The sequence below is a fragment of the Pseudomonas sp. genome, assembly GCF_036387035.1.
GTDB lineage: Bacteria > Pseudomonadota > Gammaproteobacteria > Pseudomonadales > Pseudomonadaceae > Aquipseudomonas.
This window is the reverse complement of the sequence record NZ_DASVUM010000045.1, coordinates 1-55,058: the sequence shown is the minus strand read 5'-3', so window position 1 is coordinate 55,058 and position 55,058 is coordinate 1. Positions and strand designations below refer to the sequence as shown.

Annotated in this window: 55 protein-coding genes, 1 tRNA gene and 2 pseudogenes; 36 read left to right on the top strand and 22 right to left on the bottom strand. The window is 60.8% G+C overall.

All coding sequences use genetic code 11. From position 1 onward, the window contains the following. From VF672_RS04360 to VF672_RS24520, 4 genes and pseudogenes are all read left to right on the top strand, one after another. Nucleotides 1-1,989, top strand: a 1,989-nt coding sequence (locus VF672_RS04360) for a M10 family metallopeptidase C-terminal domain-containing protein (RefSeq protein WP_331101835.1), incomplete at its 5' end; no start/stop codon positions are given. Nucleotides 1,990-2,220: 231 nt separating this feature from the next. Beyond that, nucleotides 2,221-3,150 carry an LD-carboxypeptidase gene (locus tag VF672_RS04355; RefSeq protein ID WP_331101833.1) on the top strand — a complete coding sequence of 310 codons (930 nt, stop codon included), beginning with the start codon at nucleotides 2,221-2,223 and terminating at the stop codon, nucleotides 3,148-3,150. Nucleotides 3,151-3,315: 165 nt separating this feature from the next. Then, nucleotides 3,316-4,425: pseudogene (locus VF672_RS24525) on the top strand (HAMP domain-containing protein); the annotation flags it as partial. Next, the gene (locus tag VF672_RS24520; protein WP_414705572.1) at nucleotides 4,405-5,286 is read left to right on the top strand and encodes a methyl-accepting chemotaxis protein; all 882 of its coding nucleotides are present in this window, start codon (nucleotides 4,405-4,407) and stop codon (nucleotides 5,284-5,286) included. The pseudogene VF672_RS24525 and the gene VF672_RS24520, both read left to right, overlap by 21 nt. A gap of 35 nt (nucleotides 5,287-5,321) precedes the next feature. Here VF672_RS24520 and VF672_RS04345 read toward each other — a convergent pair whose 3' ends face one another. Beyond that, on the bottom strand, nucleotides 5,322-6,512 hold the full coding sequence (locus VF672_RS04345; RefSeq protein ID WP_331101829.1) for a benzoate/H(+) symporter BenE family transporter: 1,191 nt from the start codon (nucleotides 6,510-6,512) through the stop codon (nucleotides 5,322-5,324). A 128-nt stretch (nucleotides 6,513-6,640) separates the two neighbouring features. Further along, entirely contained in the window at nucleotides 6,641-7,084 is a 444-nt protein-coding gene (locus VF672_RS04340) for a MarR family transcriptional regulator (protein WP_331101827.1), read from the bottom strand. A gap of 81 nt (nucleotides 7,085-7,165) precedes the next feature. On the opposite strand from VF672_RS04340, the gene VF672_RS04335 reads away from it, so the two are divergent. The 3 genes from VF672_RS04335 to VF672_RS04325 are packed head-to-tail and all read left to right on the top strand — an operon-like array spanning nucleotide 7,166 to nucleotide 9,416. Further along, the gene (locus VF672_RS04335) at nucleotides 7,166-8,332 is read left to right on the top strand and encodes a PLP-dependent aminotransferase family protein (RefSeq protein WP_331101825.1); all 1,167 of its coding nucleotides are present in this window, start codon (nucleotides 7,166-7,168) and stop codon (nucleotides 8,330-8,332) included. A gap of 60 nt (nucleotides 8,333-8,392) precedes the next feature. Continuing rightward, nucleotides 8,393-8,995: a glutathione S-transferase family protein gene (locus VF672_RS04330; RefSeq protein ID WP_331101823.1), complete on the top strand. Its 603-nt coding sequence runs from the start codon at nucleotides 8,393-8,395 to the stop codon at nucleotides 8,993-8,995. A gap of 34 nt (nucleotides 8,996-9,029) precedes the next feature. Then, a complete protein-coding gene (locus VF672_RS04325) occupies nucleotides 9,030-9,416 on the top strand; it encodes a lysozyme inhibitor LprI family protein (RefSeq protein WP_331101821.1) in 387 nt (128 codons plus the stop codon). Between the two features lie 113 nt (nucleotides 9,417-9,529). On the opposite strand, the gene VF672_RS04320 is transcribed toward VF672_RS04325, so the two are convergent. The 5 genes from VF672_RS04320 to VF672_RS04300 all read right to left on the bottom strand — a co-directional run bounded on the left by VF672_RS04320 (nucleotide 9,530) and on the right by VF672_RS04300 (nucleotide 13,402). Then, the gene (locus tag VF672_RS04320) at nucleotides 9,530-9,901 is read right to left on the bottom strand and encodes a glutathione S-transferase N-terminal domain-containing protein (protein WP_331101818.1); all 372 of its coding nucleotides are present in this window, start codon (nucleotides 9,899-9,901) and stop codon (nucleotides 9,530-9,532) included. 73 nt (nucleotides 9,902-9,974) lie between these two features. Continuing rightward, entirely contained in the window at nucleotides 9,975-10,520 is a 546-nt protein-coding gene (gene folE, locus VF672_RS04315) for a GTP cyclohydrolase I FolE (protein ID WP_331101844.1), read from the bottom strand. 1,014 nt (nucleotides 10,521-11,534) lie between these two features. Beyond that, nucleotides 11,535-12,095, bottom strand: coding sequence for a Smr/MutS family protein (locus tag VF672_RS04310; protein ID WP_065989376.1), 561 nt, complete (start codon nucleotides 12,093-12,095; stop codon nucleotides 11,535-11,537). 106 nt (nucleotides 12,096-12,201) lie between these two features. Continuing rightward, nucleotides 12,202-12,522, bottom strand: a complete 321-nt coding sequence (locus VF672_RS04305; protein ID WP_331101815.1) for a hypothetical protein — start codon at nucleotides 12,520-12,522, stop codon at nucleotides 12,202-12,204. A gap of 256 nt (nucleotides 12,523-12,778) precedes the next feature. Continuing rightward, complete coding sequence (locus VF672_RS04300; protein WP_331101813.1) at nucleotides 12,779-13,402, bottom strand: cysteine hydrolase family protein; 624 nt, start codon at nucleotides 13,400-13,402, stop codon at nucleotides 12,779-12,781. A gap of 253 nt (nucleotides 13,403-13,655) precedes the next feature. Here VF672_RS04300 and prmB point away from each other — a divergent pair, with 253 nt between their 5' ends. Continuing rightward, nucleotides 13,656-14,564: a 50S ribosomal protein L3 N(5)-glutamine methyltransferase gene (prmB, locus tag VF672_RS04295; protein WP_331101811.1), complete on the top strand. Its 909-nt coding sequence runs from the start codon at nucleotides 13,656-13,658 to the stop codon at nucleotides 14,562-14,564. A 204-nt stretch (nucleotides 14,565-14,768) separates the two neighbouring features. Here the strand turns inward: prmB and VF672_RS04290 are convergent, their stop codons facing one another. Together VF672_RS04290 and VF672_RS04285 are read right to left on the bottom strand one after the other, a co-directional pair. Next, nucleotides 14,769-15,569, bottom strand: a complete 801-nt coding sequence (locus tag VF672_RS04290) for a hypothetical protein (RefSeq protein WP_331101809.1) — start codon at nucleotides 15,567-15,569, stop codon at nucleotides 14,769-14,771. A 116-nt stretch (nucleotides 15,570-15,685) separates the two neighbouring features. Next, nucleotides 15,686-16,681, bottom strand: coding sequence for an alpha/beta hydrolase (locus VF672_RS04285; protein ID WP_331101807.1), 996 nt, complete (start codon nucleotides 16,679-16,681; stop codon nucleotides 15,686-15,688). Nucleotides 16,682-16,808: 127 nt separating this feature from the next. On the opposite strand from VF672_RS04285, the gene aroC reads away from it, so the two are divergent. The 6 genes from aroC (at nucleotide 16,809) to VF672_RS04255 (ending at nucleotide 22,089) form a co-directional block, all read left to right on the top strand. Continuing rightward, nucleotides 16,809-17,900 carry a chorismate synthase gene (aroC, locus tag VF672_RS04280; RefSeq protein WP_331101805.1) on the top strand — a complete coding sequence of 364 codons (1,092 nt, stop codon included), beginning with the start codon at nucleotides 16,809-16,811 and terminating at the stop codon, nucleotides 17,898-17,900. 31 nt (nucleotides 17,901-17,931) lie between these two features. Further along, nucleotides 17,932-19,086 (top strand): MFS transporter, encoded by a 1,155-nt coding sequence (locus VF672_RS04275; RefSeq protein ID WP_331101842.1) that lies wholly within the window; start codon nucleotides 17,932-17,934, stop codon nucleotides 19,084-19,086. Continuing rightward, a complete protein-coding gene (locus VF672_RS04270) occupies nucleotides 19,083-19,697 on the top strand; it encodes a methylthioribulose 1-phosphate dehydratase (RefSeq protein ID WP_331101803.1) in 615 nt (204 codons plus the stop codon). Before VF672_RS04275 ends, VF672_RS04270 begins: the two co-directional genes overlap by 4 nt. Before the next feature lie 119 nt (nucleotides 19,698-19,816). Next, entirely contained in the window at nucleotides 19,817-20,362 is a 546-nt protein-coding gene (locus VF672_RS04265; RefSeq protein WP_331101801.1) for an acireductone dioxygenase, read from the top strand. A gap of 6 nt (nucleotides 20,363-20,368) precedes the next feature. Next, a complete protein-coding gene (mtnC, locus tag VF672_RS04260) occupies nucleotides 20,369-21,052 on the top strand; it encodes an acireductone synthase (protein ID WP_331101799.1) in 684 nt (227 codons plus the stop codon). A 320-nt stretch (nucleotides 21,053-21,372) separates the two neighbouring features. Then, nucleotides 21,373-22,089 carry a helix-turn-helix transcriptional regulator gene (locus VF672_RS04255; RefSeq protein ID WP_331101797.1) on the top strand — a complete coding sequence of 239 codons (717 nt, stop codon included), beginning with the start codon at nucleotides 21,373-21,375 and terminating at the stop codon, nucleotides 22,087-22,089. A 148-nt stretch (nucleotides 22,090-22,237) separates the two neighbouring features. Here VF672_RS04255 and VF672_RS04250 read toward each other — a convergent pair whose 3' ends face one another. After that, nucleotides 22,238-22,516, bottom strand: coding sequence for a DUF3509 domain-containing protein (locus VF672_RS04250; protein WP_037009057.1), 279 nt, complete (start codon nucleotides 22,514-22,516; stop codon nucleotides 22,238-22,240). Between the two features lie 477 nt (nucleotides 22,517-22,993). Here VF672_RS04250 and VF672_RS04245 point away from each other — a divergent pair, with 477 nt between their 5' ends. The 15 genes from VF672_RS04245 to VF672_RS04175 all read left to right on the top strand — a co-directional run bounded on the left by VF672_RS04245 (nucleotide 22,994) and on the right by VF672_RS04175 (nucleotide 39,185). Continuing rightward, complete coding sequence (locus tag VF672_RS04245; protein WP_331101793.1) at nucleotides 22,994-23,530, top strand: ankyrin repeat domain-containing protein; 537 nt, start codon at nucleotides 22,994-22,996, stop codon at nucleotides 23,528-23,530. A 66-nt stretch (nucleotides 23,531-23,596) separates the two neighbouring features. Beyond that, nucleotides 23,597-24,121, top strand: coding sequence for a hypothetical protein (locus VF672_RS04240; protein ID WP_331101791.1), 525 nt, complete (start codon nucleotides 23,597-23,599; stop codon nucleotides 24,119-24,121). A gap of 108 nt (nucleotides 24,122-24,229) precedes the next feature. Then, the gene (locus tag VF672_RS04235; RefSeq protein ID WP_037009073.1) at nucleotides 24,230-24,421 is read left to right on the top strand and encodes a PLDc N-terminal domain-containing protein; all 192 of its coding nucleotides are present in this window, start codon (nucleotides 24,230-24,232) and stop codon (nucleotides 24,419-24,421) included. Nucleotides 24,422-24,604: 183 nt separating this feature from the next. Then, nucleotides 24,605-25,465, top strand: coding sequence for a polyamine aminopropyltransferase (speE, locus tag VF672_RS04230; RefSeq protein ID WP_331101787.1), 861 nt, complete (start codon nucleotides 24,605-24,607; stop codon nucleotides 25,463-25,465). Between the two features lie 126 nt (nucleotides 25,466-25,591). Further along, nucleotides 25,592-25,843 carry a helix-turn-helix domain-containing protein gene (locus tag VF672_RS04225; protein ID WP_331101785.1) on the top strand — a complete coding sequence of 84 codons (252 nt, stop codon included), beginning with the start codon at nucleotides 25,592-25,594 and terminating at the stop codon, nucleotides 25,841-25,843. Next, a complete protein-coding gene (locus tag VF672_RS04220; protein WP_414705571.1) occupies nucleotides 25,840-27,051 on the top strand; it encodes a type II toxin-antitoxin system HipA family toxin in 1,212 nt (403 codons plus the stop codon). The genes VF672_RS04225 and VF672_RS04220 overlap by 4 nt, the downstream gene beginning before the upstream one ends. A gap of 285 nt (nucleotides 27,052-27,336) precedes the next feature. After that, complete coding sequence (locus tag VF672_RS04215; protein ID WP_331101783.1) at nucleotides 27,337-29,409, top strand: LTA synthase family protein; 2,073 nt, start codon at nucleotides 27,337-27,339, stop codon at nucleotides 29,407-29,409. 167 nt (nucleotides 29,410-29,576) lie between these two features. Further along, nucleotides 29,577-29,813 carry a hypothetical protein gene (locus VF672_RS04210; RefSeq protein ID WP_331101781.1) on the top strand — a complete coding sequence of 79 codons (237 nt, stop codon included), beginning with the start codon at nucleotides 29,577-29,579 and terminating at the stop codon, nucleotides 29,811-29,813. 249 nt (nucleotides 29,814-30,062) lie between these two features. Beyond that, nucleotides 30,063-30,401, top strand: coding sequence for a ribonuclease E inhibitor RraB (locus VF672_RS04205; RefSeq protein ID WP_065989401.1), 339 nt, complete (start codon nucleotides 30,063-30,065; stop codon nucleotides 30,399-30,401). A 444-nt stretch (nucleotides 30,402-30,845) separates the two neighbouring features. Further along, nucleotides 30,846-32,255, top strand: a complete 1,410-nt coding sequence (locus VF672_RS04200) for a circularly permuted type 2 ATP-grasp protein (RefSeq protein ID WP_037009087.1) — start codon at nucleotides 30,846-30,848, stop codon at nucleotides 32,253-32,255. A 12-nt stretch (nucleotides 32,256-32,267) separates the two neighbouring features. Beyond that, on the top strand, nucleotides 32,268-33,227 hold the full coding sequence (locus VF672_RS04195) for an alpha-E domain-containing protein (protein ID WP_331101774.1): 960 nt from the start codon (nucleotides 32,268-32,270) through the stop codon (nucleotides 33,225-33,227). Beyond that, the gene (locus VF672_RS04190; RefSeq protein ID WP_331101772.1) at nucleotides 33,224-34,075 is read left to right on the top strand and encodes a transglutaminase family protein; all 852 of its coding nucleotides are present in this window, start codon (nucleotides 33,224-33,226) and stop codon (nucleotides 34,073-34,075) included. Before VF672_RS04195 ends, VF672_RS04190 begins: the two co-directional genes overlap by 4 nt. Before the next feature lie 844 nt (nucleotides 34,076-34,919). Then, complete coding sequence (locus VF672_RS04185; RefSeq protein ID WP_331101770.1) at nucleotides 34,920-36,125, top strand: acetyl-CoA C-acetyltransferase; 1,206 nt, start codon at nucleotides 34,920-34,922, stop codon at nucleotides 36,123-36,125. A 67-nt stretch (nucleotides 36,126-36,192) separates the two neighbouring features. Continuing rightward, entirely contained in the window at nucleotides 36,193-38,334 is a 2,142-nt protein-coding gene (locus tag VF672_RS04180; protein WP_331101768.1) for a 3-hydroxyacyl-CoA dehydrogenase NAD-binding domain-containing protein, read from the top strand. Between the two features lie 128 nt (nucleotides 38,335-38,462). Beyond that, entirely contained in the window at nucleotides 38,463-39,185 is a 723-nt protein-coding gene (locus tag VF672_RS04175; RefSeq protein WP_331101766.1) for an amidotransferase, read from the top strand. Nucleotides 39,186-39,331: 146 nt separating this feature from the next. Here VF672_RS04175 and VF672_RS04170 read toward each other — a convergent pair whose 3' ends face one another. The 8 genes from VF672_RS04170 to VF672_RS04135 form a co-directional block, all read right to left on the bottom strand. Continuing rightward, a complete protein-coding gene (locus tag VF672_RS04170; protein ID WP_331101764.1) occupies nucleotides 39,332-40,303 on the bottom strand; it encodes a magnesium and cobalt transport protein CorA in 972 nt (323 codons plus the stop codon). A gap of 92 nt (nucleotides 40,304-40,395) precedes the next feature. Continuing rightward, entirely contained in the window at nucleotides 40,396-41,151 is a 756-nt protein-coding gene (locus VF672_RS04165; protein ID WP_331101762.1) for a 1-acylglycerol-3-phosphate O-acyltransferase, read from the bottom strand. A gap of 148 nt (nucleotides 41,152-41,299) precedes the next feature. Beyond that, a complete protein-coding gene (locus tag VF672_RS04160) occupies nucleotides 41,300-41,989 on the bottom strand; it encodes a crotonase/enoyl-CoA hydratase family protein (protein ID WP_331101760.1) in 690 nt (229 codons plus the stop codon). A gap of 139 nt (nucleotides 41,990-42,128) precedes the next feature. After that, the gene (locus VF672_RS04155; RefSeq protein WP_122537871.1) at nucleotides 42,129-42,422 is read right to left on the bottom strand and encodes a DUF6388 family protein; all 294 of its coding nucleotides are present in this window, start codon (nucleotides 42,420-42,422) and stop codon (nucleotides 42,129-42,131) included. 221 nt (nucleotides 42,423-42,643) lie between these two features. Beyond that, nucleotides 42,644-44,146, bottom strand: a complete 1,503-nt coding sequence (locus tag VF672_RS04150; protein ID WP_331101757.1) for a purine-cytosine permease family protein — start codon at nucleotides 44,144-44,146, stop codon at nucleotides 42,644-42,646. 175 nt (nucleotides 44,147-44,321) lie between these two features. Next, nucleotides 44,322-44,720 carry a YybH family protein gene (locus tag VF672_RS04145; RefSeq protein ID WP_331101755.1) on the bottom strand — a complete coding sequence of 133 codons (399 nt, stop codon included), beginning with the start codon at nucleotides 44,718-44,720 and terminating at the stop codon, nucleotides 44,322-44,324. 181 nt (nucleotides 44,721-44,901) lie between these two features. Continuing rightward, the gene (locus VF672_RS04140) at nucleotides 44,902-45,336 is read right to left on the bottom strand and encodes a DUF4124 domain-containing protein (RefSeq protein ID WP_331101753.1); all 435 of its coding nucleotides are present in this window, start codon (nucleotides 45,334-45,336) and stop codon (nucleotides 44,902-44,904) included. 67 nt (nucleotides 45,337-45,403) lie between these two features. Next, a complete protein-coding gene (locus VF672_RS04135) occupies nucleotides 45,404-45,898 on the bottom strand; it encodes a helix-turn-helix transcriptional regulator (protein ID WP_331101751.1) in 495 nt (164 codons plus the stop codon). A 728-nt stretch (nucleotides 45,899-46,626) separates the two neighbouring features. Between VF672_RS04135 and VF672_RS04130 the strand changes: the two genes are divergently transcribed. From VF672_RS04130 to VF672_RS04120, 3 genes are read left to right on the top strand one after another with little or no spacing between them, the layout of a single operon-like run. Then, on the top strand, nucleotides 46,627-47,127 hold the full coding sequence (locus VF672_RS04130; protein ID WP_331101749.1) for a type VI secretion system tube protein Hcp: 501 nt from the start codon (nucleotides 46,627-46,629) through the stop codon (nucleotides 47,125-47,127). A gap of 11 nt (nucleotides 47,128-47,138) precedes the next feature. After that, nucleotides 47,139-47,534 (top strand): polymorphic toxin type 44 domain-containing protein, encoded by a 396-nt coding sequence (locus VF672_RS04125; protein ID WP_331101747.1) that lies wholly within the window; start codon nucleotides 47,139-47,141, stop codon nucleotides 47,532-47,534. Then, nucleotides 47,512-47,964, top strand: a complete 453-nt coding sequence (locus tag VF672_RS04120) for a hypothetical protein (protein ID WP_331101745.1) — start codon at nucleotides 47,512-47,514, stop codon at nucleotides 47,962-47,964. The genes VF672_RS04125 and VF672_RS04120 overlap by 23 nt, the downstream gene beginning before the upstream one ends. Nucleotides 47,965-48,084: 120 nt before the next feature. Here VF672_RS04120 and VF672_RS04115 read toward each other — a convergent pair. Beyond that, nucleotides 48,085-48,174 (bottom strand) — tRNA-Ser (locus VF672_RS04115). Nucleotides 48,175-48,339: 165 nt separating this feature from the next. After that, a complete protein-coding gene (locus VF672_RS04110) occupies nucleotides 48,340-49,089 on the bottom strand; it encodes a 3-oxoacyl-ACP reductase family protein (RefSeq protein ID WP_331101743.1) in 750 nt (249 codons plus the stop codon). A gap of 154 nt (nucleotides 49,090-49,243) precedes the next feature. Between VF672_RS04110 and VF672_RS04105 the strand changes: the two genes are divergently transcribed. Both VF672_RS04105 and VF672_RS04100 read left to right on the top strand, forming a co-directional pair. After that, on the top strand, nucleotides 49,244-50,167 hold the full coding sequence (locus VF672_RS04105; protein ID WP_331101837.1) for a LysR family transcriptional regulator: 924 nt from the start codon (nucleotides 49,244-49,246) through the stop codon (nucleotides 50,165-50,167). Nucleotides 50,168-50,227: 60 nt separating this feature from the next. Continuing rightward, nucleotides 50,228-50,788, top strand: coding sequence for a cysteine hydrolase family protein (locus tag VF672_RS04100; RefSeq protein ID WP_331101741.1), 561 nt, complete (start codon nucleotides 50,228-50,230; stop codon nucleotides 50,786-50,788). Between the two features lie 25 nt (nucleotides 50,789-50,813). On the opposite strand, the gene VF672_RS04095 is transcribed toward VF672_RS04100, so the two are convergent. Beyond that, nucleotides 50,814-52,259, bottom strand: a complete 1,446-nt coding sequence (locus VF672_RS04095) for a SulP family inorganic anion transporter (RefSeq protein WP_331101739.1) — start codon at nucleotides 52,257-52,259, stop codon at nucleotides 50,814-50,816. Between the two features lie 204 nt (nucleotides 52,260-52,463). Here VF672_RS04095 and VF672_RS04090 point away from each other — a divergent pair, with 204 nt between their 5' ends. Further along, nucleotides 52,464-53,672 (top strand): MFS transporter, encoded by a 1,209-nt coding sequence (locus VF672_RS04090; protein ID WP_331101737.1) that lies wholly within the window; start codon nucleotides 52,464-52,466, stop codon nucleotides 53,670-53,672. A gap of 9 nt (nucleotides 53,673-53,681) precedes the next feature. Continuing rightward, a complete protein-coding gene (gene zapE / locus VF672_RS04085) occupies nucleotides 53,682-54,803 on the top strand; it encodes a cell division protein ZapE (protein ID WP_331101735.1) in 1,122 nt (373 codons plus the stop codon). Nucleotides 54,804-54,883: 80 nt separating this feature from the next. Here zapE and VF672_RS04080 read toward each other — a convergent pair. Continuing rightward, a pseudogene (locus VF672_RS04080) lies at nucleotides 54,884-55,058 on the bottom strand (EamA family transporter RarD); the annotation flags it as partial.

The following is a 55,058-nucleotide window of genomic DNA, read 5'->3' as shown; positions in this document are numbered from 1 at the left end:
GGACACAACTACGTCGGTTATTCCGGTGCGCCGGGTGATGAGTCCTACGGCATACGTTCCGACCTCACCGTCATGCGCCTGAACGCCGACGGTAGCCTGGACACTACGTTCGGCCAAAGTGGCATTGCGGTGCTACCCGCCAACCTGGACCGCGAGGACGCTACGTTCATCATCGCCGTGCAGGCAGACGGCAGGGTGTTGTTCGCGGACTACACGGCGGCGGGCTTCACCGTGCAGCGCTTCAACCTGGACGGCAGCCCGGACAGTAGCTTCGGTACCCAAGGCGCCCTGACGCTTGATCTGGATTATTACCCCGAAGGCACGGCCCTGGATGTCAATCAGGACGGTACCTTCTATGTGAGCACACGAGGTACGCACGCTGCCGAGATCTTCAAGAGCAGCGAAGACGGCACACTGTTGGAAAGTTTTGGCGACCATGGCCGTCAGGTGTTGAGCCCGACCGGGGATTATGAGAACGGCAACATCACCACCACGGTTCAGGCCGATGGCGGCGTGGTCATGGGGAGCTGGCTGTACGTAGGTGGCTACGACGTGCCGGGCAGCACGCTTCATGTATCGGGCGACCCGGTCTACAGCCTTCAGCGCCTCAAACCCGACGGCACGCTGGACACTCAATTCGGTGATAACGGCACGGTGCATTTCGATCCGGCGCTGGGGCTGAGCTACTACTCCGAGGTCGCGCTCCAAGCCGACGGCAAACTTGTTCTCGTGGGCGAAGGCACCGATGGCGCGGGCACCATTTTGCGTTTGAATGCTGATGGCTCGTTCGACACCACCTTCGGCGACGGAGGGAGAACCACTTTTGCCCCGATTCCCGATGACACTGGCTACGCCCACTGGAACGACGCCCGCTCCGTTACCGTGCAGCCCGATGGCAAAATCGTCGTCGCAGGCACCAGCTCCGTTAACGTGAACGCAGGCTTCAGCGTGGTTCGCCTGAACGCCGATGGCTCGCTGGACACCACCTTTGGCAGCCAGGACGGCGCCTCGCACCTGGACGGATCGAGCGGCCAGAATACTCTGCTGGGCATCAACGCCGCCGAGGTCCTCCACGGCCTGGCTGGCGACGATCTGCTGCAGGGCAATGGCGGCCGCGACGTGCTTGCCGGCGGTGCTGGTGCCGACATCTTCCGCTACGCCGAGATCAGCGACAGCTACCGGACGGCCACTGAAACCGGCAGCGACCGCATTGTCGATTTCGACCCGTCCCGGGACCGTATCGACTTGACCAAGCTGGGCTTCACCGGCATCGGCGATGGCCACAACGGCACCCTGGCGGTGGTGGAAAACACCGAAGGCACCCGCACCTACCTCAAAAGCTACGACGCCAACACCGAAGGCCAACGCTTCGAACTGGTATTGGACGGTGGCCTGGCCGGCCGCTTGACCGATGCCCAACTGGTGTTCAGCAGTCCTGCCGTCTACGGTACCGAGAACGGCGATGCGATCACCGGCAGCGCTTTGTCGGAGATTTTGCGCGGCCTGGACGGCAATGACAGCATCAACGGCGGGACAGGCTCCGATGTGATTGTTGGCGGCACGGGTGCAGACAGGCTGAACGGCGGGGACGACCTGTCGGTGCAGCTGTTCAACGGCCGGCACGAGAACGATGACACCTTCCTTTACACTGCGGTGAGCGACAGCTACCGGACCGAGACCAAGAGCATGGTGGACCTGATCGTCGACTTCGCGGATTACAGCGACAAGATCGACGTGTCTGCGTTGGGCTATACCGGTTTTGGCGACGGCACCGGCACGACGCTTAAAGTGGTGTACAACCAGACCCTGGACCGCACCTACCTCAAGGACCTCGAACCCGACTCCCAAGGTCACCGGTTCGAAATTGCCATGACGGGTAATTGGGCGGATGAGCTGGACAACAGCAATATGGTGTTCGCACCTGCTCATAAAGAGGTGACGCTGGTAGGTGTGGCCACCGACGCCTCTCTCGACGGGGCGGTTGCCTAGGCCTGCTTGAAGCACAAGGTGGATGGCGCGGGGTCGGCGGCCGCGCGTCATCTGGCCGTGCTGTGCTGAAAACGTCCTGAACGGCGGCACGCGCCCTGCCATCCATATTTGGCCCAATACGATCAACGACACAGGGTGTGTCGGTGCAGACTGAACCATCGCCTGCTGGATTCACCGCCAGCAGTGCTCTACATTGCACCATCACCAAACACCCGCCGAGTTGCCCAATAAATGCCTGCCTCCCGACCAACCCTGCACCCTCAAGTCCTTCGCGCTGGCGACGCCGTGGCGCTGGTGTCCCCAGCCGGCCCGGTCGCTGAAGTCCGGGTGGAGGCAGCCGTGCGGGAACTCACCTCATGGGGACTACGCCCTCGCGTTTACCCCCACGCACTGGACAACATCGGTTTTCTGGCAGGCGGCGACGCCAATCGCATTTCCGACCTCAACGACGCCCTGGCCGATCCCGAGATACGCGCCGTGTTATGCACCCGTGGCGGCTACGGTGTGCAGCGCATCCTCGGGCAGCTGGATTATGACGCGGTGCTTCGTGACCCCAAGCTGGTGGTCGGCTTCTCGGACATCACCGCCTTGCACGCCGCACTCTGGACCCGCACAGGCCTCGCCACGGTTCACGGCCCAGTCGCCGCGCAGCTGGAAAAAGGCGGCATTTTTGCCAGCACCCTCAAGCAGGCATTGATGAGCACTCAGCCTTCCGTCATTCATGCCGACCCGGCAGAACCCACCTTCAGCGTGCGCACTTCGGGGACAGTCGAGGGCGTGCTGCTTGGCGGCAATTTGAGCATGCTGAGCACCTGCATCGGCACGCCGTTCATGCCGGATCTGGAAGGCGCGATTCTGTTGATCGAAGACGTCGGCGAGCTGGCGTATCGGGTAGACCGTCTCCTCACTCAGTTGCGCAATTGCGGGATTCTTCAGAGGCTTGGCGGCATTGCTGTGGGCCAGTTCAGCGAGCCCGGCCATGGCAATAACCCGATCAGGCCGCCCGACGTGCTCATCGAGCGCCTGGGCGATCTGGGCATTCCGGTGCTTGGCGGACTGTCGATCGGCCACGGCGAGCCTAACCTGGCGGTGGCATTGGGCACTCACGCCATGTTGGATGCCGAGGCGGGCACGCTGACGGTGGCGCCGGCCACGCGCTAGTACGACGATGACCGTTCTGTAAGCGACCTCGCCCTAGCGATTTGCCATCATTCTGGCGTCAACACCTTGTTTTGCCCCTTGAGCATTGCGAATCTGCGCGGATGTTGATTGGCCGCGCGCGGATGGCCTTGCCATGTGCGCCCTCAAGCTGTGGAGCGGAAACTGATGATTTCGGCCGTGAAGACACGATTTGCCAATCTGGGGATGGCCAAGAAGCTGGGGATCGGGTTCGTGCTGGTGCTGTTGTTGACGGCACTGGTCGCGGCGATCGGGGTCTGGTCACTGCGTTCCATCAGCGCGCATTTCGACAGCCTGAAGGCGATGACCGCACTCAACGGCGAGGTGAATCGCGTGCGGGTGCTGGAGCAGGATTACGCCTTGCACGGCGATCCGAAGGTCGTCGATCAGGTTCACTCCGGGCTCGACGGCCTGAATGCCCAGGCGCAGCAGCTCAAGGCCGGCGCGCCGATCAACGAGCAGGTCATGGGTGAGGTGCAGCAGGCGCTGGCGGCGTATCGCGCCTCTTTCGACGAGTTCGTCAGCATCAGCCAGAGCAAGGACCTGGCGCTGGAAATGGCCAGTTGGTCGGTGTCCAGCGTGGCCAATAACCTCGACGTGTTGCAGGCGGGGCTGGCCGATGACGGCGCCTACGCGCTGAAGGATTCCCAGGGCCAGCAAGGCGTGGAGTTCATCGAACAGGCCAACCAGATCAGCCAGATTTCCAAACTGATGATGCAGGCGATGGACGAGGCCCGGGTGCGCCTCGACAAGAGCCGCAAAACGGGCTCGGGCGAGGAGGTCAAGACCGGCACCATCGAACAGGCCGTTCAGGCGCAGCAACTGGCCGAGCAGCTCAAGGGTGTCATCAAGGACGCGGGTTACCTCACCGTGCTGACCGAGGTCGGCGGGCACATCAGCAATTTCAGCGACAAGCTCAACGAATACACCGGGCTGCTGGCGTCGGAAGCCAGGGTCTCGCAACAGCTGGCGAGCAACGCGAAAGTGGTGGTGCAGCAGGTCAATCATGCCTATGACGCCGAAGACCAGTCGATGCAGAGCGAGTTGCAGGCCAACGCGATGATGATCATCGGCTCCTCGGTGTTGGCGCTGGTGGTCGGGCTGATCGCCGCGTGGGTCATCACGCGCCTCATCGTTGCGCCGCTGCGCAGTGTGATCGCCACGGCCCAGCGCATTGCGGCCGGTGACCTGAGCGGCCAGGTCAGCGTGACGCGCAAGGATGAAATCGGTCAGTTGATGCAAGCGATGCAGCAGATGGGTGCAGGCTTGAGCCGCATCGTCAGCGGGTTGCCGGCGGGTATCGAGCAGTTGGCCACATCGGCCCACTCGCTGTCGGCCGTGACGGAGCAGACCAATCTGGAAGTCAGCAGCCAGAAGGAAGAAACCGAGCAAGTGGCGACGGCCATGAACCAGATGACCGCGACTGTCCACGATGTCGCACGCAACGCTGAGGAAGCGGCGCTTGCGGCGCAGACCGCCGACGCCAAGGTCGACACGGGCCAGGCCGTGGTGCGCCAGAGCCTGCAGCGTATCGAGCAGTTGGCGTCGTCGGCCCGTTCAGCCAGCGATTCGATCGAGACGCTCAGCGGAGAAATTCATAACATTGGCAATGTGCTCGGCGTGATCAAAAGCGTCGCCGAGCAGACCAACCTGCTGGCGCTCAACGCCGCCATCGAAGCCGCGCGGGCAGGCGAGCAGGGCAGAGGCTTTGCTGTGGTGGCCGATGAAGTCCGCGCCTTGGCCAAACGCACGCAACAGTCGACGGAAGAAATCGAGCGGCTGGTCACCCGGTTGCAGAGCGGCGCCCAGGCGTCGGTGGCGCAGATTCAAAGCAGCGCCGAGCTGGTCAAACTGGCGGTGAGCGACGCGCTGCAAACCGAGGGTGCGCTGGGCAGCATTGCCGCCGCGGTGTCGATGATTCAGCAGATGAACCAGCAGATTGCCGCCGCGGCCGAAGAGCAGAGCTCGGTCGCCGAAGAGATCAACCGCAGCGTCACCAGCATCCGCGCCAGTGCCGATCAATCAGCGCTGGCGATGCAGGGTAATGCGGCTTCAAGCATCGAACTGGCTTCACTGGGCATGGAGTTAAAAGGCATGGTCGGGCATTTCAGACTCTGAATCCGCGGCGTGTTTTCAAGGCGGCGCAATCATGCTCAGGCCTTGCGACCGTTCAATATCAGCAGCGTCAGCACCCCCGCGACGATGCCCCAGAACGCCGAGCCGATGGAAAACAGCGTCAGGCCCGACGCCGTGACCATGAAGGTGATCAGCGCGGCTTCGCGCTCTTTCGGTTCGTTCATGGCCACGGTCAGGCCGTTGATGATCGAGCCAAACAGCGCCAGGGCCGCGATCGACAAGACCAGCTCTCTGGGAAACGCCGCGAACAGCGCCGCCAGCGTCGCGCCGAACACCCCCGCGATGGCGTAGAAAATCCCGCACCAGATGGCCGCCGTGTAGCGTTTGTCGCGGTCTTCGTGGGCATGCGGGCCGGTGCAGATGGCGGCGCTGATGGCCGCGAGGTTAATGCCGTGGGCGCCGAAGGGTGCGGTGATCAGCGAGATGATGCCGGTGGCCGTGATCAGCGGCGAGGCGGGCACCTGATAACCGTCTGCACGAAGGACAGCAACGCCCGGCATGTTCTGCGACGTCATGGCGACGACGAACAGCGGAATGCCAATGCTGATGGTCGCGGCAATGGAAAAGGACGGCGTGGTCCACACCGGCATCGCCACTTCCAGCGCAAAGCCGCTGAAATTCAGCAGCCCGAGCATGCCCGACAGCGCCACCCCGACCAATAACGTCACCAGCACAGCGTAGCGCGGCGAGTAGCGTTTGATGATCAGGTAGGTGAAGAACATGCCCAGCACCAGGCCGGTGCGGTGTTGCGCGGCGACGAAGATTTCGCTGCCGATCTTGAACAGAATACCGGCCAGCAGGGCCGCCGCCAGTGACGTCGGCAGGCGCTTGACCAGCCGTTCGAAACTGCCGGTGATCCCGCAGATGAAGACCAGCACCGCGCAGGTGATGAACGCGCCGATCGCTTCAGGGTAGGCGACGCCCCCCAGGCTGGTGATCAGCAACGCGGCGCCCGGCGTCGACCAGGCCACGGTGATCGGCGAGCGATAGCGCAGCGACAGGCCGATGCTGCACACCGCCATGCCCATGAACAGCGCCCAGATCCATGATGAAATCTGCGCCGAGGTCAGCCCGGCGGCCTGGCCGGCCTGAAACATCAGCACCAGCGAACTGGTGACGCCGGTCACCATGGCGATGAAGCCGGCGACGATGGCGGATGGCGAAGAGTCTTTCAGCGGTCGCAATGGCGCGAGGGTCACGTCAGTCATGCGGGTCTATCCTTGGCGCAGCGGTTGAACAGAGCTGCAGCCTATACGCAGTGGTCATGGCCCGTTGCAATACAGCCATCGGCGCAATGGTCGGCACAGTTGATTAGGGCGGTCTGCGAACCGCCGGGTCAGCCGCGGGACATCGTGTTGCCCAACGCCTGATTCACCGCCAGCCAGCCGTCCACTGCTTCGCGCCCGGCCTCGGCGAACACCCGTTGCAGCAGCTTGACCTGTTCGCGACGCAACGACTCTTCAAACTTGCGTCCCTCGGCGGTCAGCTCCAGCAGGCGCTTACGTTTGTCGTCCTCAGGCGCCACGCTGAGCACCAGTTCCATCTCGATCAACTGCCGCAGCGGCGTGTTCAGCGCCTGCTTGCTCACCCCCAAAACCCCGAGCAGCTCCTTCACGCTCAAACCGGGATAGCGCGCGATGAAAAACACGATGCGCTGGTGTACCCGACTGAGGCCACGGCGGTCGAGCATCTCGTCGGCTTTGGCGGTGAACGCCTGGTAGCCGAAGAAAAACGCTTCCATGGCGATTTGCTGGGTGGATGAATTTTTAAGGTCAAGCATCTTGACGTATCCGTGTGCGGCATCGTAATTTCGGTCAACCAGTTTGACGTATTTTACTTTCCTTCCGCCAGCGGTGATCCGATGCCATTTTCCGAACGCGTTACCCGTTTGAAGAGTTCACTGATTCGCGAAATCCTCGCCGCTGCCCAGCGCCCGGAGATGATGTCGTTCGCGGGCGGCCTGCCTGCTGAAGCCATGTTGCCGAACAGTGAATGGTCCGACATGCCGCGCAGCATCGGCCAGTACGGCATGAGCGAAGGCGAGCCGCAGCTGCGTGAGGCGCTGGCTGCCCAGGCGCGGGCACTGGGCATCGACTGCGACGCGAGTCAGGTGATGATCGTCAGCGGTTCCCAGCAGACCCTGGATCTGGCCGCCAAGCTGTACATCGACAAGGGCACCGAGATCCTGCTCGAAGCGCCGACCTATCTGGCCGCGCTGCAAATCTTCCAGCTGTTCGGCGCCGAATGCCTGACCGTTCCGCTGCTCGCCGAAGGCCCGGACCTCGAAGCGCTGCGTCAGCGGCTTGAGCAGCACTCGCCGTCATTCGCGTATCTGATTCCCACGTTCCAGAACCCGTCGGCCGTTCGCTACAGCGAAGTGGCGCGCGATGCGGTCGCGGCGTTGCTCGACGAGTTTGGCGTAACGCTGATCGAAGACGAGCCGTACCGCGAGCTGACCTTCGACGGCGGCAGTGCCCGGCCCATCGTCAGCCGCCTGAAAAAAGCCAGCTGGATCTACACCGGCACCGTGTCGAAAACCCTTATGCCGGGCTTGCGCGTGGGCTACCTGATCGCCACGCCCGACCTGTTCCCGCATTTGCTCAAGCTCAAGCAGTCGGCTGACCTGCACACCAATCGAGTCGGTCAGTGGCAGGCGTTGCAATGGATCGGCAGCGAGCACTACGAGCAGCATCTGTTGGAGTTGCGCAGCTTCTATCGCAGCCGTCGCGACGGGTTCGAAGCGGCGCTGCAGCGGCACTTCGCGGACCTGGCGCAATGGAACAGCCCCCAGGGCGGGCTGTTCTTTTGGCTGACGCTCAAGCACAAGCTCGACACCCGGACGTTGCTCGACAGCGCCCTGGCGCAGAACGTCGCGTTCATGCCGGGCGAGCCGTTCTTCGCCGATCCGGACGCCAATCCGGGTTATCTGCGGCTCAATTTCAGTCACATCGACCCCGAGCGACTGGACGAAGGCTTGAAACGACTGGCCGCGGTCATTCGCCAAACACAGCTTTCACAGGCGGCCTGATACATTACGCACACGCAGGACCGGCACGATTGACGGCATACGAACAAGGGGAGAGGGCGGATGTACAAGGTTTACGGCGACTACAATTCGGGCAACTGCTACAAGATCAAGCTGATGCTCAATTTGCTCGGCGCGCAATACGAGTGGGTGGCGGTGGACATCCTCAAGGGCGAGACCGAAACCGAGGCGTTTCTGGCCAAGAACCCGAACGGCAAAGTGCCCGTGCTTGAACTCGAAGACGGCACCTGCCTGTGGGAGTCCAACGCGATCCTCAACTTCCTCGCCGAGGGCACGCCCTACCTGCTGACCGAACCGCGTCTGCGCACGCAAATGCTGCAGTGGCAGTTCTTCGAGCAATACAGCCACGAGCCGACCCTTGCAGTGGCGCGGTTCATTCAGTTTTATCTGGGGCTGCCAGAGGAGCGGATGGAGGAATACCACTCGCTGCACCGGCGCGGTAACAAGGCCTTGAAGGTCATGGAGCAGCAACTGCAGCGCACGCCGTTTCTGGTGGGTGAGAGCTTCTCCATTGCCGACATCGCGCTGTACGCCTACACCCACGTTGCTCACCAGGGCGGCTTCGATCTGGCGCCGTTCCCGGCGATCCAGACCTGGCTGGCGCGGGTCAAACAGCAGCCGGGCTACGTGGGCATGCTGGATTGACGCAGGCATCACTCACCAAAAAAGGAGACGAGACATGCAGTACCGGATGATCGCGGTGGGGATGCTGATGGCGCTGGGCATCGGCTGCTCGGCCCAGGCGCAGGAGTGTGACGCCAATCAGGCCTCGATGAACCAATGCGCGAGCCAGGAATATGCAGCGCTGGACGCCGAACTGAACACCCAATACAACGCGCAGATGGGCTACCTGAAGACGCCGGCCCGCAAAAAGGCGTTGCTGGATGCGCAGAAAAAGTGGATCGCCTTTCGCGATGCCGATTGCCAATATCAGGCAGGCAAGCGGGAGGAGGGCGGGAGCCTGTGGCCGCTGGTTCAGGCGCAATGCCTTTCAGCGCAGACCAAAGTCCGGGTGGAACAATTGAAGGCGTATGCAGCATGTCGCCAGGAAGGCTGCCCGAAGTAACCGCGTCTTTCCTGTGGGAGCTTGCTCACGAAGGCGGCATTCAGCAGCTGAGTAGCTAGCGCAGGTGCCGGCCGCTTCGCGAGCAAGCTCGCTTCCACAAGATGGGAGCGTTATCAAACCCCGGCGAAGCGTTTCTCGAGGTAATCGATGATCACTTTCGATTCGTACATCCAGACCGTCTGACCTTCTTCTTCAATGCGCAGGCACGGCACCTTGATCCGCCCGCCGCCACTGAGCAGCGCCTGGCGATCCGGTTCGTTGTTCTTCGCATCGCGCAGCGCCACCGGCACGTTCAGGCGACGCAGCGCCCGGCGGGTTTTCACACAGAACGGGCAAGCGTGGAACTGATACAGCGTCAGCGCTTTTGCAGACGCATCAACGGCTGCCTGCGCCTCGGCAGAACGCTGCTTCTTGCTCGGCCGGGTCAGGAAATCGCCGGCGATCACGAGCTGGCCGAGGCCGACTCTCACTGCTTTCATCAACACGCTAAAACCTCACTCGGCGGCAGGGTCCGCCAGACAGCCGCAGCCTGATGCTGCGGCCTTCAGGACGCCGTGATCACTTGATCAGGCTGAGAAACTCGGTGCGGGTGGCGGCGTTTTCGCGGAATTCCCCGAGCATGACCGAGGTGATCATCGATGAGTTCTGCTTCTCCACGCCGCGCATCATCATGCACATGTGCTTGGCTTCGATGACCACCGCCACGCCCAGCGCGCCGGTGACTTGCTGAATCGCGTCGGCGATCTGGCGGCTGAGGTTTTCCTGGATCTGCAGCCGACGGGCATACATGTCGACGATACGCGCCACCTTGGACAGGCCGAGCACTTTGCCGCTCGGGATATACGCGACGTGAGCCTTGCCAATGAAGGGCAACAGATGATGTTCGCAGAGCGAATACAACTCGATGTCCTTGACCACCACCATCTCGCTGTTGTCGGAGCTGAACAGCGCACCATTGGTGACGTCTTCGAGGGTTTGCTCGTAGCCGCGGCAAAGGTACTGCATGGCTTTGGCTGCGCGTTTCGGGGTGTCGCGCAGGCCTTCGCGGGAGACGTCCTCACCGAGTTGGCCAAGGATGGCGGTGTAGTTCTGTTCCAGAGTCACAGGGGTGTGTTCCATGTGGGTTCAAAAAACGCAGGGTTGCGGGCCTGCAAAGGCGCACATAGTAGCGTAGCTGGGCGCGCAGGGGTACGGCAGGCGGCCGAGAGGCCTGCGGCATGGCGCCGCCGCGGCAGGGGCAGCTGACCTTTACCCAACCTTTACCGAGGCGATATGTCGAAATGTGTCGGCTTGATGTCTGAAATAACGGGTGACAGATGCCCGGATGAAGAGAGTGCTTATGATGTTTAGCCGAATCGCGAAAATCGCACTGGTGATTGCTCTGGCGTCGTCGGTTTCGGGGTGTTTTTTTGGACCGGGTTGGGGCCGCCATGGCGGCGGTTGGCATGAACACCGTTATTACGACGGCGGCCCGTACGATGGCGGACGGGGCGGCTACGGCCCTGGACCGGGTTACTACCGCCGCTGATCTTCCATCAGGATGCAAACGCTTGAATCAGGCCGCGACGGGAACGCCATTCCCTCGCGGCCTTTTGCTTTCAAGCCCGTTTCGTATCAATGCTGATACCTGATCAGTACCAAATCACGACGCGGTTTCAGAAGTTGGCGCTGTCAGAGGCAACAGGTGATGAATACCTGTGATCAAGCCCGCTTTAAGAGAGAAATCGAAATGTTGAGTCGTATAGCGAAAGTCGCGATGGTCATCGCGGTGATGTCGGCCATGTCCGGATGCTGGCCGTTCTGGGGCCCCGGCGGGGGAGGCCACGGCGGTCACGGAGGCGGTGGCGGCGGTGGTCACTATGAAGGCGGCGGACCGGGTGGCGGTGGTGGCGGCGGCGGTCCAGGTCCGCGTTGATTTGCAGGCGCTCAACATTCGGCTGGACAGTTGATCGAATGAGCGCTGCGTAACCCGTAGAAGCCGGCTTGCTGGCGAATGCATTGGGTCAGGTCGATATTTGCGTTTCTGACTCACCGCGTTCGCCAGCAAGCCGGCTCCTACAGGGTATTTCGCTCAGGCAAGCCACGACGGCAACCTGTTCACAAGAGGCAAGGCCCCGCCTACTCGTCACGCCCTTCCATCATGGTCCGCTTGAGGATCACGTACACCGCGCCCGCGCCGCCATGCTTGGCGATGCACGAAGCAAATCCCAATACCTGCTGATGCTGACGCAACCATGTATTGACGTGGCTTTTGATCATCGGCCGCTTGCCGTCCAGCCGCACCGCCTTGCCATGGGTGATGCGCACGCAACGCACCTCCAGTTTGGCCGCCTCGGCCAGGAATTCCCACATCGTCTCGCGCGCCATTTCGACGCTCATGCCGTGCAGGTCCAGGCTGCCCTCGAAACTGATCTGACCCAGCTTGAGCTTGCGCATCTGGCCTTCCTGCACCCCGTCACGCGCCCAGTACAGCGTGTCCTCAGGCCCGACATCGATGACGAACTGGTCTGACAAGCCGTCGACGGTAATCGTCGCATCGGAACGCACGGTGGCGGCCTGGCGCAGCTTGGCCAGGTTCTTACGGTCGGTTTTGGGTTTTCCTACGTCCGCATGTTCAGTCTTGATGGGCTTAACGCCGCGAATCTCACTTCTGAACAGGGAAAAATCGTCGTCTTGCATGGTGGTCTCCGCGAAGGGGGCCAGTTTAACCGCGTCACGCCAGAATCGGCGCGACTATCGATGAGTAAGGCTGTCGATGATTAACTGGCAGCGGAAGACGCGAAAGTCAGTCGTGCTTCTTCATCAGGTGGGGCGACATATTGAGTTCGCCTGCGCGACGACGGCGACGGCGGCTGCGGCGCCAGAACCACACGCCCACGTACAGCATCAACAAACCAACAACGACTGTGACGACGGCGCCAGCCGGACTGGCGTTGAGTTCGCCCAGCGCGACCGGGTTGCCGATCAGGCTGGCAACGCCGGCCATCGCAAGCAGTACGCCAGCGGTCGCCAGGACGGCCGAAATCGCAGCGATAATGCGCATCCGCCAGCTGCCCTGGCCCTTGGGGCGCAGGCGACGGGCATCAAAACCATCGGATATCTTCATTCCGATTTCCTCTATGGGTATCGGCGCTCTGACCAGCACAGGGTAGGGTGGTTCCCGCCTGGCCAGGTTTCAGGGGCATCACGGGTCGATTACGGATAGGCGGTCAGTGAACGGGATCACACAACCTGACCCCTGCACTTGTACGCCTTTTCTTCAGGAACTGCCGGAAAATGATCTGCAGTGCAGGCATGCGCGCAGTCCGCTCGGTCGGAACAGTTCCTGTGCAGAGCGGGATTCGATCAGGTGAAAAACGAAATCAGATCAGGTCTTTGGTCAGCGCCAGTTTGGCGAAGTTGTCGTTCATGATTGCCATCTCCGCCTGCTGTACCAGCTCCGCCTTGATAACACCGCTCGGGGTCGGCAGGTCGCGGGTGGCGCAGGCATCTTCGACGAGCGTGCAGCGAAACCCGTAGTCCTTGGCCGCGCGAACGGTCGTGCTGACGCTGGAATGGCTCATGAACCCGCACACCACCAGATCCAGCCGGCCCCGGCTTTCCAACAGGCTGTGCAGCGTGGTGCGATCGTCCGTAGACACCGTCCCGTTCAACGCATTGGGCAGGCGCTTTTCGATAATGATCTCGTCATCCTGAGGCTGTAGCTCCGGCACGAATTGCCCGCGCTCGCCCTGAGGATCGAACATGCCGCCCACCGTGCCCAGGTGGCGCACGTGAATGATCGGCGATTTTGCCGCGCGGGCGGCTGCCACCAGCTTGACGATGTTATCGATGGCGGCCTGAACGCCGGTCAGCGCCAGTGGGCCGCTGAGGTATTCCTTCTGCGCATCAATGATGATCAGCGTGGCATTACTCAGTGTGGCCGCCGCGTATTCGCGGCCACTGAGTTGAAACATGGTCTTGGGACCAGTGTTTGAAACAGACATCGGGGGGCTCCTTCGAGTGGGGCTTTTGCCACATTGTCCACTGGCAGAGCGATTCTGTGAATCGCCATGCTCACAGACCTCGCCTTTTTTGCCGGGCTTCAAGCCGTCGAGCAGGTCGCGGTTGCTGTCATAGTGCCTGCAAAATGCGCTAAAGACTGCGGAAAGTTTTGCGCGCACACACGTGCCGGGCGCGGGCATCGTTTGTTGCGTGGATGGCTGATAGAATCGCCCGTCGTTTTTTAAGGAGTCTGCCGTGATCACTTCCCGCCTGCGCACCCTGCGCGATCATATCCGTTGGGCTGTCAGCCGTTTTCACGGGGAGGACCTGTTCTTCGGCCATGGCACCGACAATGCGTGGGACGAAGCGCGACAGCTGGTGCTGGGGGCCTTGCACCTGCCGTGGGAGATTGCCGACAGTTACCTTGATTGCAACCTTGAAGACGAAGAGCTGGTTGCCGTTCAACACCTCATCAAGCGCCGCATCGAGGAGCGCGTGCCCACGGCTTACCTGCTGGGTGAAGCCTGGTTCTGCGGGATGTCCTTCATCGTCGACGAACGCGTGCTGATTCCGCGCTCGCCCATCGGTGAGCTCATCGAACAGCGTTTCGCCCCCTGGCTGGGCAGCGAGCCCGCGCGGATCCTGGACCTGTGCACCGGCTCGGGCTGCATCGGCATTGCATGCGCCGAGGTCTTCCCCAGCGCCGAGGTTGCGTTAGGCGACCTCTCGTTCGAAGCCCTGGAAGTGGCGAATCAGAACATCGAGCGGCATGGCCTCGATCAGCGCGTATACACCGTGCAGGGCGACGGTTTCGATGGCTTGCCGGGCCAGCGATTTGACCTGATCGTGTCCAACCCGCCGTACGTCGATGCCGAAGATTTCGCCGACATGCCCGACGAATACCAGCACGAGCCGGAGCTGGCGCTGGCCTGCGGTGACGACGGTTTGAATCTGGTGCGGCGCATGCTGGCGCAGGCGGCCGATCATCTGAACGACAAGGGTCTGCTGATCGTGGAAGTGGGCAACAGCCAGGTTCACGTCGAAGCGCTGTACCCGGAAGTCGACTTCGCCTGGCTGGAATTCGAGCGCGGTGGGCACGGCGTGTTCATGCTGACGGCTGAGCAGTGCCGCAATCATCAGGATCTGTTTGCGTCGCGGGTCTAATCAAACAGTTGGCGGGCCTCTTCGCTGTAGGACTGGCTTTAGCCGGGAAGGCGTCGGCATTCACACCGCAGATCTGATGGCGAGCACACGGGCCTCTTCCCGGCTAAAGCCGGTCCTACACACCGCTTCAGCCGGGAAGGCGCCGGCATTTACATCGGATGTCTGATGCCGACCAGATCGGCCGCTTCCTGGCTTAACGTCGGGTTACCGATGCGTCGCGATCCAGATCAGCAAGCCGGCCTGAAACACGGCAAAGGTAACCAGGCACGCAATGGTGAAACGCAAGCCGCTGTCGTCCCGGCGGTATTTGCTGACCTTGTCTTCGGCTTTTTTGATCGTGACGTCCTGTTCCTGAATCCTCTGTTCGGCCTGTTGCAACATCTGCGCGGCGTCGAGGATTTGCACGATCTGTATTTTGTCGGCGTTCCAGGAGTTATTCAGGTTGCCGACCTTGGCGTCCTTGAGGGTGCCTTTGAGGTGCTGCGCATCGGCGTAAGCGACTTCAAACCCCTGGGTTTTGAGGAAGTGATCGCGGCGCAGGCGCGTGTCCTCATTGAGCGCATCCTTGTTGGACAACGCAGTGCCTTCGATCTTGTACTCCGCACAGCGCTTCTGCGCCCAGGCAATGCCTTGCGCCAGCATGAAGCGCCCCAGGCCGCGATTCCACGGATCGATCTGCAAACCGGATTCCGGGCCCACGCGAACGCTTCGATTGGCGTGATCCACCCAGATATCCAGACGATTCTGCTCTTTGCGGGTCTTTTGCCCCGGCAACTGATAGCTCATGCGCAGCAAGCTGAATTCCTTGCTGTGACGCTCGGCCTTGCCGAACTCGACGAACCGCAGTGGCCGTGCGCCGGTCGCACGGTCAGTTGGCAGAGGCGCCAGACGCAGCATCGAAAAATGCTCGGCGCTCACGTCTTCCCATAAAACGGGCGCGGCGGCCTCGGCTTCTGCGGCATCGGTCGCCTCGACCGCGTCGGTTTGTAGGGTTGCTTCTGTCATCACGGCGATCCTGTTCTCGACTTGCCCGGCACATGCCGCCGGCACACGATGCCAGCAGACAGCTATCGGCCGTTTCTGAAGAAGCTAAAGGGTGCGCGCGTCAACGCGGCTCGGCCTCAGGCGGCTGGTACCGAGTCGAGAAATTTCAGGATGCGATCAGTGACTTCGCTGGCCAACGGCAGTTGCGGATCCTTGTAGGACGCCAGCTGTCGCTTGATGTCCATGGGTACGATGCGCAGCACGTGGTTCATACCGTCGATGATCGCCAGCTGCGAGTCGGGTTTGGCTTTGTGCAGCAGTTCGGCGTCGCCCACGCCCACCTGCATATCGTTGCGGCCCTGAATGATCAGGGTCGGGATGTGCAGTTGCCCGAACGCCGCCGTCGGGTTCTGCCGGAACAGGGAAATCAGATATGGCTGCACGCTGGGGCGAAACACCACCTGCAGCGGTTCGGGCACATCGTCATCGGTCTTGCCTGCTTTGATTTCTTCGATGAGTTGCTCGCTGCGCGCCAGCAGCGCAGGCGGGAGGCGGTCCTGCAGTTGCTCGCGGACCACCTGATCCACAGGCCGGCCGGTGCCTGCCACGGAGATCAACGCCACGGCGCCCGCACGTTCCGCTGCCAGGGTGGCAACCAGCGCGCCTTCACTGTGACCCATCAGGATCAAAGGGCCCAGGCGGGCGTCGGTTTTAAGTTTCGCGCTCCAGGCGACGGCGTCGTCGACGTATTTCTCGATGCTCAGGTCGCGCTCGTCCGGCGTCGCAGGGCGGCTCGCCGCAACGCCGCGCTTGTCGTAGCGCACGCTGGCGATGTTGTGTTTGGCGAGGATCAGAGCGAGGCGCTTCATGCTGTCGTTGCGCCCGCCATCGGAGTTGTTGCCGTCACGGTCGGTCGGCCCTGACCCGGCGATGATCAGCACGACAGGCACGGGCCTGGCCGACTTGGGCAGCAGCAGCGTGCCGAACAGCTCGCCGGTGCCGGTGTCCAGGCTGATGGGACGCTGCAGGACGACGGGCGTGCCGGCGTGGGCAATGGAGGACAGCAGGGTCAGGCTCAAGATGATCGCTCGCAGCGGCCAGAAGCCGCGAATCAGGGGTAAGGCGCTTAGCATTGCAGGACCGTCATGAATAAAGTGTCAATTGGACGCGGCCAAATGAATAAGGTTCGAGGATGAACTGCGCCCTAAGCCTGCGTATACTGGCGCGCTTGAGTTTTTGAACGTCCTCGGAGCCTCCCGCATGTCCGGCAATACCTACGGCAAGCTGTTCACTGTCACCACTGCCGGCGAAAGCCATGGTCCGGCACTGGTCGCCATCGTTGACGGCTGCCCGCCAGGCATCGAGCTGTCTCTGCAAGACCTGCAACGCGACCTTGACCGCCGCAAGCCGGGGACCAGCCGCCACACCACGCAGCGGCAGGAGCCCGATGAGGTCGAGATACTGTCCGGCGTGTTCGAAGGCAAGACCACCGGCGCGTCCATCGGCCTGCTGATTCGCAACACCGATCAGAAGTCCAAGGACTATTCGGCGATCAAGGACCTGTTCCGGCCTGCCCATGCCGATTACACCTACCACCACAAATACGGCATCCGCGATTACCGCGGCGGGGGCCGCAGCTCCGCGCGGGAGACCGCCATGCGCGTCGCCGCCGGCGCCATCGCCAAGAAGTTTCTTGCCACCCAGGGCATTACCGTTCGTGGCTACATGAGCCAGCTCGGCCCGATCAAAATCCCGTTCAAGACCTGGGATTCGGTGGAAGACAACGCCTTCTTCAGCCCCGACCCGAGCAAGGTGCCGGAGCTGGAAGCGTACATGGATCAGCTGCGTCGCGATCAGGACTCGGTGGGCGCGAAGATCACCGTCGTTGCCGAAGGGGTGCAGCCAGGCCTGGGCGAGCCTATCTTCGACCGCCTCGACGCCGAACTCGCCCACGCGTTGATGAGCATCAATGCGGTCAAGGGCGTCGAGATCGGCGCAGGTTTCGCCAGTGTTGCTCAGCGCGGCACCGAGCACCGCGACGAAATGAGCCCCGAAGGGTTTCTGTCGAACAATGCCGGCGGCATCCTCGGCGGGATTTCTTCCGGCCAGCCGATCGTTGCTCACCTTGCGCTGAAACCGACTTCCAGCATTACCACGCCGGGGCACTCCATCGACGTCGATGGCAATTCCGTCGAGGTCATCACCAAAGGCCGCCACGACCCGTGCGTCGGCATTCGCGCCACACCGATCGCCGAAGCGATGATGGCCATCGTGCTGGTTGACCACGTGCTCCGCCACCGCGGGCAGAACAGTGATGTGCGCGTCACGACGCCGATTCTGGGTCAGCTGTAATGCCTGAGCCGCACGTCGCCGCCGCGGTCGTCTGAGCGTGGCGGCGCTTCCTTACTGGCGGCTCGCCAGCTTCTATCTTTTCTACTTCGCCTTGCTTGGGGCAACAGCGCCCTACATGGCGCTGTATTTCAGCCATCTGGGATTTTCCGCCGCGCGCATCGGTGAGCTGGTAGCGATCCCGATGCTCATGCGCTGCGTTGCGCCCAACGTCTGGGGCTGGCTCGGCGACTACACCGGCCGACGTCTGACCATCGTGCGCTTTGGCGCCCTGTGCGGGCTGGCGTGTTTCAGCCTGATTCTCGTTGACACGTCCTACGCCTGGCTGGCGATGGTCATGGCCCTCTATGCGTTTTTCTGGCACGCGGTGCTGCCCCAGTTTGAGGTCATCACGCTGACGCATCTGCGGGGTCAGACTTCACGCTACAGCCAGATCCGGCTCTGGGGATCGATCGGTTTCATCCTGTCGGTGGTCCTGTTGGGACGGCTGCTGGAGTGGTTCAGCCTCGATTACTACCCGCAACTGCTGCTGATCATTCTGCTCGGTATTGTCGCCAGCAGTTGGTGGGTACCCAACGCGCAGCCCGAGGTGTCGGCTGCGCGGGTCGCCGGGGAGGGGTTCCTCAGGCAACTGATCAGGCCGGGCGTGCTGGCGTTCTATGTCAGTGTTGCGTTGATACAACTGAGTCATGGGCCCTATAACACCTTTCTCACGCTGCACCTTGAGCACCTCGGTTACAGCCGCGGCCTCATTGGCCTGCTCTGGGCACTGGGTGTGGTGGCCGAAGTGCTGATGTTCATGGTCATGAGCCGTGTGCTGCAGCGGTTCAGCGTTCGTCAGGTGCTGATTACCAGCTTCGTGATCGCCGCAGTGCGCTGGCTTTTGTTGGGTAACCTGGCCGATCATCTGGCGATTCTGATCGTTGCCCAGCTGATGCACGCGGCGACCTTCGGCAGCTTTCACGCCTCAGCCGTGCATTACGTGCAGCGCAGCTTCGGCCCACGCCAGCAAGGGCAGGGGCAGGCGCTGTATGCCGCCCTTTCCGGCACCGGCGGTGCGATGGGCGCCTTGTATTCCGGGTACAGCTGGAGCGCGCTTGGCGCCGGCTGGACCTTTGCCATTGCGAGTCTGGCGGCGGTGGCCGCCGCTGTTCTGACCGCCACATGTATGAAAGAGGAGCGCGTATGAGTCGCGAAGCACTGGCTCGGGAAATCATCGAAGCGGGGCAGTTCCTGTATGCCCGGGGCTGGTCGCCGGCCACCAGCAGTAATTACTCCGTGCGCCTGTCGCCAACCGAAGCGCTGCTGACGGTCTCTGGCAAGCACAAGGGCCAGTTGGGCATGGACGACGTGCTGGCCACCGACTTTGCTGGCAACAGCCTGGAGCCGGGTAAAAAGCCGTCGGCCGAAACCCTGCTGCATACGCAGCTTTACAGTTGCAGGCCGGCGGTAGGCGCGGTGCTGCATACCCATTCGGTTAACGCCACCGTGTTGTCCCGGCTCACTGCCGGTGACCATCTGCTGTTCGAGGACTACGAGTTGCAAAAGGCGTTCAGCGGCGTGGTTACCCACGAATCACAGGTGGTGGTGCCGATCTTCGACAACGATCAGGACATCGCCCGGCTCGCTGCCAGGGTCCAGCCGTGGCTGGATCAGCACCCTGATTGCGCCGGCTACCTGATTCGCGGTCACGGGCTGTACACCTGGGGCGCGAAGATGAGCGATGCCTTGCGCCAGATTGAAGCCTTCGAATTCCTGTTCGAGTGCGAGCTCAAGACGCTGTCCGTGCTCAATCGCTGATCGTTGATCCGCTCACCGCCGATCATTGATTTCAATACCGCAGCGTTCCCACTGCCTGAATCCACGCAGCTGACCGGCCCCAGAGCCGGCAGACGCGGACCGAACCGAGGAAGCCCCGAATGAGCAGTCTTTCCGTCTACCACGTGTCATCCCCCGAACTGCCGAACAAGGTATTGACCCATTTCGAGGACATCGCCTCGACCCTGGCCGAACACGGCGTGGCGTTCGACCGCTGGCAGGCGGCAACCCCGATCACCCCCGGCGCCAGTCAGGAGGACGTGATTGCCGCGTACCGCACCCAGATCGACACGCTGATGACAGATCGCGGTTACGTGACGGTCGATGTGATCAGCCTCAACAGCGATCACCCGCAAAAGGCCGAACTGCGCGCCAAATTTCTTGAAGAGCACCAGCATGGCGAAGACGAAGTGCGTTTCTTCGTCGCGGGCCGTGGGCTGTTCACCCTGCACATCGACGACTTCGTCTATGCCGTGCTCTGCGAGAAAAACGACCTGATCTCGGTTCCGGCCGGCACTCGTCACTGGTTCGACATGGGCGAGCATCCGCATTTCGTCGCCATTCGCCTGTTCAACAACCCCGAGGGCTGGGTGGCCAAGTTCACCGGCGAGAGCATCGCCAGCCAGTTCCCGCGTCTGGAAGACTGATCAACCATGACCATCAAAGCGATCCTGACCGATATCGAAGGCACCACCAGCGCGGTGAGCTTCGTCTTCGACGTGCTGTTTCCGTACGCCAAAACGCATCTGCCTGCCTTTGTTCGCGAGCACGCCGACGAGCCACACGTCGCCGCGCAGTTGCAGGCGGTGCGCAACGACAGCGCCGAACCTGACGCGAACGTCGATCGTGTGATCGAGATCCTGCTGCAATGGATCGCCGAGGATCGCAAGGCCACGCCGCTCAAATCATTGCAGGGCATGGTCTGGGAGCAGGGGTATCAGGCCGGTCAGCTCAAGGGTCATGTCTACCCGGACGCCGTCGAGGCGCTGCAACGCTGGCACCAGGAAGGCTACGCGCTTTACGTTTACTCCTCGGGCTCGATCCAGGCGCAGAAGCTGATCTTTGGTTGCTCGGAGGCGGGCGATCTGTCCGACTTGTTCAGCGGCTACTTCGATACCACCTCCGGCCCCAAGCGCGAGGAGGGGTCGTACCGATCCATTGCGTCGAGCATCGGGCACCCGGCGGCGGCAATTCTGTTCCTGTCTGACATTGTCGAAGAACTGGATGCGGCGCAACAGGCTGGCATGGCGACCTGCGGCCTGGCGCGTGATGGCGGAGTGCTGGAAGGGCACACCTGCGTCAGCAGTTTTGCGTCGATAGAGCCCGGCACTTTCTGAAGAAGCCCGCGCGTTTAACTGACGGCCGATGTCCCTGACATTGGCCGTTTTTGTATCTAAATGCGGAAAAATGTAAGTAGGTTTTTGTTCTTTTGTGGGCAGTTGCTTGTTTCACGGTCAGGCATGCCTGTTTGTTTTCGACGCTGTGTTTAACCCTCCTTGACTGTGTAACCCTTCGCCTGTCGGACCCTGACAGCTTTTGACAGCGCCTCGTGCTGACGTGTCGACGACAGTACCTGGCGCCGTTTTCAGCTGCCATGCATAAAAAAACGAGGGGACATCAGGGCCGCGCATTTGATGGTTTCATAAGGGAGGGGACAATGAAAAACGTGCAGACAGGGACGCTGAGTCCGTTGATACAACAGATGGTCAGCAGCATCACTGAACAGGATGGCGATGCGGCAATCGCCAACGCACTTGACTGGCTGCGGGCCGAATGTCGCAGCGAGCGGGCCATGCTTTATCAGTATCGCAATGGCGTGCTGCTCAGCTGCATCACGTCCAACGTCGACAGCTACTGGAAAGATCTTTATTGCCAGGGACGCCTGATGATCGAAGATCCGGTCATTCGCTGCTACCGCCACACCATGGGCTTTTTGAACTGGGAGGAGGCGTTCAAGACCTACCCGCCATCACCGGCCTACATGGCGGCAGTCGAGGATTGCGACCTTCTACCCGCTTTTTCTTACGGGTACAGCAGCCAGACGCGCTCCAATCAGGGCGTGATCACCATTTGCACCCTCAACGGGATGGAGCGCCCACTCACGCACAATGACCGCTACCTGCTGACCAGTCTGGTGCCAATGCTTCATGTGGCGGGGAAGGGCCGTCAACTGCAAACACGTGCGCTGTCGCCCAAGGAACTCGAGATACTAAAGTGGGCGCGGGAAGGCAAGACGGCGTGGGAGATCGGGCTTATCAAGGAAGTCTCGGAGGCGACCGTCAAGCATCACTTCAAAAGCATCTACGCCAAACTCGGGGTGACCAATCGCGCGCAGGCGGTGGGCGAAGCGCTGTGTCGAGGGATCATTCAGTAGGCAACGATCGAGGTTCGTTGCGCGCGTGAACGCTGCCGAAACCGAGGCAAAAAAAACCGCGATAGCATCGACTATCGCGGGATCTACAAGGGAGGGTTCGATGAGAGTGAAATCCACTGCTGCGGCAGGAAGCTGTCCGGCCTGCTACTTACCGCGTGTGGTAGGTAGGCAAATCAAAGCGGTGCTGGCTTTGCAGCATCGATATAGCGGGCAACTCGCTGGCTTGTGCAGCCAGGTCGCGACGGATCGCGCTGATCACCCATTCCAGTTGCACAGGGGTGTGCAATTGCGCGTAAGACACGCAGCGGCGGATGTTTGTGCCTTCATCGTTGCGCAGAGTCAACAGAACGCCGCCGTCTGGACGTGGCTGGGTGGTGACTTCGAAATCGGAAAATACGGAAGCGAATTTTTCTTGGATGAAAGTCATGTCTAGAGGCTCCATTGCTCATGGGATAACAAGCTTGGAATGACTAGTGCAGTGACTGTGCCAGCTTTTGAGGAAAAATAAACTTCAACAAAAACATAGGGTTACGAATTTTTCTGAAATGCTGCTTCGTGCAATTTGCATGAATGTCTGTTGTGCATCCTGCAATTTACCGGAGTTGGGAGCCGTCGACGGGGTACAAGGAAGGGCGTCAGGCAGTCCTGACATAACTGAGACAGCGGTATCCCGCTTTTATTTCGCGCTGTTACAGAAATTTTCACGGCACTCGATCAATCGCTATCGGGCTGATTGAAACCGATGCTTTGGCGCCTGGCGCTGAAGCTGGCATTGTTGGCGGCATACGGGCATGCCTTCTGTGGAACTTGATCCTTTGGCCGCGGCTCATACGTTGCCTGGCCTATGGATTGCCGTCCCCTTTTGATTGATCCTGCGCCGTTTTGCCCTAATGGAGTTCATATAATGTCCGAAGCCCCCACCACGCCCGGCTCTGCTACGCGCATGACAGACGAAGAAGCACTGGAATTCGCCGAGCAGGTCTTTGATCGGGCCCGTGCTGGCGACGCTCCGATGCTTGACCGGCTGCTGGAGAACGGCCTGACCCCCAACCTTCGCAACCACAAAGGCGACACGCTATTGATGCTGGCCAGTTACCACGGTCATCAGGACGCGGTTCGGGTGCTGCTCAAGCACAAGGCCGATCCGGAGCTGCGTAACGACAACGGCCAAAGCCCGATCGCCGGCGCTGCTTTCAAGGGTGATCTGGAAACCGTGAAGATTCTGGTGGAAGCCGGCGCAGAGGTCGAGGGTGCCTCAGCCGACGGCCGTACGGCATTAATGATGGCGGCGATGTTCAACCGTACTGCGATTGTTGACTACCTGATCTCCAAAGGCGCCAACCCGCACATTCAGGACGCCAAGGGCGTTACCCCGCTCATGGCCGCGCAGACCATGGGCGCGACCGAAACGGCCGAGCAACTGACCCGCCTGGCTGTGTAAGCGATAGAGGCGCGCGGCATTTCCCGCTATCCTGCGCGCCTGTTTCCAGCACACGGACGATCCGCCATGAAAGCTTCACTCATCGAATTCATCAGCAAGATCAGCTCCGGCTGCATGAGCGATGAAGACATCGAAAAAATCGCCGACGAGGCCGTCCAGGCTTACGCCGATCCTGAAGCGTTCCTGACTGCCAATCCCGACATCAATTTCGACGACACCTTTCCGATCCCGCTCGGCGAGTGGGTGGTGATCGGCAGCCTTCCCGACACCGTGCTGCTTCAGGCCGATACGTACCCCGACCTGCTCACCGAGATCATGGCGTCGTTCGGCCCGGACGTGCCGTTCAATATCAAGCCCAGGCAACTGACCAAGGCTGAACCGCTGGCGGCGCTTAACCGCATTCAGATTCAGCTTTCCAGCATGAACAAAGACATGGGCGGGTATGTGCTGATGGACGTCAGCGAGCCGCTGGACCATGTACTCCAGACAGTGCTGGTCTATGGCGCTGACGTTGAGCGGGTCATGGCACTGGGTGTCGAACTCGGCCTGTTCATAGAGCCTTCGCTGGAAGCGCTCAAAGCGCAGGCCTGATCGGCCCACCGTGTTTAGCCGCGTGGAGAAATATCCCCGCCGCCCCAGGGAACCCTGATCGCAGGCCGCCACTCTCAAGTGGGCAAGCCTTCAATAAGGAGCAACACCATGGGTTCTACCTTCAACGGTCTGATTGGCCTGATTATTCTGGCGCTGGATATCTGGGCCATCATCAACGTGCTGAAAAGCGGCGCGGAAACCGGGAAGAAAATTCTCTGGATCTTGCTGATCGTTATCCTGCCGGTGCTTGGCCTCATCATCTGGGCAATCGCCGGTCCGCGCGGCAACGTGCGTATCTAGATTTTCGACAAGGCTTCCGAACACATTGACGCCCGACTGGCTTGGCCTGTCGGGCGTTTTTGTTTGTACCGGATCACCCAGGCCGCCACGACATTCGACCTGTCATGCGCCGCGACGTAGAATGCGCGCCTTCTTGTGGGCGGCCCGCCGTCCTGTCATCACTAGTTATCGGGGACTCCTTCCATGAGCGATTATCAAGAAACGTTGTACGAAGGCTATGGCCAGCGCTTTCGCATGGAAAAAATGCTGCATGAAGTGCGCACCGAGCATCAGCATCTGGTGATCTTCCAGAACCCGCGCATGGGCCGCGTCATGGCGCTGGACGGTGTGATTCAGACCACCGAAGCCGATGAATTCATCTATCACGAGATGCTCACCCACGTGCCGATTCTGGCCCATGGCCGTGCCAAGCGCGTTCTGATCATCGGCGGTGGCGATGGCGGCATGTTGCGCGAAGTCGCCAAGCACGCGACGGTCGAGCACATCACCATGGTCGAGATCGACGGCACCGTGGTCGAAATGTGCAAGGAATACCTGCCCAACCACTCCAAGGGCGCTTTCGATGATTCGCGTCTGAACCTGGTGATTGACGACGGCATGCGCTTCGTTGCCAACACCCAGGAAAAATTCGACGTCATCATTTCCGATTCGACGGACCCGATCGGGCCGGGCGAAGTACTGTTTTCGGAAAACTTCTACCAGGCCTGCCATCGTTGCCTCAACGAAGGCGGCATCCTGGTCACGCAGAACGGCACGCCGTTCATGCAATTGAGCGAAGTGCAGACCACGGCAGGGCGCATGAACGGGCTGTTCGCCGACTGGCATTTTTATCAGGCCGCGGTGCCCACTTACATCGGCGGCGCCATGACCTTCGCCTGGGGCTCGACGGATTCGCAGCATCGCAAGATCTCGCTGGATACGCTGCGTCAGCGCTTCGCCGGCAGCGGCATCGTCACCCGTTACTACAACCCTGAGGTGCACCTCGGTGCCTTCGCATTGCCGCAGTATGTGCTTCAGGCCATCAGCAAACCAAGCAACGACTGACCTACCTGGATGTTACGTATACGTTGCATGGATATCTTTATGTCACGCATACGTAACTTCTTCTTGTCCGTCGCGGGTGTCATGTATACATTCCATTTACCTGTGAATGTTATGTAGGCATGACAAATGGACGCGACGTTATTGCTTGAGCGTTTGGGCAGCCAGATCGAGGAGATGCGCAAATCACGCGGTCTTACTCAGGTTCAGCTTGCCTATCAGTCGGGCATGACCCGGCAAAAGCTGGCTGAAGTCGAAAAAGGCAGCCCGACCGTGGCGGTGAATTTCTACGCCAAGGTCCTCGCCGCGTTGAATGCCGAGATAAAGGTCGTGGCAGCCCGACGCCCGACGTTTGAAGAGCTGCGCGAGGTGTTCCAGTGAAACCGCTGGATCGCGTACGCATTTTCACCCCGCAGGGTGAAAGCGGAGAGCTCTCCGCGGCGCCATCAGGCGACTACCTGTTTCGTTACGGCCTGGACGCACGCCCCGAGTCTCAAATCAGCCTGACCATGAGCGTTCGCGATGCGGCTTACGTCTCGCGCAGCCTGCACCCGGTGTTCCAGATGAACCTGCCCGAAGGCTTTGTGCTGGAACAGTTGCGCAATCGCCTCGCCAAGACCACGCCCATCAACCCCATGCTGCTGATGGCCTTGACCGGCAGTGGCTCGCCCGTTGGGCGCGTCGCGGTAGCGTCGCCCATGATTGACGATCTGCTGGGCGGTGCGAGCCCCGGCGCGGGCAGAAGCCTGGGACAGATACTCAGCTGGGACGGGACGCAGGACCTGTTCGCCGAACTGGTCGACGAATACATTTTGCGCACCGGGATTTCAGGTGTTCAACCCAAGGTCATCGTGCCCGACTCGGATTTCGTCGCGGACCCCAAAGCTACGCTGTTGATGCCCGAGTTGATCGTCAAGTCGGGGAGAGCGGACTTCCCCGGGTTGGCTGTCAACGAATACGTGTGCATGGACGCTGCGCGCAGAGCCGGCATGCCGGTACCGGAATTTTACCTGTCGGATAACCGCCAGCTGTTCGTCATGCGCCGCTTTGATCGTGACGATGAGCAGCGCGCCATCGGCTTCGAGGACATGGCGGTGTTGATGGGGCTGGGCACGGAACAGAAGTACGATTCCAGCTACGAGAACATCGCCAAGGCCATTCGCCTGTTCTGCGCGCCCGAGCACGTGCGTGATTCGCTGGACCAATTCTTCGACATCGTCGCGCTCAGTTGCATGGTCGGCAACGGCGACGCTCATCTGAAGAACTTCGGGCTGCTGTATCGCGATCCGCTGGGGGCGGACGCTCGCCTGGCGCCGGCCTACGATATCGTCAACACGACCGCGTATATAAAGGATGACGCGCTGGCCCTGCGCCTGGATGGCTCGAAAAGCCTGTTCGGCTCGAGGCTTGGCATTCTGACTCTGGCGTCGACGTGTGACATCCGCAAACCGAACCTGCGCATCGCGCGACTGATCGCGGCGGTGCAGGCTTCGCTGGAAGAAAACGTCTCGCTGACCCCACATGCTCCCGCTGTTTTCGAAGCCATAGCACTCGCCGTTGACCGGTATGCCCAGACCTTCAAGGCGTGAGCGCTGCTCAAGGCTTTGTAAGAAAGTATGAGAAGCAGCATCAATGAACGGAATTTTCACCGTTTCTTCGGGAAGATTCGCGCCGTTCCAAGCCTGCAAACGGCCGAGCTTGCCAACTGATTGAGATAAGCGTTTGTGCCGATCCGTCATGAAGAATGCGCGGGATCGGTGGTAAACCGCAGGGGTTCACGTAATATTTGCCCCCCGCGGCCCGGACCGGCATTTCGATGTGGTCGGGCGTACAGCTTTTGAACCTAAACCTGAATCCAACGGATCCCACAACACATGGCCAAAACGGACGCCCCGGCGCGCGCGCCGCAACCTACCGTCAAATCGCACCTGGCCTATACGCTCCTGAGCGGCCTGGTGCTGATGGTCCTGTACACCCTCTTGCGCGTAGCGCTGCTGGTTTATAACCGCGAAGGCATCGGCGCGACGCCGGCTTCGACGTTCGTCGAGGCGTTTGGCAATGGCCTGCGATTCGATTTGCGTCTGGTCGTGTACATCCTGATTCCCCTCCTGCTATCCCTGTTCAGTGCGCGGATGATGGCGGCCCGTGGAGTGTTTCGCTTCTGGCTGACACTGGTCGCGAGCCTGACGGCGTTCTTCGGCCTGATGGAGATGGACTTCTATCGTGAATTCCACCAGCGCCTCAATGGTCTGGTTTTCCAGTACGTCAAAGAAGACCCGAAAACCGTTCTGAGCATGCTCTGGTACGGCTATCCGGTGGTTCGCTATCTGTTGGCGTGGGCGCTGCTGACCTGGCTGCTGAGCCTGGTCTTCAAAGGCGTTGATCGTCTGACCCGCCCGCGTGGAGGGTTCAATGTCGCCAGTGCCGACAACCGTGTGGTCGCGCCGCTGTACAAGCGCGCCGTGGTTTTCCTGCTGTGCCTGGTGGTGGCCGTCATCGCCGCGCGCGGCACCTTGCGTCAGGGCCCGCCACTGCGTTGGGGCGATGCGTACACCACTGATTCCAATTTCGCCAACACCCTGGGTCTCAACGGCACGCTGACGCTGATCGCAGCGGCGAAGAGCCGGATGTCTGAGGACCGTGACAACATCTGGAAGGCGACCCTGCCGCAGGCCGAAGCCCAGCAGACCGTACGTGACATGCTGCTGACGGCCAATGACAAGCTGATCGACCCCGAAAAAGCCGCGGTCCGTCGCGATTTCACGCCGCCGCAGGCCAACACGCTGCCGATCAAAAACGTCGTCGTGATCCTGATGGAAAGCTTCGCCGGCCATTCGGTGGGTGCGCTGGGCGATGAATCGAACATCACGCCTTACTTCGACAAGCTTTCCCAGGAAGGCCTGCTCTTCGACCGTTTCTTCTCCAACGGGACGCATACCCATCAGGGCATGTTCGCAACCATGGCGTGCTTCCCGAACCTGCCGGGCTTCGAGTATCTGATGCAGACGCCGGAAGGCAGCCACAAGCTGTCCGGTTTGCCGCAGCTGCTCAGTGCACGCAAGTACGATGACGTTTACGTCTACAACGGTGATTTCGCCTGGGACAACCAGTCGGGCTTCTTCAGCAACCAGGGCATGACCAACTTCATTGGTCGTAATGACTTCGTCAACCCGGTGTTCTCGGACCCGACCTGGGGTGTTTCCGATCAGGACATGTTCGACCGGGGCGCCGAAGAACTGAAAGCGCGCGAAGCCAAAGGCAAGCCGTTCTATGCCTTGCTGCAAACCCTGTCCAACCACACGCCGTACGCGCTACCGACCAATCTGCCGGTCGAGCGCGTGACGGGGCATGGCACGCTGGATGAGCACCTCACCGCCATGCGTTATTCGGATTGGGCGCTGGGCCAGTTCTTCGAAAAGGCCAAGAAAGAGCCGTACTACAAGGACACGCTGTTTGTGGTCGTCGGTGACCACGGCTTCGGCAACAACGAGCAGATCACCGAGATGGACCTGGGCCGCTTCAACGTGCCCATGCTGATGATCGCCCCGGGCCTGCAAGACAAGTTCGGCAAGCGCAGCAGCATCGTCGGCACGCAGATCGACATCGTACCGACCATCATGGGCCGGCTGGGTGGCGACACCGTGCACCAGTGTTGGGGCCGCGACTTGCTCAACCTGCCTGCGGGCGACGAGGGCTTTGGCGTGATCAAGCCTTCGGGCAGCGAGCAGACCGTTGCGCTGGTCACCGGCAACCGGATCCTGATCGAACCCAAGGAAATGGAGCCGAAAGTCTACAGTTACGAGTTGGGCAACAAGCCCCACGCCGAGCTGATGCCGAATGCGCCAGACGTTGCCGAGTTGCGCAAGAAGCTCGACAGCTTCCTGCAGACCGCGACCAAGAGCCTGCTGGACAACACGGCAGGGGTCAAAGACGCCAAGCCACAATGAGTGCAGCCTGATGAAAACGCCCCGAGACCGGGGCGTTTTTTTTTGCCTGGGCGGTCCGGGTCGGGGCGATGGACTCACGCGTGCGCAGGCCAGCCGGGTTGAACGTCGTTGCGCGGCAAAGGTCAAGATCAGTAGGCCGCTGTCCGGCCTTTACTGAGGAGACATTGATGAACGTGTGGACTATTTCGTTTCTGGACAAAGACGGTGTGCAGCAGACCCTCGAGCTTGAATCCGATCATCGTCCCAGTGAAGAAGAGGCTGCGCAGCGACTCCGTCCGATCCTGTTCCCGGTTGCCAGTGATCTAGACCTCAATGACCTCGACGGTCGCACGGCCGAGCCCACCGTCAAGACACTCAAAGAGCAGAACGCGGTACAGATCATCTCTATCGTCCAGGCTCCGTAACACGCCCGCATTCCACGCCATTCCGGCAATTGGCAAGGCGCTCTCAATGGGCGTACTCTGCCAGCAAGGCCGGTGAAGCATCTACCCGAGTCAGCTCGCGTACGTATGCCCGTTTTGTAAAACGCACCGGCCTGTTCAGCGACATGCTTGAGTCCCGGGCGGCAGATGACCTGCCGCTACACGCCTCGCCATCGAGGGGTGTTTCGGGATAGTTGAAACTCTATCTATCGTTGCATAGGAGGACGTTTCATGAGCACAGCCTATCAAGAAGACGTCAGCAGCCATGTTCTGCGCTGCATGAAAGAAGGCGGTTTCGACTTCGCACGCATTCACCCCATCGAGTTCTATGCCACCTTTCCGGACGAGGACCGGGCGCGTCAGGCTGCGGAAAAATTCCGTGGCGAGTCAGTCAATGTCCAGCTCAACGCGCTTGAGGACGGTGCGTGGCACCTGGAACTGAGCAAATTGATGTACGCAACCTATGACGGGATAGGCGACTTCGAACAGGATTTCCAGACCGCCATTTTCGGGCTGGACGGGGAAGTTGAAGGGTGGGGCGTCAAGCAGGAACTCAAGCGCCTGCATTGAATCCACAGATAAGCGACCGGATGCGTCGTTGACCGCTGTATCCCGCCTCCGCCAAGAGGAGCGGAGCGGGGGATGCACCGAGCTGAATCACAGGCAAAAAAAAGCCGCTCTCTCGAGAGCGGCGGAAAGGGAATGCTGGGTGGTCTTGCCAATAAGATGTTGCAGCCAGTCGCCTTGTGAGATCCGGCGGGCTGGTCTGCGGTATGGGGTGATTGTGCTCAGGTCGCGTACCGGGCGGAAATGAACTCTGGCTATGCGTGCGATAGATTTTCAAAGCGCGGAACGCTTCGCCATGAAGCGCTCGACAACAGGTGAGGGCGCATCGTGCACAGGAATGGTGCGGGTGCTCTGGCTGTTTAATCCAAGTCATTGATTATCAAGCGTTTATGCCGATGGCACGGGCCTTGCGAAGGCTCTGGCGTCCATGGTGACAAGGAGTACGGCATGATCCGCACCTTTTATGACGAGATGTACGATGCAGGCGGCGCAGTCCGTCCGCATTATCGGGAATTTGCCCGCTGGTTGGGCGAAGCGCCGCCTGAGTTGCTCGCTCAGCGCCGGCGTGAGGCCGATTTATTGTTTCATCGCGCCGGGATCACGTTCACGCTGTACGGGGACGAGCAGGGAACCGAGCGGCTTATCCCCTTCGACACCATTCCACGCAGCATTCCCGCCAGCGAGTGGCGGGTGGTGGAGCGAGGCTGTATTCAGCGCGTCAAGGCGCTGAACATGTTCCTTGCCGACCTTTATCACGATCAGCGCATCATCAAGGCCGGGATCATTCCGGCCGAGCAAGTGCTCGCCAACGAGCAGTACCAGTTGGCGATGCAGGGCCTGAACCTTCATCGCGACCTGTATTCGCATATCTCCGGTGTCGATCTGGTGCGTGATGGCGACGGCACGTATTACGTGCTCGAGGACAACCTGCGCACGCCAAGCGGCGTCAGCTACATGCTCGAAGACCGCAAGATGATGATGCGGCTGTTCCCCGAACTGTTCGCTGCGCAACGCATCGCCCCGATCGATCACTACCCCAATCTGTTGCTGGACACGCTGAAAAGCTCGAGCCCTCTGGATAACCCGAGCGTCGTTGTGCTGACGCCCGGGCGCTTTAACAGCGCGTTCTTCGAGCATGCGTTTCTGGCCCGGGAAATGGGCGTCGAGCTGGTGGAAGGTGCTGACTTGTTCGTGCGCGACGACCGGGTATTCATGCGCACCACGGACGGCCCCAAAGCGGTCGACGTGATCTACCGTAGGCTGGACGACGCATTCCTCGATCCGCTGGCGTTCAATCCGGATTCGATGCTTGGCGTGCCAGGTCTGCTGGCCGCTTATCGCTCGGGCAACGTGGTGCTGGCCAATGCCATCGGCACGGGCGTCGCGGACGACAAATCGGTCTACCCCTTTGTCACAGACATGATCCGCTTCTATCTGGACGAAGAGCCGATTCTCAAGAACGTGCCGACCTGGCAGTGCCGCAAGCCCGAGGAGCTGTCCCACGTGCTGGCCAATCTGGGCGATCTGGTGGTCAAGGAGACTCAGGGCTCCGGCGGTTACGGCATGCTCGTCGGCCCGGCCGCCACCGCCGCCGAAATCGAGTCGTTCCGGGCGCGCCTCAAAGCCAAGCCCCACGCGTATATCGCGCAACCGACCTTGTGCCTGTCAACCTGTCCGACCTTCGTCGAGAACGGCATCGCCCCGCGCCACATCGACCTTCGCCCGTTCGTCCTGGCTGGCCGCGAAACCCGCGTAGTGCCCGGGGGTCTTACGCGTGTTGCGCTGCGCGAAGGCTCGCTGGTGGTGAACTCGTCGCAGGGTGGCGGAACCAAGGACACCTGGGTGGTCGAGGATTAAGGATGCCTGCCAATGCTAAGTAGAACTGCCTCGGATTTATATTGGATGTCGCGGTACCTGGAGCGCGCCGAGAACCTTGCGCGGATGCTCGACGTCAGTTATTCGCTGTCGCTGATGCCACAGGACGGACGCGGCGATGGCCTCAATGAAATCGCCATGCCGCTGCTGATCACCGGGACCCTGGACGATTACCTTGAGCGCCACGGTGACCTGCATGCCGAGCGCTTGCTGCACTTTTTCGCCCTGGACGCTGCCAACCCGGCAAGCATTTTCAGCTGCCTGGGCGCGGCAAGGGCCAGTGCCCACGCCGTGCGCGGTCGCATTACCGCGGACATGTGGGAAAACATCAACGCCACTTACCTGGAAATTCGCGGCATCGCGGAACAGGGTTTGAGTCGCTACGGCATGAGCCGTTTCTGTGAATGGGTCAAGGAGCGTTCACACCTGTTCCGTGGCGCGACCTACGGCACGATCATGCGCAACGATGCCTTTCGTTTCATTCGCCTGGGAACGTTCATCGAGCGGGCCGACAACACCCTGCGCATGCTTGATGCGCGCTACGAGATGCTCGAATTGCGCGGCCCGTCCGCCAACGCGGCGGCAGACAGTTCGGCCGCCGGCTATTACCAATGGAGTGCGCTGCTGCGCGCGTTGTCGTCCTTCGAGGCGTACACGGAAGTCTATCGTGATGCACCGGGTGCCCGTCAGGTCGCCGAACTGCTGCTGTTGCGTGCGGACATTCCGCGCTCATTGCGTGCGTGCCTGGAAGAACTGGACATCATTCTCGCCAGCCTGCCCGGCGCCAATGGCCGTCCCGCCCAACGTCTGGCCGCGGAGCTGGATGCACGTCTGCGCTACACCGGCATCGACGAAATCCTCGATGAGGGCCTGCATGAGTGGTTGAACGAATTCATTCCACTCCTGGCCCAACTGGGTAGCGTCATTCACACTTCTTACCTGGAGGCTGCATGAGACTCTCAATTAGCCACGAGACCACTTATCACTATGAAGATCAGGTCCGCGCCAGCATCCAGTATTTGCGTCTGACCCCCCACGACAGCGAGCGCCAGCAGGTGTTGAGCTGGCAACTGGCGTTGCCGCGCCCGGTGCGTGCGCAGATTGATCCCTTCGGCAACGTCTTTCATGTGCTGACCCTGGACGAGCCCCACGAGGCGATCGTGATTGGCGCGCGTGGGCAGGTTGAGATCGACGAGAAGCGTGAGGCGGAACATGAAAGCCAGTCGTCACTGCCGTTCTTGCGCTTCACCCGGCTGACCGAAGCCGACGAAGCGATTCGTGCGTTTGCCGCCGCGCAAACCCACCTGCGCACTGACCGTACCGCACTGATCGATATGATGCACGCGCTCAACGAGCACATCGTCTACACGCCGGGCGCAACGGCGGTCGATACCAGTGCCGCTCAGGCGTTCGCCAACCGTGCCGGCGTTTGTCAGGACCACACCCACGCGTTTCTCGCCTGCGCGCGCAGTCTGGGTGTCCCGGCGCGCTATGCGTCGGGTTATCTGTACAGCGACGGCAGTGAACATTTGTCCAGCCACGCCTGGGCAGAGGCGTGGATCGACGACGCCTGGTACAGCTTCGATGTGACCAATCAACTGGCCATTCCGGAGCGGCATCTCAAGCTGGCGGTCGGCCTGGATTACCTGGACGCCTGTCCGGTGCGCGGCATGCGCCGTGGCGGGGGGTGCGAGCAAATGCACGCGAAGGTGGTGGTGTCGCCGTCAGCGCCGGTGGCGGTACCGACTGCTGCCAAAAAGCCTGTGCCGGCGCCGATGATTCAAGTGCAACGTCAAGGCTGAGTAACCGATGACGGCCGAGCGTACCAATGGGCGCGCGGCCTCATTGCCGTCGCTTGCACCAACCTGCGCGCTGCCCAGTGCCCAGGGCAGCCATCCCCTCGATCCGCCAGAGCACCTGCAATGACATCCGGCGGAATAGCCACTTGGCCGCTTCCCGGCAGAAACCCGACATTGGAACGTGAATACCGTCCGGTTGCGGGTCGTTGCGTGGGGCCGAACGGCGCGAACGTTGCGATTCTGTCGAGGCTGCCGCGCGAGCTGCACGCATGAGTCCGTTAGCCAAATAGCCGGGTCATGTTCGGCAATATCAGCAACAGTGTGGTGGCGAAAACGATTAATCCTGCCTGACGTATTTTCGAGCGCTTGAACATGGTGGATGCCTTTTCTTGTTATTCCTGAGCGACAGAAACCCACGGGCTTTGGGCGTGACCAAGGCGGGGTTGGCAAAGGTGAGGCCAAAAGAGCAGCTGCCCCGATCAGCAGATCGCGGACGCAGGCGCTGGTGAATCGATTTTGTTATGGCGCCACTGCTACTGACTTAACCTTAGAGCCGGCGTGCTGCGCGGCTTAGATCATTGAGGATTAGCTATTTCGCTGGTTATAACCGGCAAATATTTGGCAGATTGCTATCACTCAGATATTCCCTTGCTAGACGCCTGCACCTAAAATCTCCCTCCTTCAATAGCTCGCTACCGTTCGTCAGAGTCCGAAAACTCCCACAACCCGCTACCCTGTTAAACGAACCGGCGTACCGACGGGCGCTGTGACAGACAGTAGGTTCATGACAGTTCGACTGTTGGCTTGATCAATAAAAAAAGCATTTCACTGGGTGAGCGAGGACAGGATGACCGAAGCGTTTATTTACGATGCCTTGCGTACGCCGCGTGGCAGGGGCAAGCCGGACGGCGCGTTGTACAGCGTCAAACCGGTGGATCTGGTGGCGGGGCTGCTGAAAGAGGTGCAACTGCGCAATCACCTGGACACGCGCCTGGTGGATGACATCGTGTTGGGCTGCGTGACCCCGGTCGGGGATCAGGGCGCCGACATCGCCAAGACCGCGGCGCTGGTCGCCGATTGGGACGTGAGCGTGGCCGGGGTTCAGGTCAACCGGTTTTGTGCGTCCGGGCTTGAGGCGGTGAATCTGGGCGCCATGAAAATCCGCTCCGGCTTTGAGGACCTGGTGGTTGTCGGCGGCGTGGAGTCGATGTCGCGCGTGCCCATGGGCAGCGACGGCGGCGCCTGGGTACTGGACCCACAGACCAACCTGCACACCCATTTCACGCCGCAGGGGATCGGCGCCGATCTGATCGCGACGATGGAAGGCTTCAGCCGCGATGACGTGGACCAGTTCGCCCTGCAATCCCAGCACAAGGCGGCGCTGGCGCGGGAGCGCGGTGCCTTTCGCCGCTCGCTGGTGCCGGTCAAGGACCAGAATGGCCTGCTGTTGCTCGATCATGACGAATTGATCCGCCCCGACACGACGCTGGAGGGGCTGGGCAAACTGCGCCCGAGCTTCGAGGCGATCGGCAAAATGGGCTATGACGCCACGGCGTTGCACGTGTACAGCCACGTCGAACGCATCCACCACGTACACACGCCGGGCAACAGTTCCGGCATCGTCGATGGCGCCGCCTTGATGCTGCTGGGGTCCGCGCAAAAAGGGCAGGCCTTGGGGCTGCGGCCCCGGGCGCGCATCGTGGTAACCGCGGTGACCGGCACCGACCCGACCATCATGCTCACCGGCCCGGCGCCTGCTACGCGCAAGGCGCTGGCGCGCGCCGGGCTGACCATCGATGACATCGACCTGTTCGAGGTCAACGAGGCGTTCGCATCGGTGGTGCTCAAGTTCATCAAGGACATGGGGGTCGACCCCGACAAGGTCAACGTCAACGGCGGCTCGATTGCCCTTGGCCATCCGCTGGGCGCCACCGGTTGCATCATTCTGGGCACGCTTCTCGACGAGCTGGAGGCCCGGCAGTTGCGTTATGGCCTGGCGACCCTTTGCGTCGGCGGCGGCATGGGCATTGCCACGATCATCGAGCGGGCATGATCGTGGGGCACACACACCGCGTTGCCTACCGCCTCAACCCTATAAACGTTTCAGGAAGAACGCCCGCATGACCGACGCCATTCGCTACGAAACCGGCCCAGATCACATCGTCACGCTGACCCTGGACATGCCTGGTCAGCAGGCCAACACCATGAACGCGGCGTATCGCCAGGCCATGGCGCAGACCCTCGAGCGCCTGCAGGCAGATAAAGGAGCCATCGCCGGGGTGATCATCCGTTCGGCGAAGAAGACGTTTTTTGCCGGCGGCGACCTCAACGAGTTGATTCAGGTCGACGCCGCCAGCGCCTCCGGGTTTTATCAGATGACCCTGGGCCTCAAGGCTCAGCTGCGCGCCCTGGAAACCTTTGGCAAACCGGTGGTGGTGGCGATTGAAGGCGCGGCACTCGGCGGCGGCCTTGAGTTATGCCTGGCCTGCCACCATCGCATCGCACTGAACGCCAGCCACGTGAAGTTGGGCTTGCCGGAAGTCACCCTCGGTTTGCTTCCGGGGGGCGGCGGCACCGTACGGCTGGTGCGCATGCTGGGTCTGGAACGTGCGTTGCCGCTGCTCATGGAAGGCCGGACGATGAGCGTGGAGCATGCCTTGAAAACAGGCGTGATCGACCAACTGGCCAGCGATGCCGACGACCTGATGGCCAAGGCGCGGGAATGGATTCTGGCCAATCCGGCACCGGCCAAACCGTGGGATCGGCCGGAATTTGAGCTGCCCGGCGGTGCGCCGTCACACCCGAAAGTCGCGCAGATGCTGGCCATCGCGCCGTCGATCCTGCGCAAAAAAACCCAGGGATGCTACCCGGCGCCGGAGAAGATCCTGGCCGCTGCGGTAGAAGGCGCCCAGGTGGATTTCCACACGGCAGAAAAAATCGAAGCGCGTTATTTCACCGAACTCGCCACAGGCGCCATCGCCAAGAACATGATCGGCAGCTGGTTTCAGCTCAACCAGGTCAAGGCGGCAGAGGCCCGACCCAAAGCGCCGCCGGTCTTTCACATGCGCAAGGTGGGTATTCTCGGTGCGGGTTTGATGGGCGGCGGCATTGCCTATGTCACGGCGCAGGCGGGCGTCAGCGTGATCCTCAAGGACGTCAACCTGGCAGCGGCGCAGAAGGGCAAGGATTACTCCGTACGCTTGCTCGACCGGCAGGTCGCCAATGGGCGGATCACCGAGGCTCAGCGCGACGCGGTGCTCGCCCGCATCAAGCCGACGGGGCGCGACAGCGACCTTGAAGGCTGTGACTTGATCATTGAGGCCGTGTTCGAGAATCGCGAGCTCAAAGCTCAGGTCACCGCTGCCGCCGAACAGGTCGTGGTGCCCAACGCGGTGATTGCCTCCAATACCTCGACCTTGCCGATCACCGGACTGGCCAGCGCGATCAGCCGGCAGGAGCGCTTTATCGGCCTGCACTTTTTCAGTCCGGTGGAGAAGATGCGTCTGGTGGAAATCATCAAAGGCGGGCGTACCAACGACATGACCCTGGCCCGCGCCTTCGATTTCGTTCAGCAGATTGGCAAGACGGCGATCCTGGTCAACGACACGCGCGGCTTCTTTACCTCGCGGGTGTTCGCCACCTATGCCGACGAAGGCATCGCCATGCTGGGCGAAGGCATCAGCGCGCCGATGATCGAGACCGAGGCACGCAAGACCGGCATGCCGGTCGGACCGCTGGCGGTCTCCGATGAAGTGTCGTTGAGGCTGATGAACCAGATTCGTCAGCAGACGCGAAAGGACCTGGCCCAAGAGGGCGTGGAACTCGCCGGGCATCCGGCCGACGCTGTCATCGAGCAGCTGTTGAACGACTTCGATCGCGCAGGCAAGACCTCCGGCGGCGGTTTTTATGACTACCCCGACGGCGCGCCCAAGCACTTGTGGCCGGAACTGAAAGCGCGCTTCGAGAAGCCCGAGGCGCAGATCGGCGGGCAGGACATCCGCGACCGCCTGCTGTTCATTCAGGCGCTCGAAACCGTGCGCTGCCTGGAGGAGGGCGTGCTGCGATCAACGGCGGATGGCAACATCGGTTCGATGCTCGGGATCGGCTTCCCTGCCTGGACCGGCGGGGCGTTGCAGTTCATCAACCAGTACGGACTCAAACCGTTCATTACCCGCGCCTGCGCCCTGGCCGAGCGCTACGGCGAACGCTTTCAGCCGCCTACGTTGCTGCTGCAGAAAGCCGAAGAAGGCTCGCTGTTCTAGAACCATCGTCCCGCTGCGCCATCACGTGATAGCCCGTCGCGTGCGGGTAATGCGGGCCTTGCCTTGCCCCGTCCTTCAAGGCAGGCTTGAGCCCACGCATTTTCGCTTTTGTCGCATCAGGGACTTTTATGTCGTTACGCATCTGCATTCTGGAAACCGACGTCCTTCGCCCGGAACTGGTCGATCAATACCAGGGCTATGGGCGGATGTTCGAAAAGCTCTTCGCCCGTCAGCCGGTGCCCGCCGACTTTGTCGTCTACAACGTCATGCAAGGCGATTACCCCGCCGATGAGGAGCAGTTCGACGCGTATCTGGTCACCGGCTCAAAGGCCGATTCCTTCGGTACCGATCCGTGGATCGAAACCCTGAAGACCTACTTGCTCGAACGCTACAAGCGCGGCGACAAACTGCTGGGCGTTTGTTTCGGTCATCAGCTGCTGGCGCTGCTGCTGGGTGGCAAGACCGAGCGCGCCTCACAAGGGTGGGGCGTCGGGATTCATCATTACAACCTCGCACCGACCCAGCCCTGGATGACGCCGGCGCTGGACAAGCTCACGCTGCTCATCAGCCACCAGGATCAGGTCACTGCGCTGCCCGAAGGCGCGACGGTCATCGCCACCAGCGACTTCTGCCCTTTCGCCGCGTACCACATCAACGACCAGGTGCTGTGCTTCCAGGGCCATCCCGAGTTCATCCACGACTATTCGCGCACGCTGCTGGATATTCGCCAGGACGCGCTGGGCGAGCAGGTGTACGGCAAAGGCATCGCAAGCCTGGAAGAAGACCACCACGGTACTGCCGTAGCGGAATGGATGATGCGGTTTGTGGCAAACAAACGCCCGGTTGGCTAAAGCGCTGTTTGGCCGGGTGTGATGATTATTGTAGGACCGGCTTCAGCCGGGAAGGCGTCAGTCGCCACACTGGAAGATTGACGGTGCTCACACCGGCCTCTTCCCGGCTAAAGCCGGTCCTACCGTCGTAGGCATATTCAAAAGCCTCAAAGCCAGCCCGAGCGTTTGAAGCTTGCGAACAAAATCCCGCACCCGCCCACGATAACGCCCAACACCCCGTAATACCCGTAATGCCAGGTCAGCTCGGGCATGTTCTGGAAATTCATCCCGTAGATGCCGGCAATCGCGGTCGGGAACGCCAGAATCGCGGCCCAGGCGGCGAATTTACGTTGGGTCAGGCTCTGTCGCGAGGACTCCAGCAGCAGGCTGATTTCAATGGTCTGGCTGGCGATGTCGCGCAGGTTGGAGAGGTCTTCCATCTGCCGCTTGACGTGGATCTCGACGTCGCGAAAGTAAGGGCGCATGTTCTTGTCGATGAAGGGAAAGCTGAGCTTCTGCAGCTCTTCCCCGATTTCGACCATCGGCGCCACGTAGCGGCGCAAGCGCAGCAGGTCCCGGCGTAGCGAGTGAATGCGATGGATGTCGGATTCCTTGAGGTCCTTGCGCAGGACGTTGTGCTCCAGCTCTTCGAGCTCGCAGTGAATCGCTTCGGTGACCGGCTGGTAGTTCTCGGTGACGAAATCCAGCAGGGCATACAGCACGAAATCCTCGCCGTGCTCCAGCAGCAACGGTCGCGCCTCACACCGTTGGCGCACCAGCCCGTAGGACTTTGAGTCGCCATTGCGCGAGGTGATGACGTAGCCCTTGCCGGCGAAGATGTGAGTTTCGATGAAGATCAGCTTCCCATTCTCACGGATCGGCGCGTAGGTCACGATGAACAGTGCGTCACCGAAGGTCTCCAGCTTGGGCCGGCTGTGGACTTCCAGCGCATCTTCGATTGCCAACTCGTGCAGGTTGAACTGCCGTTGCAGCGTGGTCAGCTCTTCAAGCCCCGGATGCTCCAGGCCAATCCAGACAAAATGCCCGGGTTTCGCCGCCCAGGCCGCGCCTTCATCGAGGGCAATGTTGGTGACTTTCTTTCCGGCACTGTAAACGGCAGCGGCAACCACTCGACCCATGATGATCTGCTTCTTCTTTTAGGGAAACTGACGCGCAGCTTAGCGCGCTCGCTCATCAGAGTCGGCGGATTCGAACGAGTTCGCCGGTTTTTTCAGTGCTGTTCAGCGTCTGTTTGGCCGCTTGGCAGTGGCCCGCGCACGTCGGCGTCCATGCTGGCGATGCAGGATTGCATCTGCTCGTGGCAGCGGGCGATGAGGACCGGGATATCATCGCTGGTCAGGCCTGCGGTCGGGATCGCCGGCAGCGTGCGGATGATGACCTCGCCGCTGTCCCGGCGATTCAAGTCCATGCTGCGCACATAGGTGCTCACGCACACGGGCACGATGGGCACACCGGCCTCGATGGCCATCTGAAACGCGCCGCGCTTGAACGCCAGCAGCCCTTCGCCTTTGTTGCGCGTGCCCTCGGGGAAGACCCAGATCGAGGTGTCTTTGTTCTGCAGGGTCTCGGTGGTCTGGAGGATGGAGCGACGCGCCCTTAGAGGGTTGCCTCGGTCAATCAGCACGTTGCCCGCCAGCCAGAACAGCTGACCAAAGAACGGGACCCACTTGAGGCTTTTTTTGCCGATGCACACCGTGCGCGGCGGCACGATGTTGCCGAGCACGAACAGGTCGTAGTTGGACTGATGGTTGCAAATGATCACGCAGGGCCTGGCCTGCTCGAATTGCGGGCTGAGCTGGGGGTTCAGACGCAGTCCGAGGATCCGCATGGCGGGGAGCGCATACAGCCGTGCGCACAGGCGGCTGTTGTCAGGATTGAACGGGCGGCACAGGCCAAGCAAAAGCCCCAGCACGCCGGCGGCGATAAAGTGCAGCCCCATCAACCCCATACGCAGAACGAACAGCATGCAAAACCACCCGGTAGGCGAAAAGCCGCGCAGTGTACGGATGTGCACTGAAATCGGCAATCGCCCGCGGACCGGGTTGAGGTGCAGTCATTTAACGGGATGTTTCAGGGCAATGCGGCCAAGCCATGCCGCGCTCGGTAGTGCACGCTCAGAGCGGGATCTGGCGATCCAGCTCGATTGCCCGGTCCAGGGTTTCGAGGAACTCCTTGCGCACTTTGAGCTTGGTCTGCTTGTGGGCGCGCATGTTGATTTTCTTCATTTGCAGCGCCACGGTGCGCGCGGCTTCGGTCAGCGCTTCGGGCGCAACCACTTTGTCGAAGAACCCGGCCTGCAGCGCGCCGTTGGGGTCGAACATCTCGCCGCAGATCACCGAGCGACCGAAGGCGCTTTTGCGCAGGCGGTTACGTGCCAGCTCGATGCCGGCGTGGTGCATGGTCATGCCAATCTGAACCTCGTTCAGGCCGATGCTGTACGGGCCTTCGACGCCGATGCGGTAGTCGGCCGAGAGCAGCAGGAAGGCGCCTTTGGCGACGGCATGCCCGCCGCACGCGACCACCACAGGGAACGGAAACGACAGCATGCGCCGCGCCAGCGTGGAGCCTTCGGCGACCAGGGCCATGGCGGCCTCCGGCGACGAGGTCATGATTTTGAGGTCGTACCCGCCCGAAAGAATCCCCGGCTGACCGGTGATGATCACCACGGCGCGATCTTGCTCGGCGCGGTCGAGTGCAGCATTGAACGCGGCGACCACGTCGTTGCTGATTGCATTGACCTTGCCGTTGCTCAGCGTCAGCGTCGCGACGCCGTCATCCAGTTGATAGGCGACCAAATCACTCATGGAGCGAGTCCTTTTTTGTTTTGAAGTGGCGCAGACGTTACTCACCCGGCAGGGCAAGGTAAAGCGCAAAAGGTGACCGGCGAGTCAGAGGACAGGGTCGCCGGTCCGGCAACCCTGAGATGAAGCGGGCAGGTCGCGGTTAAACCTCGACCTCGTTCAGTTCGCAGTATTCTTCCCAGTCCATGTCCAGTGCCTCGGCGGCTTCCTTGTGTGCGGCAAGGCGCAGCTCCTTCAGTTGCTCGGGGGTTTCGGCAATGAAAGTCAACGCCAGCTCCCAGGTCGGGATGCCCAGATTTTCGGCTTCGTCTTCGAAAGCCCAGAGGGTCTGCTGTTGCTGCTCTTTGGGGCTCAAATCCTGGATTTCAGCCTGCAACATCGGATTGGTCACGATGTACTTCGCCAAGGCAGCTTCGGTCCAGTCGTTTGCGTTCATGCGGGGGTGATCTCCTGTGCGTCGAGCTGACGTGTTGCTGTGGTTGGGTACTGAGGTGAGCCGCGATTGTGCGTGATGTAAATCACTCGCGCCAGTCACACGCGGCCCGCCGGTCGGTGCGGCCGCGGGCCGGGCGCACGGGACGCAATGCATCGCCGACAGCGCAAAAAAAGGGCCCGCTTCGCAGCGAGCCCTCTATCAACCGCGTCACGTGTCACGTGTCAGCCAATCGCCATGGGCTTCTTAACGTTGCGGTGGGCGTTGTCGCCCAACAATGGATGCGGGCCGTGCGCGCCATACACACCCACTGGTTCCGGGAAGGTGCGCAGCAAGGTGATGTACAACAGCGCCGCGAGGCCAAGGGTGATCGGCAGGCTGATGTCGATGCCTCCCGCCAGATTGCCCAGCGGGCCGACGAACTGCCCCGGCAGATTGACGAAGCACAGGCCCACCGCCGCGCTCGGGATCCATGCCCCCAGCCCGCGCCAGTTCCAGCCGTGTTCGAACCAGTAGTGACCGCCGCTCTGGCCACGGGTGAACACTTGCAGGTCTGCCGGGTGATAGAACCCTCTTCGAACAATCAGGCCCAGCACCATGATGACGATCCACGGCGAGGTGCAAGTGACGATCAGCACCGCGAAGGTCGACACGCTTTGCACCAAGTTAAAGGCGAAACGGCCGATGAAGATGAAGGCGATGGCCGCCATCCCGATCAGGATGGTCGCCTGGGCACGATTGAGCAGGCGCGGAAACATGCTCGACATGTCCAGTCCGGTGCCATAAAGCGACGTGGTGCCGGTCGACATGCCGCCGATGATCGCGATCAGGCACACGGGCAGGAAGAACCAGCTGGGCGAGACCGCTAGCAAGCCGCCGACGTAGTTGTTGTCGGTGATGTATTGCGGCGCCTGGGTGGCCACGATGGTCGCCGTGCACAGACCGAACAGAAATGGAATCAAGGTACAGACCTGGGCCAGGAACACCGACGCCATGATGCGTTTTTTCGATGTCTGGCGTGGGATGTAGCGCGACCAGTCACCGAGAAACGCACCGAACGACACCGGATTGCTCATCGCCAGCAGCGCAGCACCGATGAACGCCGCCCAGAAGCCCTCTGTGCCTGAGTTCAGCGTGCCGGCGAAGCCCGCGTCAAAGCTGCCGCTGAACGCGAAAATGCCCAGCAGGAACAAGAGGCTCGAGGCGAACACGGCGATCTTGTTGACCCACAACATGAAGCGAAAACCATAGATGCACACCACCAATACCAGGACGGCGAAGACCCCGTAAGCCAGGGCCAGGCTCAGGTCGTTTTCCGGCAGACCGACCATGCGTTTGGCACCGCCGATGAGCGCGTCTCCTGAGCTCCAGACCGACAGCGAGAAGAACGCCACCGCCGTGAGCAGTGACAGAAACGAGCCGACGATACGACCGTGAACACCAAAGTGGGCGCCGGAAGAGACCGCATTGTTGGTGCCGTTGAGGGCGCCGAACAGGCCCATCGGTGCGAGGATGATCGACCCGAGCACGACCCCCAGCAGGATGGACCAGACGCCGGCCTGGAACGACAGGCCAAACAACACCGGAAAGCTGCCGAGCACCGCGGTGGCGAAGGTGTTGGCCCCGCCGAAGGTCAGGCGAAACAGGTCGAGGGGTTTGGCGTCGCGCTGATGATCGGGGATCTGTTCGACCCCGAAGGTTTCGATGCGAGTCGTTGGGTGGGTCATGGGGTGTTCCTGCGCGCTGTCGTGTTGTTATAAGACCTGCGCAGGGCGCGGGCCCGTTCTCGACCGGTCACCCGGTCGTGGCATTGGCAGTGGTCGTTGTCAGACCTGAATCGGGTAAAGCGGGTGATGCACGCGGCAGCCTCTGGGGGCCGCTCGCATTGAGGGTGGTGCCCCGTTAGCCGGTCTTCACCGACAAGTGCTCATGGCAGGCCAGCCAGCGCGCGTCGTATTGCCTGAAGACAATGGTTTCGCGCTCGCTGAAATGGCTTTCCTCATTGCCGAAGCGGACATGGGTGTCGACGTCGTGCATGAAGATCGCAACCTCACCCTGCAGGCTGATGTGCGCATTGCGCGATTGGCAACCCAGCACGGCAAAGCCGTCGGTTTGCCAGCCAGCCCACACGTCGCGGTAAGCAGCGCGCGACAGCAGAGGCGCCGGCAGGGTGTGAAAGAGGAAGGTGGCGTCTTCAGCGAATGCGGCAAAGTAGGCATCCGTGTCGTTGCTGGCGAACGCGTCGATGAGGGTCTGTGCCGCGTGTAGAACCGCGTCGCGGCGGGTGTCGGTGGAGGTCATGGCCGGCTCTTTTTTGTGATTCTGGCGATGGGGCCTGACTTTAAGCAGCTGTCACGGGCCGTCACATCGGCGGCCGTAAAAACTTAGTTCAGAAATTCGAGAAGTATTGGTTAGCTGCAAGCTGCAAGCCTCAAGCCTCAAGCCTCAAGCGGCAGGCAGGCAGGTAGGCAGCGGTGTGTCGTCAGTTTCCAAAGGATTTCATCAGGCCGCTTTTCACGGGTTGACGAACCCGGCCACCCGAAGGATCGAAGCAGGCGCTGTCGTAGCGCGGCGCGATGCAGGTGGAGGGAACGGCAGGCGGAGGAGGGCGGATGCTTTGCAACCGATCGGCAATCTCACGCTCGTTGGTGATGATCAGCTTCCTGCGTCGGCTGACTTGCAAAATTTCGGTGGCGTTCTTGTTCAGGCGATAAGGAAAGTCGGTTTCCTCCCATTCGCTGGAGATCCGTGCCGGAGGCGGACGCTGCACGGTGGATTCCCCAACGTAAGTCGGGCAAGGGCTGTAGCCGAAACTGACCGCACCATTGGCGGCGACGCACTTGAATACCTCTCCATGTGCGACGCTGCTCAGAAGCAGCGCCGCAGCGGCCGTGAATAGTGTTGAAATTCCAGTCATTGAAACCTCCCTGTGTGGCGCAAGGCTACCACTCGGGAGACACGGCTGTCAGCGGCGCTGATCGGGATCAGTGGGTTTCGTGGGCGGCTTTTTGAACCTTGGCCAGCGCCAGCGCCGCGAACATATCGGCGTCACCCTGCAAGACCCTCAAGTGGTCTTCAACATGATCAGCGCTGGAGCGAGGTTCTTCTGACTCCACCAGACGGGTGACTTCGCAGAGTGCGTTGGCCGTTATCCACAAACTCTGGCGCAACTGGCTGATGATTTTCACCATGCTTTCAGAGCTGTCGAGATCGGCGTCGCTTTCTGGACGCTTACCCACCTGAATGGTCGGAAATACGGGTAACTCTGCGCGGGCTGCGGCATCCACGCCGGTGATCACCCGCGTGATGTCCACCCCTGCGGCGGCGATCTTGAACAGATAATCCGCTCTGGGCAATCGCTGCCCACTCTCATAATGCCCTTGAGCGTTGGCTTCAACGCCACCTATGGCGCCCAGTGCGCTTTGGGTCAGTTTGAGGCGTTTTCTCTCTTGCCTCAGACGCTTACCGATACCATTCATCAACCTTCTCCTGCGAAATTCGCACCCTGCGTGTGTCTGCTGCGGGTGCGCAATGGGGGCCGGAATACGGACTGTCTTCTGTTGTTTAGAGCGAGCCGCGTACGGTGTTGCAGTCTTTCAGACAGTGCGACGGGTAGACATTAGCTGCTCATGCACTCAAATGGCGATTTTTCCGACGCTTTGCGTGGAAAAATCAACAGCTGGGGGGGGCAGGGGCTTGCACTGGATTGAATGATTTCAGGCCAGGACGCAGACCACCGTAGGAAGAAAACGCCTTCGACTGACGGCTCGGCTTCGTTTGCCTCCGGCTAAATTTTCGAGAGTGTGACCGCCTCTGCTTCTGGGAAACCATATGTCCACAGCGTCGATTGCGACAGTGGACACGGCTCGCTGCTGAATCAAACGGACCCAAAAAACAGTTAAAGCTTCAAGTCGAGGCCTTCGACCGGGCAACGGCAAGCCAATCTCTGAGCGAAACACCCAGACGGGTAACGTATGACGACGAGTGCGCTCATTTAAACCGAAGTAAACAGGGTGGTTAGAATGGGATGGATATTGAAGGTTGCTTACTAAACGCACTGTTCAAGAGTTGTTTAATATTTTCGAATCCAATAAGTAACGCCTTTCACGCTCCGGTATTTTTTCTGAAAATACAGTAGCTGACTTCACTGGCGCTTTTATCTATGGTTTCCTCTGTCCATCAATAGGGTATGAATAAGGATCTGAACGTGTCATTTGAAGCCTATCTGCAAAATGAAGGTATTAACGGCGAAACGCTGTCGGAAGGTTATGAGAATTGGATTGAGTTGCAGGATTTCGACGTGTCTGCTAATCAATCAGCTTCTACAACCGCGACTTCGGCAGGAGGGGCCACCTCAGGTCGAGCGTATCTGGGAGATTTTATGGTGCGGAAAGCTGTAGCTAATGCCACCGCGAAACTTCATGAAGCCTGTTGCAGCGGTAAGCATTTCAAACAGGTATCAGTGCACGTATTTCGTGCCGGTGACCCAAAAGTGAAATATCTGGAGGTGGTACTCGAAGAAGTCATTATTAGCGCATTCACCCTTACCGGCAACGGAGGAAGGCGTGATGCATTTCCCAGCGAGTTAATAGCTTTGAACTATGGTCGCATGAAGTTGATTTACTCCAAGCAGAGCCGCAGTACCGGGCAAGGTGCGGGGCAGGTTGCCGGGGGGTGGGACGCAATCGGTAACAGAGTCTATTGCTGATCAGGTGAAATATGAGTTTTGAGCTGCCAAAAGCAATGCCGCCTCATGTCAATGTCGATCTAAACGCAAAGCTGGCAAACGAACAGTGGAGAAAAGATCCGGCTGTAGGCGCATTCATGAGTTGGTTTTACCACAGGGTTCGTAATGGCGGACCTTGGGATTTCAAGCAGCAACACCCAGAATGGGAGGATTTTGGTAATTTCCATTATGGCGTTGTTGGCAGAGGTGGGCAGTTGCCTGATCAGATTCTGTTGAGAGCAGCGGGGTTCGCTCAGCAAAATGCAGGGACCCAAAGCTCTGAGGAGGATTGGGGCGTATGGTATTGGCGAGCTCCCTATGGGGATGATCCAAAGGACCAATATTGGATAATGCAGGGTATTGAGTATGCAAAATCAAAAGGGTACTAAACCCAGCATCCCTTATAAGCTCCTTTTCTGGGCGTTGTTGAGCGTACTGCTTGTCTATTATCTGCTCGAATACCTTTTGGGCGGGATCGCTGATGCAGATGAACTGGTGCTCAGATATCAGCTAAAGCGCGGCGCATGGGTGTACGTTACTCATTACGGCGCACCTGCGACCGATCTCGACACCTTGAGGTTTTACTTAAGTGATCCGATCCCCGGCGCTGATGAGGAAATCCTCAAGGAGCTGAATAAGCGTAACTCATTTGTGATCACCGACAGCGCCATCGAAGACGTGGTAATCCGCGAGACGGAGAACGGTGTCGGCATCACTGTCAAGGGTGCGGTCTATCGCTACTTCAGCAAGCAATACACGCAGAGCGACGGATTGCAGTCTTATCGGGTGAGCTTAAACCAGCAGGATGAGCGTGGCTGAGTGACGGGGCAGGCAGATCAGTGGATGCGATACGCAGCCCAGCCCGTTAGCCTCCGCTAAACAGTAGCCCCAAAACAAAAATCCCCGCACGCCATGAGCGTTGCGGGGATCTTTTTAATGTGGCGGTGAAGGAGAGATTCGAACTCTCGATACAATTTCTTGTATACACACTTTCCAGGCGTGCTCCTTAAGCCACTCGGACACTTCACCGTATCTCTTCAGACGTTCAGTCTGTCGAGGCGCGCTAATGTAGTCGAAAGCTTTGGCGAAGGCAAAACTTTTTTTCAGAATTTTCATGCGCTTAAGCAAAAAGCACGAAGCCCCGGGGTCCTCATGGAGGTCCGGGGCTTCGCGTCAACGGCGAGGGCGCGAGGATCAGGCGCCGAAGCCGCCGTCGATGGTCAGGCTGGAGCCGGTGACATAACCCGCTTCCGGGCCGGCGAGGTAGGCGACCATGGCGGCGATTTCTTCAGACTTGCCGTAGCGCGCAATGGCCATCAGGCCCATCAGTGATTCGGCGAAGTCGCTGTCGGCCGGGTTCATGTCGGTGTCGACCGGGCCGGGCTGGACGTTGTTGATGGTGATGCCACGCGGGCCTAGGTCACGGGCCAGGCCTTTAGTCAGGCCGACCAGCGCCGATTTACTCATCGCGTAGACGCCGCCACCGGCGAAGGGCATGCGGTCGGCATTGGTGCTGCCGATGTTGATGATGCGGCCGCCTTCTTTCATGTGCCGGGCGGCTTCCTGGCTGGCGATGAACACGCTACGCACGTTGATGGCCAGGGTTCGGTCGAAATCTTCGAGGGTGAATTCGTCGAGCGGCGCGATGGCCAGCACGCCGGCGTTGTTAACGAGGATGTCGAGGCCGCCGAACGTCTGCACGGTTTGAGCGACGGCGCGGCGTATGTCTTCAGCGTTGGCGCTGTCGGCCTTGATGGCCAAAGCTTTGCCGCCGGCTGCGGTGAGGCTGTCTTGCAGTTCCTGGGCTTTGGCTTGCGAGCTGACGAAGGTGAAGGCGACAGAGGCGCCTTGTTCGACCAGCCGTTTGACGATCGCTGCGCCGATGCCGCGCGAGCCGCCTTGAACCAGTGCTGTTTTGCCGATCAGATTGGTGGGGTGAGTCATGTCGATCTCCTGGAGCCCTGAGTGATGGGCAGTGAGTAGTGAGTAATTGGTAGTGCTTAGTGGGTTGATGGACACGAGTATCTGCCCACGATTACCCGCGCGGTAGCCGGTAATCAAGATAGTCTGTGTAAACCAGAAGTTGTGAGTGAGTGCGATGGAAAATTTCAGCAGCATCGAATGCTTCGTGCGCAGTGCCGAGGTCGGCAGCTTCGCCGAGGCGGCGCGGCGCCTGAGCCTGACGCCCGCTGCCGTCGGCAAAAGCGTGGCAAAGCTGGAGGCAAAGCTGGGCGTCAGGCTGTTCCAGCGCAGCACGCGCCAGTTGACGCTGACCGAGGCGGGCCAGCGCTTTCTGAGCGAGGTTAGCGCCAGCCTGAAGACCATCCAGAACGCCGTCGCCAATCTGGCCAGTGCCGAAGGCAGTCCCGCCGGCACCTTGAAAGTCAGTGTGGGCACCGTCTTCGGTTGCTTGTATGTGGTGCCGCTGCTGGCTGAGTTCCTGCGGCGCTTTCCGGCCATCACGCCCGACTGGCACTTCGATAACCGGCAAGTGGACCTGATCGGGCAGGGCTTTGATGCGGCCATCGGTGGTGGCTTCGATCTGCCCCAGGGTGTGGTCGCGCGCAAACTGGCGCCCGCTCACCGCGTGCTGGTGGCGTCGCCGCAATGGTTGCACGCGCACGCGGGCATCGAGCACCCGGAGGATTTGCACGACTGCGACGGAATTCTGATTCGTTCGCCGCAGACCGGCCGGATCCGCACCTGGCCGCTGAGCCATCGCAGCCAGGAGCAGAGCCCGCTGCGCATGAAGGTGCGCATGACGTTGAGCGATTCCGATGCCGCTTGCCGGGCGGCGAGCCAGGGGCTGGGCGTCGCGCTGGTGAGCATGCCGTTTGCCCTGCCGTACCTGCGCAGCGGCGCGCTGCAGCGGGTATTGCCCGAATGGCATGTCGAGGACGGCAACATCTCCATCTATTACAGTGAGCACAAATTGCTGCCGGGCAAGACCCGCGCGTTCGTTGACTTCATCATCGAGCAATTCGCCGAGCAGCAATGGGCGGGGCATTTCAGTGCCGTTTAAGCAGCTGACAGCAGCGTCTCAACCCCCGGGCATCTGCTGAAAGTCTTTATAGGAAGCGACATGCACATCCATCCGAAAGCCGCCTTGATACTCATCGACATGCAGCAGGGCATCAACCACCCGAAGCTGGGCCGGCGCAACAACCCCAGGGCCGAAGGGCAGATGCTTGCGCTGTTGGATGAATGGCGTGACAGCGGGCGCACGGTCATTCACGTGCGACATTTCTCCCGCTCATCGGACTCGGTGTTCTGGCCGAAGCAGCCCGGCGTCGAGTTTCAGCCGGCCTTCGTGCCGTGGGATGGCGAGGGCGAACTGCACAAACAGGTGCCCGATGCGTTCTGTCATTCGGCACTGGAAGGTTGGCTGCGCGCGGACGGGATCAACCAAATAGTGATCGTCGGGGTGGTGACCAACAACTCCGTGGAGTCGACGGCGCGAACCGGCGGCAATCTGGGCTTCGAGGTCATCGTGCCCTACGACGCTTGTTTCACCTTCGATGGCGCGGACTTCTTCGGTCAGCCGCGCAGTGCCGAGGACATCCACGCCATGTCCCTGGCGAACCTGCACGGCGAGTACGCGCAGGTGGTGGCGACTGAGGCTATTTTGCTGGCCCTTCGCTGAGCGGCGAGCGCGGGCAACGCTCGGCTTAGGCGTGCTGAACACCCGCGCGCTTGAGCAGCTTTTTGCAGCGCTCCGACAGATGCACCACGCGCAGATGTTTTCCGGCTTTGTGGTAGCGCTCGCGCAGGGTTTTCAGAGCGGCGATGGCGGAGTAATCCACGAAGATCAGGTGGCGGCAGTCCAGCGTGACGTGTTGCGGGTCGTTGACGTGGTCGAATTGATCCAGGAACGGCGTGGTGGAGGCAAAAAACAGTGTGCCGTGCAGGTGGTACATCTTGCTCCCGTCCGGTTCGACATGGCTGTCGGCGTACAGCTCGCGGGCCTGCTGCCAGGCGAAGTTCAGCGCGGCGATCAAGATGCCGAACAGCACGGCGGTGGCGAGATCGGTGAGGACCGTGACGATGGTCACCGCGATGATCGCGATGACGTCGTTCAGCGGGACTTTGCGCAGGACGCGCAGCGAGGCCCAGGCAAAGGTCTGCTGTGCTACCACGAACATCACGCCGACCAGCGCCGCCAACGGAATGCGCTCGATGAGGGGCGACAGAAACAACACAAACATCAGGATCATCACGCCGGCGACAATGCCGGACAGGCGACCCCGGCCACCGGAACTGAGGTTGATGACGGTCTGGCCGATCATCGCGCAGCCGCCCATGCCGCCACACAGGCCGGACGCCAGGTTGGCGACGCCGAGGGCGACGCACTCGCGGTCGGGGTAGCCGCGGCTCTCGGTGATTTCGTCGGTGAGGTTCAGGGTCAGCAGGGTTTCCAGCAGACCGACCAGCGCCATCAGGATCGCGTAGGGCGCGATGATGCGCAGGGTGTCCAGATTCCACGGCACTTGCGGCATTGACAGGCTCGGCAGCCCGCCGGCGATGTGCGCCATGTCGCCGAGGGTGCGCGTCGGCAGGCCGAACAGGTACACCAGCAGCCCGACCCCGAGGATCGCGACCAGTGCCGGCGGCACCGAGCGGGTCAGGCGCGGTAGCAGGTACACGACGGCCATGGTCATGGCGACCAGGCCGATCATCAGGTAGAGCGGCGTACCGCTAAGCCAGGTTTCGCCGCTTTTGAAATGCTCCAGCTGCGCCATGGCGATGACGATGGCGAGGCCGTTGACGAACCCGAGCATGACCGGGTACGGCACCATCCGCACCAGCTTGCCCAGGCGCAGCAGCCCAAACGCGATCATCACCAGCCCGCCCAACAGCACCGTCGCCAGCAGGTACTGCACGCCGTGCTGCACCACCAGCGCGACGATGACCACGGCCATCGATCCCGCCGCGCCCGACACCATGCCGGGACGCCCGCCGAACAGCGCGGTCAGCGTGCAGATAATGAAGGCGCCATAAAGCCCCATCAGCGGATTGAGGTGCGCGACAAGGGCGAAGGCGATGCACTCGGGCACCAGGGCAAAAGAGGTGGTGAGTCCGGCGAGGACGTCGGCGCGAAGGCGGGCGGGTTTCATGGCATTCCTGAAGGGCGGCGTGCAAAAAGAAGGGGATGTTACGGAATGTGAACGCAGACAGCCAGTCGGTGGAATGCCGCACGCGGGCAGGTACTTCCATTCTTCAGGTGTTCTGTCACTGGCGATTGTGTAACGATGTTTGACTCAAACAGCTCGCCGATTCCTGTCATCAAGGCCCGGCACGTCATGAAGGACGGAACACGGATGCTCGCTGCACTCAGACATTACCCGGCTTCAGTCAATCTCCTGCTTTCTTCGTCGCTTTTTCTGACGTTGGGCCGGGCAATTACCTTGCCGTATCTGGTGATTTACCTGTCTTCGAACTTCGTGCTGAGCATGAGCGACATCGGCATGGTGGTCGGCGGTGCGCTGATTGTCGGTTCGCTGTTGAGCCTGTACGGCGGCTACCTTACCGACAAGCTGTCGAGCTATCGGTTGATCCTCAGTTTCACCGGGTTTTTCGTGGCCGGCTTCATCGGCATGTGCCTGACCGGCAAGCTGTGGCTGTTCTTCCTGTTTCTGGTGTCTTTCAATTTCGCGTACTCGGTCATCGACATTGTGGTCAAGGCCGCGTTTGGCAAGCTGCTGCCGGTGGCCGATCAAAGCAAAGTCTTTTCGGTGCGTTACACGCTCATCAACATCGGCTATGCCGTCGGGCCCTTCATTGGCGCGGGACTGGCGCACTGGAACATGAAGCTGCCGTTCGTGATGTCCGCTGCCCTGGGGCTGGGTTTTTTTCTGGTCTACGCGTTGCACGGGGATCGCAAGCTGAGTTCGGCGGACCCGGCCAATGCGCCGATTTCCTTTATCGCTGTGGGCCGCATCCTTCTCAAGGACTACCGGCTGGTGTGCTTCACCGTCGGCGGCGTGCTCAGCGCGGTGGTCTTCGGGCAATTCACGGCGTACCTGTCGCAATACCTGGTCACCACCAACACGCCGGAATTCACCTACAGGGTCATCAGCTCGGTGGTCGCGGTGAACGCGGCCGTGGTGATCTGTTTGCAGTACGTGGTCGGCAAGCGCATCAGCCATCAATACTTGAATCAGTGGCTGACCGCAGGTTTCAGCCTGTTCCTCATGGGCGTGGTGGGGTTTGCCCTGTCGACTACTGTGCTGCACTGGTCGCTGGCGGTCGCGGTGTTCACCCTCGGCGAGATCATCGTGTTTCCGGCGGAGTACATGTTCATTGACCGTATTGCGCCTGCGCATTTGCGCGGCATGTATTACGGCGCGCAGAACCTTTCCAACCTCGGCGGGGCGCTGGGGCCGGTGCTCTGCGGGTTCGCGTTGGCGACCCAGTCGGCGCATTTCATGTTTTACATGCTGGCGGCTTTCATCATTGCCGGCGGCTGTTTCTACCTGCTGGGCGCCTCGTATTCCAGGCGCTACGATCAACCTTCCACTCCCGAATGAAGCGTTTCGATGACCGTTCTGTCTCCACTTGAAGCCTGGCAGCAGGCCGTTGATACCCAGGGTTTTCAGCCGGACGAGGCACAGCACAATGCCGTGCTGCACTTGCAGGCGTGCTGGCAGGCGCTGACCGATGGCAAGCGCGGCGGCGCGGTCAAGGGTGTTTATCTGTGGGGCCCGGTGGGGCGTGGCAAGACCTGGCTGATGGACCGCTTTTACGAAAGCTTGCAGGTGCCCGCGCGGCGCCAGCATTTTCATCACTTCATGCGCTGGGTGCATCAGCGTCTGTTTCACCTGACCGGTGTGGCCAAACCGTTGCAGGCGCTGGCCCGCGAGCTGGCGCAGGAGGTGCGCGTACTGTGCTTCGACGAGCTGTTCGTCAACGACATTGGCGACGCGGTGATTCTCGGCGGCCTGCTGCGCGCCATGTTCGATGAGGGGGTGGTGCTGGTCTGCACCTCCAACCAATTGCCCGAACAGCTCTACGCCACCGGCCACAACCGCGAGCGTTTCGTGCCGGCGATCACGGCGATCAATCACTTCATGGAAGTCATCTCGGTCGACGGCGGCGAGGATCACCGGCTGCATCCCGGTCGGGCGCAGCAGCGTTATTGGGTGAAAGCGCAGAGCGGGCCGAGTGCGCTGGTCGAGGTGTTCGAGACGCTGAGCAGCGGGGAGTCGGTGTCGATTCAGCCAGTTCCGCTGGGACGGCGGCATGTGCCGGTGGTGCGAAGCAGTCGCACGGTGATCTGGTGCCGTTATGCCGACCTGTGCGAGCAGCCGCTGGCGGCGATGGATTTCATCGAGCTGTGCGATCGCTATAAAGCCGTCCTATTGAGTGACGTCCCGGCATTGAGTGCCCCCCAGCGCGAGGGGCGCATTGCCCGTGGCACCGAAGATGGCGTGGAGCAGGTCACGGCGGGGGACCGCGAGCTGCCGCAACTGTCGCCCTACGACGATGGCGTGCGGCGTTTCATTGCGCTGGTGGACGAGTGCTATGACCGCAAGGTGCCGCTGTACATCGAAGCCGCGATGCCGATGGCCGAGCTTTACACCGAGGGCTATCTGGCGTTCGCGTTTCGGCGCACGTTGAGCCGTTTGCGGGAGATGCAGCTGGCGCGGTTCGGGCAGTGATGTTCAGCACGACTGGCTGAATGAACGGGGTTGTTGCCAGAGTGGCAGCGACCACCTGGCCAGACAGACCCTCGTTCGAATCAAACGCTGTTTCGGCGCCGCTGGGCCAGTACGTGTTTGGCGCCTTCACCCACCAGCACCATGACCGCCAGCCAGATGGGCAGGTAGGTCATCCATTCATCGCGGCCGATGGATTCGCCCAGCAAGAGCGCGACGCCCACCAGCAGCACCGGCTCCACGTAGCTCAGCAAACCG

Bases quoted from the DNA above. Each gene is read 5' to 3' on its own strand.
- VF672_RS04355 (WP_331101833.1), top strand. From the start codon at position 2,221: ATGCCTGCCTCCCGACCAACCCTGCACCCTCAAGTCCTTCGCGCTGGC.
- VF672_RS24520 (WP_414705572.1), top strand. From the start codon at position 4,405: ATGCAAGCGATGCAGCAGATGGGTGCAGGCTTGAGCCGCATCGTCAGC.
- VF672_RS04345 (WP_331101829.1), bottom strand. From the start codon at position 6,512: ATGACTGACGTGACCCTCGCGCCATTGCGACCGCTGAAAGACTCTTCG.
- VF672_RS04340 (WP_331101827.1), bottom strand. From the start codon at position 7,084: ATGCTTGACCTTAAAAATTCATCCACCCAGCAAATCGCCATGGAAGCG.
- VF672_RS04335 (WP_331101825.1), top strand. From the start codon at position 7,166: ATGCCATTTTCCGAACGCGTTACCCGTTTGAAGAGTTCACTGATTCGC.
- VF672_RS04330 (WP_331101823.1), top strand. From the start codon at position 8,393: ATGTACAAGGTTTACGGCGACTACAATTCGGGCAACTGCTACAAGATC.
- VF672_RS04325 (WP_331101821.1), top strand. From the start codon at position 9,030: ATGCAGTACCGGATGATCGCGGTGGGGATGCTGATGGCGCTGGGCATC.
- VF672_RS04310 (WP_065989376.1), bottom strand. From the start codon at position 12,095: ATGCAAGACGACGATTTTTCCCTGTTCAGAAGTGAGATTCGCGGCGTT.
- VF672_RS04305 (WP_331101815.1), bottom strand. From the start codon at position 12,522: ATGAAGATATCCGATGGTTTTGATGCCCGTCGCCTGCGCCCCAAGGGC.
- VF672_RS04300 (WP_331101813.1), bottom strand. From the start codon at position 13,402: ATGTCTGTTTCAAACACTGGTCCCAAGACCATGTTTCAACTCAGTGGC.
- VF672_RS04290 (WP_331101809.1), bottom strand. From the start codon at position 15,569: ATGACAGAAGCAACCCTACAAACCGACGCGGTCGAGGCGACCGATGCC.
- VF672_RS04285 (WP_331101807.1), bottom strand. From the start codon at position 16,681: ATGCTAAGCGCCTTACCCCTGATTCGCGGCTTCTGGCCGCTGCGAGCG.
- aroC (WP_331101805.1), top strand. From the start codon at position 16,809: ATGTCCGGCAATACCTACGGCAAGCTGTTCACTGTCACCACTGCCGGC.
- VF672_RS04270 (WP_331101803.1), top strand. From the start codon at position 19,083: ATGAGTCGCGAAGCACTGGCTCGGGAAATCATCGAAGCGGGGCAGTTC.
- VF672_RS04265 (WP_331101801.1), top strand. From the start codon at position 19,817: ATGAGCAGTCTTTCCGTCTACCACGTGTCATCCCCCGAACTGCCGAAC.
- mtnC (WP_331101799.1), top strand. From the start codon at position 20,369: ATGACCATCAAAGCGATCCTGACCGATATCGAAGGCACCACCAGCGCG.
- VF672_RS04255 (WP_331101797.1), top strand. From the start codon at position 21,373: ATGAAAAACGTGCAGACAGGGACGCTGAGTCCGTTGATACAACAGATG.
- VF672_RS04250 (WP_037009057.1), bottom strand. From the start codon at position 22,516: ATGACTTTCATCCAAGAAAAATTCGCTTCCGTATTTTCCGATTTCGAA.
- VF672_RS04245 (WP_331101793.1), top strand. From the start codon at position 22,994: ATGTCCGAAGCCCCCACCACGCCCGGCTCTGCTACGCGCATGACAGAC.
- VF672_RS04240 (WP_331101791.1), top strand. From the start codon at position 23,597: ATGAAAGCTTCACTCATCGAATTCATCAGCAAGATCAGCTCCGGCTGC.
- VF672_RS04235 (WP_037009073.1), top strand. From the start codon at position 24,230: ATGGGTTCTACCTTCAACGGTCTGATTGGCCTGATTATTCTGGCGCTG.
- speE (WP_331101787.1), top strand. From the start codon at position 24,605: ATGAGCGATTATCAAGAAACGTTGTACGAAGGCTATGGCCAGCGCTTT.
- VF672_RS04225 (WP_331101785.1), top strand. From the start codon at position 25,592: ATGGACGCGACGTTATTGCTTGAGCGTTTGGGCAGCCAGATCGAGGAG.
- VF672_RS04215 (WP_331101783.1), top strand. From the start codon at position 27,337: ATGGCCAAAACGGACGCCCCGGCGCGCGCGCCGCAACCTACCGTCAAA.
- VF672_RS04210 (WP_331101781.1), top strand. From the start codon at position 29,577: ATGAACGTGTGGACTATTTCGTTTCTGGACAAAGACGGTGTGCAGCAG.
- VF672_RS04205 (WP_065989401.1), top strand. From the start codon at position 30,063: ATGAGCACAGCCTATCAAGAAGACGTCAGCAGCCATGTTCTGCGCTGC.
- VF672_RS04200 (WP_037009087.1), top strand. From the start codon at position 30,846: ATGATCCGCACCTTTTATGACGAGATGTACGATGCAGGCGGCGCAGTC.
- VF672_RS04195 (WP_331101774.1), top strand. From the start codon at position 32,268: ATGCTAAGTAGAACTGCCTCGGATTTATATTGGATGTCGCGGTACCTG.
- VF672_RS04190 (WP_331101772.1), top strand. From the start codon at position 33,224: ATGAGACTCTCAATTAGCCACGAGACCACTTATCACTATGAAGATCAG.
- VF672_RS04185 (WP_331101770.1), top strand. From the start codon at position 34,920: ATGACCGAAGCGTTTATTTACGATGCCTTGCGTACGCCGCGTGGCAGG.
- VF672_RS04180 (WP_331101768.1), top strand. From the start codon at position 36,193: ATGACCGACGCCATTCGCTACGAAACCGGCCCAGATCACATCGTCACG.
- VF672_RS04175 (WP_331101766.1), top strand. From the start codon at position 38,463: ATGTCGTTACGCATCTGCATTCTGGAAACCGACGTCCTTCGCCCGGAA.
- VF672_RS04170 (WP_331101764.1), bottom strand. From the start codon at position 40,303: ATGGGTCGAGTGGTTGCCGCTGCCGTTTACAGTGCCGGAAAGAAAGTC.
- VF672_RS04165 (WP_331101762.1), bottom strand. From the start codon at position 41,151: ATGCTGTTCGTTCTGCGTATGGGGTTGATGGGGCTGCACTTTATCGCC.
- VF672_RS04160 (WP_331101760.1), bottom strand. From the start codon at position 41,989: ATGAGTGATTTGGTCGCCTATCAACTGGATGACGGCGTCGCGACGCTG.
- VF672_RS04155 (WP_122537871.1), bottom strand. From the start codon at position 42,422: ATGAACGCAAACGACTGGACCGAAGCTGCCTTGGCGAAGTACATCGTG.
- VF672_RS04150 (WP_331101757.1), bottom strand. From the start codon at position 44,146: ATGACCCACCCAACGACTCGCATCGAAACCTTCGGGGTCGAACAGATC.
- VF672_RS04145 (WP_331101755.1), bottom strand. From the start codon at position 44,720: ATGACCTCCACCGACACCCGCCGCGACGCGGTTCTACACGCGGCACAG.
- VF672_RS04140 (WP_331101753.1), bottom strand. From the start codon at position 45,336: ATGACTGGAATTTCAACACTATTCACGGCCGCTGCGGCGCTGCTTCTG.
- VF672_RS04135 (WP_331101751.1), bottom strand. From the start codon at position 45,898: ATGAATGGTATCGGTAAGCGTCTGAGGCAAGAGAGAAAACGCCTCAAA.
- VF672_RS04125 (WP_331101747.1), top strand. From the start codon at position 47,139: ATGAGTTTTGAGCTGCCAAAAGCAATGCCGCCTCATGTCAATGTCGAT.
- VF672_RS04120 (WP_331101745.1), top strand. From the start codon at position 47,512: ATGCAAAATCAAAAGGGTACTAAACCCAGCATCCCTTATAAGCTCCTT.
- VF672_RS04110 (WP_331101743.1), bottom strand. From the start codon at position 49,089: ATGACTCACCCCACCAATCTGATCGGCAAAACAGCACTGGTTCAAGGC.
- VF672_RS04105 (WP_331101837.1), top strand. From the start codon at position 49,244: ATGGAAAATTTCAGCAGCATCGAATGCTTCGTGCGCAGTGCCGAGGTC.
- VF672_RS04100 (WP_331101741.1), top strand. From the start codon at position 50,228: ATGCACATCCATCCGAAAGCCGCCTTGATACTCATCGACATGCAGCAG.
- VF672_RS04095 (WP_331101739.1), bottom strand. From the start codon at position 52,259: ATGAAACCCGCCCGCCTTCGCGCCGACGTCCTCGCCGGACTCACCACC.
- VF672_RS04090 (WP_331101737.1), top strand. From the start codon at position 52,464: ATGCTCGCTGCACTCAGACATTACCCGGCTTCAGTCAATCTCCTGCTT.
- zapE (WP_331101735.1), top strand. From the start codon at position 53,682: ATGACCGTTCTGTCTCCACTTGAAGCCTGGCAGCAGGCCGTTGATACC.